This is a genomic window from Arthrobacter sp. G119Y2 (assembly GCF_038069765.1).
Lineage (GTDB): Bacteria > Actinomycetota > Actinomycetes > Actinomycetales > Micrococcaceae > Arthrobacter_B.
Window position 1 is genome coordinate 169,952 of record NZ_JBBPFS010000006.1, and the last position, 56,278, is coordinate 226,229.

The 56,278-nt window shown below is 66.7% G+C and carries 53 protein-coding genes and 1 riboswitch (2 of these 54 cut by a window edge); of the genes, 34 read left to right on the forward strand and 19 right to left on the reverse strand.

The genetic code is table 11. The features are described from left to right. The 3 genes from WKB88_RS14410 to WKB88_RS14420 all read right to left on the reverse strand — a co-directional run. Nucleotides 1-261 carry the start of a TetR/AcrR family transcriptional regulator gene (locus WKB88_RS14410; protein ID WP_341395235.1) on the reverse strand. It extends 354 nt beyond the left edge of the window, so the window shows 261 of its 615 coding nt (coding positions 1-261); its start codon is at nt 259-261; its stop codon lies off the left edge, out of view. Nucleotides 262-341: 80 nt separating this feature from the next. Then, nucleotides 342-2,495, reverse strand: a complete 2,154-nt coding sequence (locus WKB88_RS14415; protein WP_341395236.1) for an acetate--CoA ligase family protein — start codon at nt 2,493-2,495, stop codon at nt 342-344. A gap of 72 nt (nt 2,496-2,567) precedes the next feature. Further along, entirely contained in the window at nt 2,568-4,778 is a 2,211-nt protein-coding gene (locus WKB88_RS14420; protein WP_341395237.1) for an acyl-CoA dehydrogenase, read from the reverse strand. Between the two features lie 257 nt (nt 4,779-5,035). On the opposite strand from WKB88_RS14420, the gene WKB88_RS14425 reads away from it, so the two are divergent. The 6 genes from WKB88_RS14425 to proC all read left to right on the forward strand — a co-directional run bounded on the left by WKB88_RS14425 (nt 5,036) and on the right by proC (nt 14,322). Continuing rightward, on the forward strand, nt 5,036-6,787 hold the full coding sequence (locus WKB88_RS14425) for an FAD-binding protein (RefSeq protein ID WP_341395238.1): 1,752 nt from the start codon (nt 5,036-5,038) through the stop codon (nt 6,785-6,787). A 62-nt stretch (nt 6,788-6,849) separates the two neighbouring features. After that, complete coding sequence (locus WKB88_RS14430) at nt 6,850-8,565, forward strand: DUF7059 domain-containing protein (RefSeq protein WP_341395239.1); 1,716 nt, start codon at nt 6,850-6,852, stop codon at nt 8,563-8,565. 161 nt (nt 8,566-8,726) lie between these two features. Then, nucleotides 8,727-11,459, forward strand: coding sequence for a type I DNA topoisomerase (topA, locus tag WKB88_RS14435; protein ID WP_341395240.1), 2,733 nt, complete (start codon nt 8,727-8,729; stop codon nt 11,457-11,459). An 88-nt stretch (nt 11,460-11,547) separates the two neighbouring features. Beyond that, entirely contained in the window at nt 11,548-12,576 is a 1,029-nt protein-coding gene (locus WKB88_RS14440; protein ID WP_341395241.1) for a Ppx/GppA phosphatase family protein, read from the forward strand. After that, nucleotides 12,573-13,403 (forward strand): sugar phosphate isomerase/epimerase family protein, encoded by an 831-nt coding sequence (locus WKB88_RS14445; RefSeq protein WP_341395242.1) that lies wholly within the window; start codon nt 12,573-12,575, stop codon nt 13,401-13,403. The genes WKB88_RS14440 and WKB88_RS14445 overlap by 4 nt, the downstream gene beginning before the upstream one ends. A gap of 70 nt (nt 13,404-13,473) precedes the next feature. After that, the gene (gene proC, locus WKB88_RS14450) at nt 13,474-14,322 is read left to right on the forward strand and encodes a pyrroline-5-carboxylate reductase (protein ID WP_341395243.1); all 849 of its coding nucleotides are present in this window, start codon (nt 13,474-13,476) and stop codon (nt 14,320-14,322) included. Nucleotides 14,323-14,425: 103 nt separating this feature from the next. On the opposite strand, the gene WKB88_RS14455 is transcribed toward proC, so the two are convergent. Further along, nucleotides 14,426-15,094, reverse strand: a complete 669-nt coding sequence (locus tag WKB88_RS14455; protein ID WP_341395244.1) for a potassium channel family protein — start codon at nt 15,092-15,094, stop codon at nt 14,426-14,428. After that, nucleotides 15,087-16,496 (reverse strand): TrkH family potassium uptake protein, encoded by a 1,410-nt coding sequence (locus WKB88_RS14460; RefSeq protein ID WP_341395245.1) that lies wholly within the window; start codon nt 16,494-16,496, stop codon nt 15,087-15,089. Before WKB88_RS14460 ends, WKB88_RS14455 begins: the two co-directional genes overlap by 8 nt. 141 nt (nt 16,497-16,637) lie before the next feature. Here WKB88_RS14460 and WKB88_RS14465 point away from each other — a divergent pair, with 141 nt between their 5' ends. From WKB88_RS14465 to WKB88_RS14490, 6 genes are all read left to right on the forward strand, one after another. Beyond that, entirely contained in the window at nt 16,638-17,846 is a 1,209-nt protein-coding gene (locus WKB88_RS14465) for an acetoin utilization protein AcuC (protein ID WP_445818931.1), read from the forward strand. A 36-nt stretch (nt 17,847-17,882) separates the two neighbouring features. After that, the gene (locus tag WKB88_RS14470; RefSeq protein ID WP_341395246.1) at nt 17,883-18,554 is read left to right on the forward strand and encodes an ArsR/SmtB family transcription factor; all 672 of its coding nucleotides are present in this window, start codon (nt 17,883-17,885) and stop codon (nt 18,552-18,554) included. Nucleotides 18,555-18,639: 85 nt separating this feature from the next. Beyond that, a complete protein-coding gene (gene gdhA / locus WKB88_RS14475) occupies nt 18,640-19,980 on the forward strand; it encodes an NADP-specific glutamate dehydrogenase (protein ID WP_341395247.1) in 1,341 nt (446 codons plus the stop codon). 271 nt (nt 19,981-20,251) lie between these two features. Further along, nucleotides 20,252-21,397 (forward strand): 3-deoxy-7-phosphoheptulonate synthase, encoded by a 1,146-nt coding sequence (locus tag WKB88_RS14480; protein WP_341395248.1) that lies wholly within the window; start codon nt 20,252-20,254, stop codon nt 21,395-21,397. 150 nt (nt 21,398-21,547) lie between these two features. Then, nucleotides 21,548-21,760: a helix-turn-helix domain-containing protein gene (locus WKB88_RS14485; RefSeq protein ID WP_210227694.1), complete on the forward strand. Its 213-nt coding sequence runs from the start codon at nt 21,548-21,550 to the stop codon at nt 21,758-21,760. A gap of 147 nt (nt 21,761-21,907) precedes the next feature. Continuing rightward, the gene (locus WKB88_RS14490; RefSeq protein WP_003792170.1) at nt 21,908-22,006 is read left to right on the forward strand and encodes a 30S ribosomal protein bS22; all 99 of its coding nucleotides are present in this window, start codon (nt 21,908-21,910) and stop codon (nt 22,004-22,006) included. Between the two features lie 93 nt (nt 22,007-22,099). Here the strand turns inward: WKB88_RS14490 and WKB88_RS14495 are convergent, their stop codons facing one another. Next, nucleotides 22,100-22,912, reverse strand: coding sequence for an HAD family hydrolase (locus WKB88_RS14495; RefSeq protein WP_341395249.1), 813 nt, complete (start codon nt 22,910-22,912; stop codon nt 22,100-22,102). An 88-nt stretch (nt 22,913-23,000) separates the two neighbouring features. Here WKB88_RS14495 and WKB88_RS14500 point away from each other — a divergent pair, with 88 nt between their 5' ends. Together WKB88_RS14500 and WKB88_RS14505 are read left to right on the forward strand one after the other, a co-directional pair. After that, the gene (locus tag WKB88_RS14500; RefSeq protein WP_341395250.1) at nt 23,001-23,255 is read left to right on the forward strand and encodes a glutaredoxin family protein; all 255 of its coding nucleotides are present in this window, start codon (nt 23,001-23,003) and stop codon (nt 23,253-23,255) included. 76 nt (nt 23,256-23,331) lie between these two features. Then, nucleotides 23,332-24,039 carry a redox-sensing transcriptional repressor Rex gene (locus WKB88_RS14505; RefSeq protein WP_341395251.1) on the forward strand — a complete coding sequence of 236 codons (708 nt, stop codon included), beginning with the start codon at nt 23,332-23,334 and terminating at the stop codon, nt 24,037-24,039. A 37-nt stretch (nt 24,040-24,076) separates the two neighbouring features. On the opposite strand, the gene WKB88_RS14510 is transcribed toward WKB88_RS14505, so the two are convergent. The 3 genes from WKB88_RS14510 to WKB88_RS14520 all read right to left on the reverse strand — a co-directional run bounded on the left by WKB88_RS14510 (nt 24,077) and on the right by WKB88_RS14520 (nt 26,760). Next, nucleotides 24,077-24,610, reverse strand: coding sequence for a hypothetical protein (locus WKB88_RS14510; protein WP_341395252.1), 534 nt, complete (start codon nt 24,608-24,610; stop codon nt 24,077-24,079). A gap of 403 nt (nt 24,611-25,013) precedes the next feature. Beyond that, nucleotides 25,014-25,832 carry a hypothetical protein gene (locus WKB88_RS14515; protein ID WP_341395253.1) on the reverse strand — a complete coding sequence of 273 codons (819 nt, stop codon included), beginning with the start codon at nt 25,830-25,832 and terminating at the stop codon, nt 25,014-25,016. A gap of 385 nt (nt 25,833-26,217) precedes the next feature. Next, on the reverse strand, nt 26,218-26,760 hold the full coding sequence (locus WKB88_RS14520) for a YceI family protein (RefSeq protein ID WP_341395312.1): 543 nt from the start codon (nt 26,758-26,760) through the stop codon (nt 26,218-26,220). A gap of 142 nt (nt 26,761-26,902) precedes the next feature. On the opposite strand from WKB88_RS14520, the gene WKB88_RS14525 reads away from it, so the two are divergent. The 5 genes from WKB88_RS14525 to ccsB all read left to right on the forward strand — a co-directional run bounded on the left by WKB88_RS14525 (nt 26,903) and on the right by ccsB (nt 32,050). Continuing rightward, the gene (locus tag WKB88_RS14525) at nt 26,903-27,565 is read left to right on the forward strand and encodes a histidine phosphatase family protein (RefSeq protein ID WP_341395254.1); all 663 of its coding nucleotides are present in this window, start codon (nt 26,903-26,905) and stop codon (nt 27,563-27,565) included. A gap of 94 nt (nt 27,566-27,659) precedes the next feature. Beyond that, nucleotides 27,660-28,259, forward strand: coding sequence for a TlpA family protein disulfide reductase (locus tag WKB88_RS14530; protein WP_341395313.1), 600 nt, complete (start codon nt 27,660-27,662; stop codon nt 28,257-28,259). Nucleotides 28,260-28,357: 98 nt separating this feature from the next. Continuing rightward, nucleotides 28,358-29,074, forward strand: coding sequence for a cytochrome c biogenesis CcdA family protein (locus WKB88_RS14535; RefSeq protein WP_341395314.1), 717 nt, complete (start codon nt 28,358-28,360; stop codon nt 29,072-29,074). Nucleotides 29,075-29,201: 127 nt separating this feature from the next. Beyond that, a complete protein-coding gene (gene resB / locus WKB88_RS14540) occupies nt 29,202-30,956 on the forward strand; it encodes a cytochrome c biogenesis protein ResB (protein ID WP_341395315.1) in 1,755 nt (584 codons plus the stop codon). Continuing rightward, on the forward strand, nt 30,956-32,050 hold the full coding sequence (gene ccsB, locus WKB88_RS14545) for a c-type cytochrome biogenesis protein CcsB (protein ID WP_341395255.1): 1,095 nt from the start codon (nt 30,956-30,958) through the stop codon (nt 32,048-32,050). Before resB ends, ccsB begins: the two co-directional genes overlap by 1 nt. Nucleotides 32,051-32,536: 486 nt before the next feature. On the opposite strand, the gene WKB88_RS14550 is transcribed toward ccsB, so the two are convergent. Beyond that, complete coding sequence (locus WKB88_RS14550; RefSeq protein WP_341395256.1) at nt 32,537-32,917, reverse strand: PLD nuclease N-terminal domain-containing protein; 381 nt, start codon at nt 32,915-32,917, stop codon at nt 32,537-32,539. Between the two features lie 121 nt (nt 32,918-33,038). Between WKB88_RS14550 and WKB88_RS14555 the strand changes: the two genes are divergently transcribed. Next, on the forward strand, nt 33,039-33,347 hold the full coding sequence (locus tag WKB88_RS14555; RefSeq protein ID WP_341395257.1) for a DUF4229 domain-containing protein: 309 nt from the start codon (nt 33,039-33,041) through the stop codon (nt 33,345-33,347). A gap of 67 nt (nt 33,348-33,414) precedes the next feature. Here WKB88_RS14555 and WKB88_RS14560 read toward each other — a convergent pair whose 3' ends face one another. The 3 genes from WKB88_RS14560 to WKB88_RS14570 all read right to left on the reverse strand — a co-directional run bounded on the left by WKB88_RS14560 (nt 33,415) and on the right by WKB88_RS14570 (nt 36,493). Next, a complete protein-coding gene (locus WKB88_RS14560) occupies nt 33,415-34,299 on the reverse strand; it encodes a 1,4-dihydroxy-2-naphthoate polyprenyltransferase (RefSeq protein WP_341395258.1) in 885 nt (294 codons plus the stop codon). A 90-nt stretch (nt 34,300-34,389) separates the two neighbouring features. Next, nucleotides 34,390-35,532, reverse strand: a complete 1,143-nt coding sequence (locus WKB88_RS14565; RefSeq protein ID WP_341395259.1) for an AMP-binding protein — start codon at nt 35,530-35,532, stop codon at nt 34,390-34,392. A 7-nt stretch (nt 35,533-35,539) separates the two neighbouring features. Continuing rightward, nucleotides 35,540-36,493 carry a 1,4-dihydroxy-2-naphthoyl-CoA synthase gene (locus tag WKB88_RS14570; RefSeq protein ID WP_341395260.1) on the reverse strand — a complete coding sequence of 318 codons (954 nt, stop codon included), beginning with the start codon at nt 36,491-36,493 and terminating at the stop codon, nt 35,540-35,542. A 98-nt stretch (nt 36,494-36,591) separates the two neighbouring features. On the opposite strand from WKB88_RS14570, the gene WKB88_RS14575 reads away from it, so the two are divergent. From WKB88_RS14575 to WKB88_RS14595, 5 genes are all read left to right on the forward strand, one after another. After that, the gene (locus tag WKB88_RS14575) at nt 36,592-40,326 is read left to right on the forward strand and encodes a nitrate reductase subunit alpha (protein ID WP_341395261.1); all 3,735 of its coding nucleotides are present in this window, start codon (nt 36,592-36,594) and stop codon (nt 40,324-40,326) included. Beyond that, nucleotides 40,326-42,125, forward strand: coding sequence for a nitrate reductase subunit beta (narH, locus tag WKB88_RS14580; RefSeq protein WP_341395262.1), 1,800 nt, complete (start codon nt 40,326-40,328; stop codon nt 42,123-42,125). The genes WKB88_RS14575 and narH overlap by 1 nt, the downstream gene beginning before the upstream one ends. After that, on the forward strand, nt 42,122-42,820 hold the full coding sequence (narJ, locus tag WKB88_RS14585) for a nitrate reductase molybdenum cofactor assembly chaperone (protein ID WP_341395263.1): 699 nt from the start codon (nt 42,122-42,124) through the stop codon (nt 42,818-42,820). Before narH ends, narJ begins: the two co-directional genes overlap by 4 nt. Before the next feature lie 89 nt (nt 42,821-42,909). After that, on the forward strand, nt 42,910-43,662 hold the full coding sequence (gene narI, locus WKB88_RS14590) for a respiratory nitrate reductase subunit gamma (protein ID WP_341395316.1): 753 nt from the start codon (nt 42,910-42,912) through the stop codon (nt 43,660-43,662). Nucleotides 43,663-43,731: 69 nt separating this feature from the next. Then, the gene (locus WKB88_RS14595; RefSeq protein ID WP_341395264.1) at nt 43,732-44,964 is read left to right on the forward strand and encodes an MFS transporter; all 1,233 of its coding nucleotides are present in this window, start codon (nt 43,732-43,734) and stop codon (nt 44,962-44,964) included. Nucleotides 44,965-45,008: 44 nt separating this feature from the next. Here WKB88_RS14595 and WKB88_RS14600 read toward each other — a convergent pair whose 3' ends face one another. Then, complete coding sequence (locus WKB88_RS14600; protein ID WP_341395265.1) at nt 45,009-45,161, reverse strand: hypothetical protein; 153 nt, start codon at nt 45,159-45,161, stop codon at nt 45,009-45,011. A 625-nt stretch (nt 45,162-45,786) separates the two neighbouring features. Here WKB88_RS14600 and WKB88_RS14605 point away from each other — a divergent pair. The 3 genes from WKB88_RS14605 to WKB88_RS14615 are packed head-to-tail and all read left to right on the forward strand — an operon-like array spanning nt 45,787 to nt 48,128. Then, the gene (locus WKB88_RS14605; RefSeq protein WP_341395266.1) at nt 45,787-46,533 is read left to right on the forward strand and encodes a histidine phosphatase family protein; all 747 of its coding nucleotides are present in this window, start codon (nt 45,787-45,789) and stop codon (nt 46,531-46,533) included. Further along, the gene (locus tag WKB88_RS14610; RefSeq protein ID WP_341395267.1) at nt 46,508-47,392 is read left to right on the forward strand and encodes an NAD(P)H-hydrate dehydratase; all 885 of its coding nucleotides are present in this window, start codon (nt 46,508-46,510) and stop codon (nt 47,390-47,392) included. Before WKB88_RS14605 ends, WKB88_RS14610 begins: the two co-directional genes overlap by 26 nt. A gap of 1 nt (nt 47,393) precedes the next feature. Beyond that, nucleotides 47,394-48,128 (forward strand): CPBP family intramembrane glutamic endopeptidase, encoded by a 735-nt coding sequence (locus WKB88_RS14615; RefSeq protein WP_341395268.1) that lies wholly within the window; start codon nt 47,394-47,396, stop codon nt 48,126-48,128. 118 nt (nt 48,129-48,246) lie between these two features. Here WKB88_RS14615 and WKB88_RS14620 read toward each other — a convergent pair whose 3' ends face one another. Beyond that, nucleotides 48,247-48,684 carry a VOC family protein gene (locus WKB88_RS14620; RefSeq protein ID WP_341395269.1) on the reverse strand — a complete coding sequence of 146 codons (438 nt, stop codon included), beginning with the start codon at nt 48,682-48,684 and terminating at the stop codon, nt 48,247-48,249. 210 nt (nt 48,685-48,894) lie between these two features. On the opposite strand from WKB88_RS14620, the gene WKB88_RS14625 reads away from it, so the two are divergent. Genes WKB88_RS14625 through WKB88_RS14635 form a run of 3 tightly spaced genes read left to right on the forward strand, consistent with a single transcriptional unit; the run spans nt 48,895 to nt 51,710 of the window. Beyond that, a complete protein-coding gene (locus WKB88_RS14625) occupies nt 48,895-50,106 on the forward strand; it encodes a thiolase family protein (protein ID WP_341395270.1) in 1,212 nt (403 codons plus the stop codon). Next, entirely contained in the window at nt 50,107-50,862 is a 756-nt protein-coding gene (locus WKB88_RS14630) for an enoyl-CoA hydratase/isomerase family protein (protein WP_341395271.1), read from the forward strand. After that, a complete protein-coding gene (locus WKB88_RS14635) occupies nt 50,862-51,710 on the forward strand; it encodes a 3-hydroxyacyl-CoA dehydrogenase family protein (RefSeq protein ID WP_341395272.1) in 849 nt (282 codons plus the stop codon). The genes WKB88_RS14630 and WKB88_RS14635 overlap by 1 nt, the downstream gene beginning before the upstream one ends. 1 nt (nt 51,711) lies before the next feature. Here the strand turns inward: WKB88_RS14635 and WKB88_RS14640 are convergent, their stop codons facing one another. After that, a complete protein-coding gene (locus WKB88_RS14640; RefSeq protein WP_341395273.1) occupies nt 51,712-51,870 on the reverse strand; it encodes a GyrI-like domain-containing protein in 159 nt (52 codons plus the stop codon). 257 nt (nt 51,871-52,127) lie between these two features. Here WKB88_RS14640 and WKB88_RS14645 point away from each other — a divergent pair, with 257 nt between their 5' ends. Then, entirely contained in the window at nt 52,128-52,862 is a 735-nt protein-coding gene (locus tag WKB88_RS14645) for a tyrosine-protein phosphatase (RefSeq protein ID WP_341395274.1), read from the forward strand. On the opposite strand, the gene WKB88_RS14650 is transcribed toward WKB88_RS14645, so the two are convergent. Both WKB88_RS14650 and WKB88_RS14655 read right to left on the reverse strand, forming a co-directional pair. Further along, the gene (locus tag WKB88_RS14650) at nt 52,819-53,202 is read right to left on the reverse strand and encodes a hypothetical protein (protein WP_341395275.1); all 384 of its coding nucleotides are present in this window, start codon (nt 53,200-53,202) and stop codon (nt 52,819-52,821) included. The genes WKB88_RS14645 and WKB88_RS14650 overlap by 44 nt on opposite strands. Nucleotides 53,203-53,217: 15 nt before the next feature. Beyond that, nucleotides 53,218-53,354, reverse strand: a riboswitch (SAM riboswitch). A gap of 75 nt (nt 53,355-53,429) precedes the next feature. Beyond that, on the reverse strand, nt 53,430-54,449 hold the full coding sequence (locus WKB88_RS14655; protein WP_341395276.1) for an LLM class flavin-dependent oxidoreductase: 1,020 nt from the start codon (nt 54,447-54,449) through the stop codon (nt 53,430-53,432). 67 nt (nt 54,450-54,516) lie between these two features. On the opposite strand from WKB88_RS14655, the gene WKB88_RS14660 reads away from it, so the two are divergent. Next, nucleotides 54,517-55,068, forward strand: coding sequence for an RBBP9/YdeN family alpha/beta hydrolase (locus tag WKB88_RS14660; RefSeq protein ID WP_341395277.1), 552 nt, complete (start codon nt 54,517-54,519; stop codon nt 55,066-55,068). A gap of 10 nt (nt 55,069-55,078) precedes the next feature. Beyond that, nucleotides 55,079-56,158 (forward strand): ATP-dependent DNA ligase, encoded by a 1,080-nt coding sequence (locus tag WKB88_RS14665; protein ID WP_341395278.1) that lies wholly within the window; start codon nt 55,079-55,081, stop codon nt 56,156-56,158. 31 nt (nt 56,159-56,189) lie between these two features. Here WKB88_RS14665 and WKB88_RS14670 read toward each other — a convergent pair whose 3' ends face one another. Further along, nucleotides 56,190-56,278, reverse strand: partial view of an alpha/beta fold hydrolase gene (locus tag WKB88_RS14670; RefSeq protein WP_341395279.1) — the 3' end only. Its footprint extends 646 nt past the window's final position; only the last 89 of its 735 coding nucleotides appear in the window; the start codon falls outside the window, past its right edge; its stop codon occupies nt 56,190-56,192.

Below are 56,278 nucleotides of genomic sequence, written 5' to 3' on the forward strand. Positions count from 1 at the left end.
GCCGTTCGCCCAGGACTGGTCCGCCGAGTAGAACGGCACGCTCCAGTCGTAGAGGACGTTCGCGTACAGATGTTCCTTGGAGGAAAAATACCGGTACAGGGTGCCCAGCGCGACGTTCGCCGTCGAGGCGACGTCGCGGATCTGGATCGATTCGAAGTCGGTTGAGCGCAGCAGCGTTTTTGCGGCATCCAGAATCCTCTGCCGGCGTTCCACCTGATAGGCAGGCAGCTCCGTGGTGTCGCGCGTCAGTTGCCCAACCATGAAGTGCCTCCTGCGTGGATATCCGGTGAAAACCCAAAGCTACCACCGCCTCCGGGCACCCCTGAGCCCTCTCCACCGCGCTACCGGTCCTTCCAGCGGATCAATGCGTCCAGCGCTTCGATCTGGTTCCCGGCAACCCTCAGCGGGTTGATTTCAAGCTCCTCGAGTTCGTCGCCGAGACCCTCGGCCACCTGGGCGATGGAAAAAATGACCGCCGCCAGTTCATCCAGGTCGGTGGGCTCGCCGCCGCGGAACCCGGTCAGCAGGTCAATCCCCTTCAGGGACTCGAGCATCCGCCGGATTTCCGCCGGCCCCACCGGAAGCAGGCGGACCGCAGAATCCTTGAGCAGCTCCACCATGACGCCGCCGAAACCGACTGCGAGCACCAGCCCCCACCGCGGATCCCGGACGACGCCGACCAGCAGTTCCGTGCCGGCGGGGCGCATCGGTGAAACGGCGACGCCCTGGATCCGGGCCTCCGGGGCGTGCCTGGCCACCGAGTCGCGGATGAAGCGGTAGGCCTCGGCCACCGCATCGGCGTCCTGCAGCATCAGCCGGACGCCGCCTACCTCGGTTTTGTGGGCAATGTCCTCGGACGCGACTTTCAGCACCACCGGGTAGCCCAGCGACTCGGCGGCGGACACGGCCTCTTCGGCGGAAACAGCAACGGCAGCGGGAATGTACGGGATTCCGTGGCTGCGCAGGAACTCCCCGCTCTGCACCTCGGTCCATCGTTCCGCACCGTCCGGCCTGGCGATGGCGGGTGCCGCGGGCAGCTTGCCGTCGCCAGCAAGTTCGGCGGCGCGCTGTCCCCACCAGGCGCTGCGGGCAGCGGCCGGAATGCCCCGGTCAAACGAATCCGACGCGTGCGGGAAGCCGTGCTCAGCGGCGAAGGCCCGGCCGAATTCAGTGACCTCGGTCGGCAGGAAACTCATCGCAATAACCGGTTTGGAGGAGGAGGTGAGCTGGCGCAGCATTTCATCCTGCGTTGCCCGGCTCATGTCCGCCATCGCCTGGTTGGCCGGCCAGGAGCCGTTGACCACGACGAAGTCATAGTGCGGGTCATCGATGAAGCACTGGGCGGCCTTGGTGAGGATGGTGGGATCGATCGACACGTAGCCGGTGGTGTCCATCGGGTTGTTGACCGTGGAGAAGACAGGCAGCCCGGCGTTATGCAGGCCCTGCACCGTGTCCGGGGACGGCGACGGCAGTTCCAGCCCGGCGGCGTCCGCCTTGTCAGCCACCAGGGCGCACATGGCGCCGGAGCCGGTGACAACGCCCATCCGGGGGCCGGGAAGGGCACCGTAGGCTTCAATCAGGCCCGCCGTGGCGACCAGGTCTTCGATGTTCTCGACCCGGATGACTCCGTACTGCCGGCAGGCGGCGTCGATGACTGTGTCGTCCCCTACCAGGGACCCGGTGTGCGCGGCCGCCACCCGGGCGGATGCTTCACTTCGTCCGGCCTTGAAAATGACGATCGGCTTGCCGGCGGCGCGGGCGCGGTCTGCGACGTCGAGGAACTGCGCCGGCTCCGAAATCTGTTCCAGATAGGCGGCAATGACCTTCGTGTTGGGATCATCCACCAGCACGCTCATGACATCAATCGCGGAGATCATGGCCTCGTTGCCGACAGTCACCGAAGTGGAGCAGCCCACGCCGCGGGAGGCCATGTACGGCAGCAGGTAGATGGCCAGGGCGCCGGACTGGCTCGCTATGCCCACACCGCCGCTGATCATGGGCATCTGCGTCATGTGGCTGAAGGCCGCAACTTTGGCATGGGAATTGATGAATCCGAGATTGTTCGGACCCAGGATCAGCTGGTCGGCTGCACGGGCGCGCTCGACGAGCCGGGCCTGCAGGGCAGCGCCTTCCGCTCCGGCCTCGCCCAGTCCGGCCGCCAGCAGGACCAGGTTGCGGATGCCCTTGACCCGGGCTTCCTCAAGAATCTCTTCGAGTGAGTTGGTGCCGGTCAGCACGATGGCCAGGTCCGGGGCTTCGGGCAGATCCGAGATCGACGGGAAGCTGGGCTGGCCGTGGCAGTCTTCGCCCCGGCGGTTCACCAGATAGAGCTTGCCGTCGAAGCCGCCGTCCACCAGGTTGCTGTAGGTGAAATGCGACCAGGTGGACCTGGTGTTGGCACCGACAATAACAATGGACTTCGGTTCGAGAAGTTCTTTCAGCCGGGCGGAATCGAGGATCCGGGTGCTGTCTGTTTCGCTCGTCAACGCTGTCATGCGAAACGCTCCTTTCGGTAAAGCATGGGTGTGGTTGCCCCGAAGCCGGGGCCGGCGCCGGAGAGGCGGTGCTTAGGTGCGGGGGAGGCCAAGAATGCGTTCGGCAATGACATTGAGCTGGATTTCGACCGTTCCGCCGCCGATCAGGACCTGAGGCACGGTGAGCTGCCCCGTGACGGCGTCGCCCGGGGCGGAGGCAAAGAGCGCGCCCGGTCCGGCCAGTGCGAGGACGCGGGAGGCGGCTTCGCGGGTGAGCCGGGCGTGGGCAACCTTGGCCAGCGAGGAACCGGCCCCCGGGTTCATGCCGTTGACCCGGCGCAGGGTCTCGCGCAGGTTCAGCGCCCCGATGGCGGAGCTGAGCGCGGCGACGTGCCCCAGCGAGGCAAAAGCTTCGCTTTCACTCCCGGTGTAGCTGCCCTGGCTGATCATGGTGCGCAGCGCTTCCTCGGTTCCCACCGACACTCCCGCGGAGATCTGGGTTCGCTCGTTCTGCAGCGTGGTGGCGGTGATGCGCCAGCCCTGGCCCGGTTCGCCCAGCAGATAGGCATCAGGCACAAAGACGGAGTCGAGGAAGACCTCGTTGAACTCGGCGTCGCCGGTTGACTGCTTCAGCGGACGGACCTCCACTCCGGTGCTGCGCATATCCACGAGGAAGTAGCTCAGTCCCTTGTGCTTGGGCACGTCCTTATCCGTCCGGGCCAGGCAGATGCCCCAGTCGGCCTCGTGCGCGCCGGAAGTCCACACTTTCTGCCCCTTCAGTTCCCAGCCGCCCTCAACCTTGACGGCCCGGGTAGCCAGGCCGGCCAGGTCGGAGCCGGCGCCGGGTTCGGAGAAGAGCTGGCACCAGATCAGTTCGCCGCGCAGCGTCGGCAGCGCGAACTGTTCCTTAACCTCGTCGCTGCCGTACGCCAGGATGGTGGGCATGGCCCACTCACCGATGACCGACGACGGCTGGGTCAGCCCGCGGCGGGCGTATTCCTGGGAGATGACCACCTGCTGGGCGGGAGTGGCGCCCAGCCCGTAGGGGGCGGGCCAGTGCGGGGCCGCAAGCCCTTCCCCGGCGAGGAAGGACCGCTGCGATCCGCGCGAATACCAGCGCCCGCCGTCGTGCTCGTTGGCCAGCGTTTGTGCGGTGTCCAGCAGCCGGCCGATGCGGGCCCGGAAAGCGGGATCTTCATCGGGCAACTCAATGTCAATGCGGCGGTCCAGCTCCAGAGCGGTTTGGCCCAGCCCGGCCAAGCGTGTGCTCACCGGCGCCACCTGGGCACCGAGGGTCATGGCGCGGCGCCAGAACAGGTGGGCGTCGTGCTCCCAGGTGAAGCCAATCCCGCCGAAAATGGTGACGGCTTCGGTGACGGCTTCCACGGAGGGAACAATGGCTGCGGCGACGGCGGCTCCGGCAGCCAGCTTCTGCTGATCCCGGTCCTGGTCCAGGGATACAAGGGCCGACCACGCTGCTGCGGTGGCGAGTTCGGCGCTGATGAGCAGGTTGGCGCATTTGTGCTTGATGGCCTGGAAGGATCCGATCGGTGCGCCGAACTGTTCGCGCATTTTGGCGTACTCGGTGGATGCTTCGACCGCCCAGCGCATGATGCCGGCGGCTTCAGCTGCGAGCAGTGCGGCCTGGAGGGTTTCGACGTGGACGGGGTCCAGACCTTCGAGGATCGCATCTGAACCCACCACAACGCCGGAAAGTTCGAGGATGCCGGCGTCGCGCGTGAGGTCGGTGCAGGCAGCTGCGGTGCGGGTGAGTCCGGCGCTCCCGGCGTCTACCAGCGCAAACAGCGTGGCGCCGTCGGCGGTGAATCCGATGACCAGGAGTTCGGCGGACAGCAGCGAGAGAACCTCGGCCCTGCCCTGCAGCACCCACCCGCCGCCGGCCGCCGGGGCGGCCTTAATGGTTCCGGCCGGAAGCACCAGTGCGCCGGGGGCTCCTTCCGCAAAGCCGGCCAGGCCGCGGGCACCGGCCTTGCAGTCTCCAGCTGCCGCAACGGCGGCGCCGGCAAGGACCGTTGACAGGTAAGGGCCCGGAACCAGGCGGCGGGCGAACTCTTCCACCACAATCGCGCTGTCGGCGACGGTGCCGCCCTGCCCGCCGTGCTCTTCGCCGATGTGCAGCGCGTGCAGGCCGTTCTTCACGAGCTCGTCCCAGTACGGCGCCCGTCCGCCGGCGCCGTAGGCCGGCAGCTGCTCGCGCGTGGTCAAAGTGCTGGCGAAGCGCGAGGCAAAGTCGGATGCCGCGGCACACAGATCCGTGTGCTCTTCGGTGAGGGCTAGCGCCATGTAATGACTCCAATGTCATGGACTTTCGCGTCCGGGCCGGGGCCCGGTCGACGTCCGTCGGAAGAACATAAACTGAAGCTGGACTCTAGTTCACAAATGTGACGTAGGCAACAAGCGTCTGCTTGGCTGAGATTTCACGGGCTGCCGGTGTACCGTTCCTCATCCGCGCTTCCCGTGTGCGCCGCCTCCGGGGCATGTAGCATTCGCGGCAGCACCGGACGCCGCCGTCCGGGCATACCGATCACAGGGGGCCAGCCATGACGCAGGAATATGCGGACATTACGGGAGAGACCAGCCGCAGCGGGAGTGCCGAAGCGGACGCCGCAGCCGACGTCATCGAGGACTGGGACCGCATCGTCGACGTCCTCGTGGTCGGCACCGGCGCCGCGGCCCTCACAGCGGCAATAGCGGCAGCCGAGGAGGAGCAGGACGTCCTCGTGGTGGAAAGCACCGACGTCTGGGGAGGCACCACGTCCGTCTCCGGCGGCGGGCTGTGGATGCCGAACAATCCGCTGATGGCCGCGGCCGGGGTGCCGGACAGCACCGAAAAGGCCCTCACCTACATGGAAACGGTGATCGCCGACGTCGGCCCGGTCTCCTCCCGCGAGCGCAAGCTGGCCTTCCTGAATGCCGTTCCCGACGTCGTCACCCTGCTCGCATCGCTGGGTGTCCGCTGGATGCGTTCCAAGGACTACCCGGATTACTACCCGGACAAGCCCGGCGGCATGATCGGCCGGTCGCTGGAGGTCAGGGCTTTCGACACGAAGGAACTGGGCACCTGGTTCAAATCCTCCCGGGCCGCCAAATCCGGCATTCCCGTACCCCTGGCGACCGACGACGTCTTCGAATTGTCCCGCGCCTGGTCCAGCCCGAGCGGATTCATCCGCGGCGCGCGCTTCGTTTTCCGCACCCTCGGCGGCCTTGTCCGCGGCAAGCGGCTGTACGGGCTGGGAGGCGCCCTTTCCTCCTCGCTGATGCACATTGTGCGCCAGCAGCAGACCCCGGTCTGGCTGTCTTCGCCGCTGACGGACCTGATCCAGGACGACGACGGCGCGGTGGTGGGCGCCGTCGTCGTCCACCGCGGGCGCAGGGTGCGGATCCGGACCCGGAAGGGCGTGGTGCTGGGCGCCGGCGGGTTCGCCCGGAACGCTCAGTGGCGCAAGAAGTACCACGGGCTGGACCAGGAATACTCCTCTGCCCCCGAAGGGGATCAGGGGGACGTGATTGACCTGGTGGCCCAGCGCGGCGGAGCGCTGGCCCTGATGGACGACGCCTGGTGGGGCCCGTCCACGGTGGCGCCCGGCGGCGGCGTCGCCTTCTCGCTGGCCGAACGCTCCATGCCGCATTCCCTGGTGGTTGATTCCTCCGGAGCCCGGTACCTGAACGAGTCCGAGTCCTACGTGGACTTCGGGCACCACATGCTCGAACGCAACCAAACGGTGCCGGCCACTCCGTCCTGGCTGGTGATGGAAGCCCGGCACCGCCGGCGCTACCTGTTCTCGGCGATCATGGTCGGACGTAAGAAGTGGGCGGCGGAAGGCCTGCTGGTGCAGGCGGACACCGTGGCCGAACTGGCCGAAAAGATGGGCGTCCCCGCGGCCGGCCTGGTGTCCACCGTGCAGAGGTTCAACGGCTTTGCCCGCACGGGCGTGGACGCGGACTTTGGCCGGGGCAACACCGCTTACGACAATTACTACGGAGATCCGGGGGTGAAGCCCAACCCCAACCTCGGCGCCCTGGAAAAGGGTCCGTTCACCGCGGTGCGGCTGTACCCCGGAGACCTGGGCACCAAGGGCGGACTGGTGACGGACCCGGACGCCCGGGTGCTGCGCGAGGACGGATCGGTCATCGAAGGCCTGTACGCTGCCGGCAACACCACGGCTTCGGTAATGGGCCGGACCTATCCCGGCGCCGGAGCCACCATCGCTCCGGCCGTGGTGTTCGGCTACCTGGGCGCACGGCATGCGGCGGGCCGGACTTCCGGATCCGGGGACCGGCAGGTGGTCTAGGACGGGTGCGCGCCGGGCAGCACCGGAACGGAGACCGCCGCCGCCAGCCATAAACTGGAACGGTGACTGATTTCGCCGGTGTTCCCGATGCACCCCAGAGTTCCGACCTTCCGCTGCTCGAGGCTCTTGCCGCGGACCTGGCGGACGCCCGCTACAGCGTGGACGGCGTGGCCGACTTCCTGGGGGAGTCCGCCGCCGCCGCGCTCGGCCGCGACCAGCTCGTTCCGGCGCTCCTGCGCTGCCGGGAAGAGGCGCAGCAGGGCAGTCCGGCGCCGGTCCGCGTGATGATCCTGCTCTGGCTGGCCGGTGAGGACATGGACCGTGAACTGTTGGACACGGCCTTTCCCCGGACCCGCACCGAGGGACTGCTCGCGCTGGGGCTGCTTGAGTCCGCGGCTCCGGAAGAAGCCGCCGGAGATGCCCGTACCTCCGGACGATTCCGGGCAGCCGTTGACCTGCGGCCGTACGGCGTTACCGACGCTGAACCTTCCGGGGGCGGGAACGGCACCGAAGGCGCCCACGCCGCCGGCCTAAACGGCAACCTCTGGGTGGCCAGCGACCTCGGTGCCCACCAGCGCCCGGGAGTGCTGCGGCACGACCATGTGCTGGGCATCGGGCAGGCCTCGCTGAGCCTGGCCCAGCTGACCGTCCGCCGGGACGTGGACCGCGCGCTGGATCTGGGCACCGGCTGCGGGATCCAGGCATTCCATCTGCTCCGGCATGCCCGGCACGTTACGGCCACGGACATCTCCGAGCGGGCGCTCGCTTTCACCCGCTTTAATCTGCTGCTCAATGCCAAGGCGCTGGACCTGGATCCGCTGCAGCTGGAGGACCGCGTGTCGCTGCGCCTGGGCAGCCTGCTGGAGCCGGTCTCCGGAGAGCAGTTTGACCTGGTGGTGTCCAACCCGCCGTTTGTGATTACTCCCCGCGGCGCCGGGGATGACCCGGAAGACCGCTTTACCTACCGTGACGGCGGAATGGCCGGTGACGAGATTGTCGCCACGCTCGTACGGACCCTGCACCGGGTGCTGGTTCCCGGCGGCACGGCTCAGATGCTGGGCAACTGGGAGATTCAGGACAGTGATGTTGCCGACACTGCGGAGCCGGAAACCGGGAGCGGAGGGTCACCCCGGTGGTCCGCGCGCATCGAGTCGTGGCTGCCGCCGGAAACCGACGCCTGGGTTATCCAGCGGGAAGTTTTGGAACCGGCCGAGTACGCGGAAATGTGGCTGCGGGACGCGGCCGAAAACCGGGACCGCACCGAGTATCTGGCCTCCTACGCTGCGTACCTGGCGGATTTCGCGTCCCGGGACGTGGCCGCCGTCGGCTTCGGGTCCCTGTTCCTGCGCCGGCGCGCCGACCCCGCATCCGCGCCGCTGCGCCGGTTCGAGGAGATTACCCACGCCCTGGAACAGCCCGTGGGACCGCACCTCGGCGCCGCCGTCGAGCGCTTTGACTGGCTCGCGGCGCGTCCCTCGCTGCTCGAAGAACACCTGGAAGCGGCCGACGACGTCACGGAGGAGCGCCACGCCCGCCCCGGCGCGGAGCACCCGGGGGTGATTCTGCTCCGCCAGGGCGCGGGCCTGCGGCGGACCAACCTGATGAGCACCGAGCTGACCGGCTTTGTGTCCGCCAGCGACGGTGAACTGTCAGTGGGGCAGATCATCGGCGCCCTCGCGGCCCTGCTCGGGCGCCCGGACCCCGACTTTTCCCGCGGCCTGGAAGCCGAGGTCCGCAACCTGGTGCTGGACGGATTCCTGGTCCCCGCATCCCGCTAGGGCCGTCCGCTGTTTTGGGAGGGGAGTCAGCAACTCCCATTCAATGCAGTTACCCTAGTGCTGGGGCATCCCGCATACTGTCTGAGGATGAACCGGGCCAGGCACCAGAGCCCGGCCGCGGCCCCTAACCCTTTGAACCACCTTCGTTACGTAGGAGAACAGTGCCAGTTAAGGCGACGGACAAGAAGACCGGCAAGAAGTTAGTCATTGTCGAGTCTCCCGCCAAGGGCAAGACCATTGCCGCGTATTTGGGCGAGGGCTTCGAGGTGACGGCCTCCATGGGTCACATCCGCGACCTTCCGCAGCCGTCGGACCTGCCGGCCGAGCTGAAGAAGACTGCCGTCGGCAAGTTCGCCGTGGACCTCGACAACGACTTCGAGCCGTACTACGTCGTGTCCTCGGACAAAAAGAAGAAGGTAGCCGAGCTCAAGGCTGCCCTCAAGGACGCCGACGAACTCTACCTCGCAACTGACGGTGACCGCGAAGGTGAAGCCATCGCCTGGCACCTGCTCCAGGTGCTCAAGCCCAAGGTTCCGGTGCACCGCCTGACCTTCCCCGAAATCACCAAGGAAGCAATCCAGCGCGCCCTGCTGGAAATGCGCGACGTCGATGTCGCCATGGTGGATGCGCAGGAAACCCGCCGCATCCTGGACCGCCTGTACGGCTACGAGATCTCCCCGGTGCTGTGGCGCAAGGTTGCCCGCGGCCTGTCCGCCGGCCGCGTGCAGTCCGTCGCCACCCGGCTGGTGGTTGAGCGCGAACGCGAGCGCATGGCCTTCCGCCCCGCCTCCTACTGGGACCTGCTGGGAACCTTCGCCACCGGTGCTGCCGAGTCCTTCAAGGCCAAGCTGGTCTCCGTGGACGGTGCCCGCGTTGCCACCGGCAAGGACTTCAGCGACCTGGGCCAGCGCAAGTCCAAGTCCGTGGCCCATCTGGATGAAGCGGCAGCCACCTCGCTCGCCGCGAACCTGGAATCGGCGTCGTTCTCCGTCCGCTCGGTGGACACCAAGCCGTACACCCGCCGCCCGGCCGCGCCGTTCACCACCTCCACCCTTCAGCAGGAAGCCGGCCGCAAGCTGCGCTACTCCTCGAAGGTGACCATGCAGGTGGCGCAGCGGCTGTATGAAAACGGCTACATCACCTATATGCGTACCGACTCCCCGGCGCTGTCGGACCAGGCGATCAATGCCGCCCGCCGGCAGGCCTCGGAACTGTACGGGCCGGAATACGTGCCCGAAGCGCGCCGCGTGTACAAGGGCAAGTCCAAGAATGCGCAGGAAGCCCACGAGGCCATCCGCCCCGCCGGTGACTCCTTCCGCACCCCGGCACAGGTTGCCTCCTCGCTGCGCGGAGACGAATTCAAGCTCTACGAACTGATCTGGAAGCGAACCGTCGCCTCGCAGATGGCAGACGCGAAGGGCTCGACGGCGTCCGTCCGCCTGGGTGCGGTGGCCTCCGACGGCCGCGACGCCGAGTTCTCGGCCTCCGGCACCGTCATCACGTTCCGCGGCTTCATGGCCGCCTACGAAGAAGGCCGCGACGCCGCCCGCGACGACGACGCCGAAGGCACCGAGGGTGCACGGCTGCCCGTTTTGAAGGCCGACGACACGCTCACGGCCGCTGAACTGAACGCCGTCGGGCACGAGACCTCCCCGCCGCCGCGCTACACCGAAGCCTCGCTGGTGAAGGTGCTCGAAGAGCTCGGCATCGGCCGGCCGTCCACGTACGCCGCGACCATCTCCACCATCATGGACCGCGGGTATGTCACCAACCGCGGCCAGGCCCTGGTGCCGAGCTGGATTGCGTTCTCCGTGGTGCGGCTGCTGGAAGAGCACTTCACGAACTACGTGGACTACGACTTCACCGCCGAGCTTGAAGAGGACCTGGACCGTATTGCCCGCGGCGAAGCCGGCCGCGTGGAATGGCTGAACCAGTTCTACTACGGCGACCGCGTGGACACCGGGCTGCACACGATCGTGAACGACCTCGGCGAAATCGACGCCAAGGCGATCAACTCGATCGAGATTGCCCCGGGCATCACGCTGCGCGTGGGCAAGTTCGGCCCGTACCTGGAGCGCCCGCTGCCGGCGGATGCTCCGGAGGGGACCGAACCCGAGCGCGCCAACGTTCCGGAGGACCTGGCACCCGATGAGCTGACCGCCGAAAAGGCGATCGAGCTGATGGAAACTGCCGGGCCGGAAGAGCGCGTGCTGGGCGAGGATCCGGAAACCGGGCGCACCATCGTGGCCCGCAACGGCCGCTACGGTCCGTACGTGATCGAACTGATCCCTGAGCCCACCGAAGAGGAACTGGCCAACCAGCCGGTGGAGTACTACAAGAACGGCAAGCCCAAGCCCCCGAAGAAGCCGGTCAAGCAGAAGCCGCGCACCGGTTCGCTCTTCAAGTCCATGAGCGTGGAGACCGTCACGCTCGAGGAAGCGCTGAAGCTGATGAAGCTGCCGCGCGTCCTGGGCACCGACGCCGAGGGCAACGAGATCACCGTGCAGAACGGGCGCTTCGGACCGTACCTGAAGAAGGGGACGGACTCGCGGTCCATCGGCTCGGAAGAGGAAATCTTCACGATCACGCTGGAACAGGCACTGGAGATCTACTCCCAGCCCAAGCAGCGCGGCGGCCGGCAGGCTGCGGCTCCGCTGGCCGAGTTCGGCACCGACCCGGTTTCCGAAAAGCCCATTGTCGTCAAGGACGGCCGGTTCGGTCCGTACATCACCGACGGCATCACCAACATCACGGTGCCCCGGTCCACGGCCATTGAAGAGCTGACCCGCGAACAGGCCATTGACCTGCTGGCGGAGAAGCGCGAAAAGGGCCCGGCCAAGAAGCCTGCCGCCCGCAAGCCCGCTGCGCGCAAGCGCGCACCGGCGAAGAAGTAGGGCGCCGCCTGGCCCCGGCCATGCCCGTGTCCGCCGGGAGCGGCCTTCCGTGTACGGAAGCCCGGTCCCGGCGCGGGATAATGGTGTCATGCGTTTAGGCGTCCTCGACATCGGGTCCAACACCGTCCACCTCCTGCTGGTGGACGCCCATCCGGGTGCCCGGCCGGTGCCGTTTGCCTCGCACAAGCGGCCGTTGTCGCTGATCGCGTATTTGGACGACGACGGCGCCATCACCGAAGCGGGGCAGCGCGAGCTGACCGGGTTCGTCGCCGAGGCTGGCGAATTCGCCCGGCGCCACCGTGCCCAGGACCTCCTGGCCTTCTGCACGTCCGCCATTCGCGAGGCGGCCAACGGTGAGGCCGTCCTCGCCCGGGTGGAGGCCGAGACGACGGTCCGGCTGAAGGAACTCAGCGGCACCGATGAGGCGTCGCTGACGTTCCTCGCCGTCCGCCGCTGGTACGGCTGGGGAGCAGGCACCCTGCTGGACCTGGACATTGGCGGCGGATCGTTCGAGATGGCGCAGGGCGCCGACGAGCTTCCGGAAACCGCCCTGTCCCTGCCGCTGGGCGCCGGCCGGCTGACGCGGGACTGGCTTGCCGGTGATCCGCCCACGGCCAAGAGCATCAAGAAACTGCGCAAGCACATCCGGGCCTCGGTCGAGGAAGCTGCAGCGGAATTCGCAGCCTGCGGCAAACCGAACCTCGCCGTGGGGACGTCCAAGACCTTCCGGTCGCTGGCCCGCATAGCCGGCGCCGCGCCGTCGGCCGCCGGACCCTACGTCCGCCGCCAGCTGCTGCGCACCGATCTGGGATTGTGGACCAAGCGCCTGGAAACCATGAGCATCGACGACCGCAGCAACCTCGGCGGGGTGTCGCCGATCCGGGCTTCGCAGGTGTTGGCCGGAGCCATGACGGCGTACGCCGCTATGGAGGCCTTCGACCTGCCCGTGCTCGAAATCTGTCCCTGGGCGCTGCGCGAGGGCCTGCTCCTCCAGCGTTTTGACACCCTGCGCTTTGAATCCGAGGGCCCGCTCCCGGACAGCCCGCCGGCGGAAGCTCCGCTTGAGCCGGCGATGGCAACCGTTCCCGGCACCTTCTACGAAAGTCCAGCTGAATGACCATTCCATCCAAGATCTCCCGGGCGGAGGACAACAGCACACCGTTCATACCGGTGGCCCTGTCCAGCGCCTCCGTTTATCCGCTGAGCGTGCACGACACCTTCGCCGTCGCCCACGACCTGGGGTACGACGGCGTCGAGGTCATGGTCACGGGCAGCAACGACAGCCAGAACCCGCAGACCCTGAACGCGCTCAGCGAGCGGTACTCGCAGCCGATCATGGCCATCCACGCACCAACCCTGCTGCTGACCCAGCAGGTGTGGGGCAAGGCCTGGACCAAGATTGAGCTCTCCGCCGCCATGGCCGCGGAGGTGGGCGCCAAAACCGTGGTGGCGCATCCGCCGTTCCGCTGGCAGTCAGGGTACGCCGAGAACTTCGCCGACGGCGTCCGGCACATTTCCGAACAGTACGGGGTGACTATCGCCGTGGAGAACATGTACCCGTGGCGGGTCCGCGGACGGGAAGCGAAGGCCTACCTGCCGCACTGGAATCCGGTGACGGAACCCTACGAGCACGTCACCTGGGACTTCTCGCACGCGGCCATCGCCGGCATGGACTCCTACGAGGAACTGCGCAAGCTCGGCAGCCGCCTGCACCATGTGCACCTGACGGACGGCACGCCCAACGGGCGTGACGAGCACATGCTGCCCGGTGAAGGGACCCAGCGCTGCGCCGAAGCGATGCAGTACCTGGCCGAGTCGGGATATACGGGCGTGGTGGCGATCGAAGTGAGCACCCGCAAGGTCAAGGGCGCCGGAGAACGGGAGGACCAGCTGAAGCAGACGCTGGACTTCGCCCGCATGAATCTGGGCCAGATCTCCGAGTAGAGGCGCACCCCGGTCCGCTGCCCTGGGCCCGATGGAGGGCGCGAGTGCAGGCCGTGACAGAATCGGGGGCATGGATACCGGAACTCTGCATCTGACCTTTCTGGGCTGCGGCTCAATGAATGAAGCCATTCTCGGCGGAATCCTTGCCGGCGGAATGCCCGCGGACCAGGTGAGCGCCACGGTGCGGCGCCCGGAGCGCGCCGAGGAACTGCGCAGCCGCTATGCCGGCCTCACCGTGCTGGCCGGGAACGAAGATCCGGAAGCCAACCGCACTGCGGCGGCTGCTGCCGACGTCGTCGTCCTCGGGGTCAAGCCGGTGGGTGTTGCGGCGCTGCTCGCGGAGATTGCGCCCGTCCTGCATCCGGGGACCGTGGTCATCAGTGTCGCCGCCGCCGTCTCGATCGAGATGCTGGAAGCCGGGCTTCCGGAGGGCCAGCCCGTTATCCGCTCCATGCCCAATACGCCCTCCCGCCTGGGCCGCGGAGTGATTTCCATTTCCGCCGGAACCAGCGCCACCGAAGCAACCATGGCCCTGGCCGCCGAGCTGTTCTCCGCCACCGGACGGGTGGTCCAGGTTCCGGAAGATCAGGTCGACGCCGTGTCGGCCGTGAGCGGCTCCGGACCGGCCTACGCCTTCTATCTGGCCGAGGCCATGGCCCGCGCCGGTGAGGAGCTGGGCCTGGATCCCGAGCTTTCCGCTGTGCTCGCCCGCGACACCGTTGCCGGTGCCGGCTACATGCTGGCCGAACCCGGCGCTGACGCTGCCGGGCTGCGCCGTGCCGTCACCAGCCCCAACGGCACCACCGAAGCCGCCATCCGCAGCTTCGACGAGCAGGGGCTTCCCGGCATCATCGCCCGGGGAGCGCGTGCCGCAGCCGAACGTGCTGCCAGGATCACGGCGGAGCTTTCGGCCAAGTAGCCGGCCGGGCCCGGATCTATCGTGCAGATGACGGGCCTTGGGATGCCCGGCTGCATCCGGGCCCCCGCATGATCCTCCGCCGCGGCGCTTCCCCGGCTACGGGCTACGGCCTGGCGGCGAACCGCTCGAGCAGATCCACGTGCCCGGAAACGATGAGCATGTCGCGGGACGAGACCTTGGTGTCCGCCCGGGCATAGGTGAAGTCCTCGCCGGGTGACTTCACTCCCACCACCGTCACCCCGTACTTGGACCGCACGTTGGATTCGCCCAGCGTGAATCCCTGGGTTTCGCGCGGCGGATACATCTTCACGATCGCGAAGTCGTCGTCGAACTCAATAAAGTCCAGCATCCGGCCGCCCACCAGGTGCGCTGCCCGGCGGCCGGCGTCGGCTTCCGGATAGATCACGTGGTTGGCGCCGATCCGGGTCAGGATCTTGCCGTGGGCGGAGGTGATCGCCTTGACCCAGAGGTGTTCGATCCCCAGGTCCACCAGGTTCACGGTGATCAGGACGCTCGACTCAATCGAGGTTCCCACGCCGACGACGGCGGAGGAGAAGTCCTGTGCGCCCAGCTGTTTGAGGGCGTCAATGTTCGTGGCATCCGCCTGCACCACATGGGTGAGGAGGGTGGATGCCTTCTGGACCAGGTTCGGATCCCGCTCGATCGCCAGCACCTCGCGGCCCTGCTTGACCAGCTGTTCGGCGGTGGCGGAGCCAAAGCGTCCCAGCCCGATTACCAGGACGGGGGCGTTATGAGCTGGTCTGTCAGCCAATGATGGGCCTCTCTTCAGGGAAGTGGTACAGCGTGTTGCGCTGGCGTGTGGCCAGAGCCGCAGCCAGGGTGATGGTACCCACCCGGCCGGCGAACATGAGGGCGGAGAGCACGTATTTTCCGGCCGGCGGCAGTTCTTCACTCAGTCCTATACTCAGCCCAACCGTGGCAAAGGCGGAAATCACCTCGAAGAGCACCGGTTCCAGGGTTTCCTGGGTGATGGCGAGCAGGGCCACCGTGGACACGGCCACGAGGGTGGCGCCCAGGACAACAACCGAAATGGCCACCCGCATCGCGCCGAAGGCGATGGTCCGGCCAAACGCCCGGACATCCGAGTCACCTCGGGCCTCCGCCACGATTGCCAGGAAGATGACGGCGAGGGTGGTGACCTTGATGCCGCCGGCCGTGGACGCCGAGCCGCCGCCGGCGAACATGAGCATGTCGGTGATCACCAGGGTGCTGGAATCCAGGTCCGACATGTCCACGAGGTTGAAGCCGCCGGACCGCGTCATGACGGACGCAAACACCGAGTGCAGGATCCGGTCCGCCACACTCATCTCACCGATGGTTTTGGTGTTGAACCACTCGAAGGCACCCCAGAGGATGCTGCCGCCCACCAGCAGGATGGTGGTCACCAAAAGGGTGAGCTTGGTGTGCAGGTTCCATCTGCGGATGTTAAGCCTGCTCTGCAGCAGGACCATGATCACCGGGAAGCCGAGGCTGCCGATGAAGACCCCGGCCATCAGCGGCCCCAGGATCCACAGGTCCTCGTCATAGGGGACCAGCCCGTCGGAGTGCGGGGTGAAGCCGGCGTTGTTGAACGCCGACACGGCATAGAACACTGCATGCCAGAGCGCCTGGCCGGGGGACTCACCCAGAATAATGAACCGCGGGGCCATCACCAGCGCCAGGATGAGTTCGATGACCACCGTGGTGGTCACCACGATGCGCAGCAGGGAGCCGACTTCACCCAGCCGGCCCGTGTTCATGCCTTCCTGGGCGATCAGCTTTCCCCGGACACCGAGCCGGCGGTTCACCGCCAGGGCGAGCAGCGAGGCCATGGTCAAAATGCCCAGGCCGCCCACCTGGATGGCGATCAAGATCAGGACCTGGCCGAATCCGGACCAGTGGGTGGCGGTGGAAACGACCGTCAGCCCGGTGACGCACACGGCCGAAACGGCGGTGAAGAAAGCGTCGTACAGGGGGGTGACCTCGCCGCTGCTTGACGAGGCCGGCAGCGACAGCAGCGCGGTGAACAGCAGGATGACCAGCCCGAAGACAATCAGCGCCAGCCGCGCCGGGGAGCTGGCGGCCAAGGAATCCACAAAGTCACGCAGCGCGGAGAATGCGTGGAGGGGGCGAAGCTGCCGCAGCTGCAGCCGGGGCTGCGGGTTGGTTGCCATAATCGTGCTTGTTCCTTGGTTCCAAGTGGGGCGCGGAGGCTCTGCACAGTAGTAAATCACCGATGCAGCTCTCCGCAGCGGTCCGGCGGTATGCCGCGGCTCAGTCTCCCAGTATTGCGCACATCGCGTAGCCTGTTCAGCATGATCAACCGCGGACTCAGTCTTCCGGTCATGCCGACCCGCATCATCTGGCACGAGTCCATGCTGGACTACAACTTTGGCGTCGGCCACCCCATGAGTCCCCTGCGGCTGGACCTCACCGCCAGGCTGGCCCGGGACCTCGGGATTTTCGACCTGCCCGGCGTGTCCCTGGGCAAGCCGTACGTCGCCACCGACGAGGAACTCGGAACCGTGCATGGCAGCGAGTACATCGCCGGGGTCCGCAGCGTCAGTGAGAACCCGCGGTCAAGCCAGGAGAAATTCGGCCTGGGCACCGAGGACAACCCGGCCTTCGCCGGGATGCATGACGCCAGCGCCCGGCTGGTCGGCGGTTCGCTGGCCGCTGCCGACGCCGTCCTCTCCGGGGAAGTGCTCCACGCGGTGAACTTCGGCGGCGGAATGCACCATGCGGCAGCCGAACGCGCCTCGGGTTTCTGCATCTACAACGACGCCGCGGCCGCCGTCGCCCGGCTGCTGGCCGGCGGCGTCGGCAAGGTGCTCTATATCGACGTCGACGCCCATCACGGCGACGGGACCCAGAGCATCTTCTGGGATGACCCGCGCGTCATGACCATTTCCCTGCATGAAACCGGGCTGACGCTCTTTCCGGGCACCGGCTTTGCCAACGAGACCGGCGGCCCCGGGGCCGAAGGAACCGCCGTCAACGTGGCGCTGCCGCCCAGGACGTCCGACGCCGGCTGGCTGCGGGCCTTCCACGCCGTGGTCCCGCAGCTCGCGGAGGCGTTCGCTCCGGACGTTATTGTGAGCCAGCACGGCTGCGACAGCCACCTGGATGACCCCCTGACCAACCTCCGGCTCAGCGTGGAAACGCAGCGGCAGGCAGCCCTGTCGATCGCGGACCTCGCCGCCAACCTCTGCGGCGGCAGATGGATCGCCACCGGCGGCGGCGGCTACAACGTTGTGTCCGTGGTGCCGCGCTCCTGGAGCCTGCTGATGTCCGTGGCGGCTAACGGCCGGATCAGGTGCAATACACCGGTGCCCCTGTCCTGGCGCGAGTACGTCAAGGACAAGTACGGGGAGGATACCCAGCCGCTGATGGGCGACGGCGTGGAACTGTGGTGGAGGTCCTGGGAGGTCGGATACGACCCCAACGACGAGATTGACCGTACGGTCATGGCCACCCGCAAGGAAGTCTTTCCGCTGCACGGGCTGGATCCCTGGTTCGACTAGCGTTCCTGGTTCGACTAGCCGTTCCGGATACCACGCATGTCCCGCACCGACGGGCCGACAGCGGAACCGGCCTTTGTCCCGGAAACGGATAAAGTGGGTGTCATGGTCATCGATGATGTTTTTGCCGTCATTGCGGAGGGCACCCGCCGTGAACTTCTGGGTGCGCTGCGCAGCGGGGATAAATCCGTAGGCGCGCTCGTGGAGGAACTGGAAGTCAGCCAGCCCACCGTCTCGAAGCACCTGAAGGTCCTGCGCGAGGCCGGGCTGGTCAGCATGCGCGCCGAGGGCCAGAAACGCTACTACTCCCTGCAGTCGGCTCCGCTGGAGGAGATCGTGCTGTGGCTCAAGGCATTCAACCTTCCTTCCCTGCAGGAGGCAAAAGGGCCCGACGCGCGGCTCGCCGCCCTCAGCACGGCGGGCAGTGCGGCGGGCAGTGCGGCAGGCACCCCGGCAGGTGCCGGCGCTGCAGCGGCCGCCCCGGCCGCAGCCCGAACGGGACGGCTGTTTGCCGGCCGTCCGGCGTCGTCGGACCCCCGCTCAGCAGCGGCAGCTGCGTCAGCCGAGCTGGAACCGGGAAGCGTTGAAGCGCAGCCGGCAGGAGCGGATCCCGCCGCCGCGCAGCACCTGGGGCGTACCGTCGGCAGGGCCGCTGAACGCGCCGCCGATCTGCTGGGACAGTTCCCGAAGTTCCGGCGTCGCCGCTCCTAGGGCGTCTTCCCCCGTCACACATCGCAGCCGCGGCAGGTGAACGCTAGCGTAGTAGGTGGGGAATACCGAAGGAGCAATCACAACTATGGACCCAACACTCATCAGCGTGCGCGACGACGTTTTCCGCCGCAACCCGGGTGAAACCGAATTCCATCAGGCGGTAGTCGAAGTCTTCGACACGCTGGAACCGGTGCTCCGCAAGCATCCCGAGTTCGGCGAGGCTGCCATTCTGCAGCGGATCTGCGAACCGGAACGGCAGATCATTTTCCGGGTGCCGTGGGTGGATGACCACGGGCAGGTGCAGATCAACCGGGGCTTCCGGGTGGAGTTCAACTCGGCCCTGGGACCTTACAAGGGCGGGCTGCGGTTCCACCCCTCGGTGTATCTGGGCATCGTGAAGTTCCTCGGGTTTGAACAGATTTTCAAGAATGCGCTGACGGGCATGCCCATCGGCGGCGGCAAGGGCGGCTCCGACTTCGATCCGCGCGGCAAGTCCGACGCCGAAGTTATGCGCTTCTGCCAGTCCTTCATGACCGAGCTCTACCGCCACATCGGTGAATACACCGATGTCCCCGCCGGCGACATCGGCGTTGGCGGACGGGAGATCGGCTACCTGTTCGGCCAGTACAAGCGGATCACCAACCGCTACGAATCCGGCGTGCTGACCGGCAAGGGTGTCAGCTGGGGCGGCTCCCTGGTCCGGCCCGAGGCCACGGGGTACGGCGTGGTGCTCTTCGTGGAAGAAATGCTCAAGACCCGCAACCTGAGCCTGGACGGACAGCGCGTCATTGTTTCCGGATCCGGCAACGTGGCCATCAACGCCATCGCCAAGGCCCAGTCACTCGGGGCAAACGTGGTGGCTTGCTCCGACTCCCAGGGGTACGTGGTGGACGAGACGGGCATTGACGTATCGCTGCTGCGCGAGGTCAAGGAAGTCGAGCGCGGACGCATGACCGACTACGCCAAGCGCCGCGGCAGCTCCGCCACCTATGTGCCGGGCCGTTCCATCTGGGACGCCGGAGCCACCGTGGCGCTTCCCTGCGCCACGCAAAACGAGCTCGACGAAGCCGACGCCGCCGCCCTGATCAGGTCCGGTGTGGTTGCGGTGGCGGAAGGGGCGAACATGCCCTGCACGCCGAAAGCCATCGAAGCCTTCCAGGAAGCCGGAGTGCTCTTCGGACCGGGCAAGGCCGCGAACGCGGGCGGGGTGGCCACCTCTGCACTGGAAATGCAGCAGAACGCCAGCCGCGATTCGTGGTCCTTTGAACACACCGAGCGCCGGCTCACGGAAATCATGGTCAATATCCATGACAGCTGCGCCCGCACGGCCGAGGAATACGGCTCGCCCGGCAACTATGTGGTGGGCGCCAACATCAACGGGTTCGTCCGGGTGGCCGACGCCATGCTCGCCCAGGGCGTCATCTAAACAGGGCGTCATCCAAACAGGTAAAACGGCGACACATAACGTTAGCCACGGCACAGAATTTGCGGGTTCGCACGGGCCGGGTTTACGGTCGGAGGCATGACAAAGCGTTGGTATGCGTATTTTCCGTTGGCTCTGGAGGAGCCTGCGCGGTAATACGCTGACGCCAACCTTCAGAGCCACCGGGGCAGGGATGATTCCCTGCCCTTCGCCATATCCGGCGGGCTTTGAGGAGTCTCCCCGCCGGTCCGCAACCTGCCGAACGGGAAAGACCATGACTGTTACCTCCGGACCCCTGACCGGACCCCTGACCGGACCGGCTGCGCCCGGCGCCGCCGGCCGTGAACCGGCCCACTCCAATCCCCGGACCACCGGGTTCAGCCCGCTGCCGGCTCCCCGGCAACTGCGGCAGGAACTGGCTCCCGCCTCCGGTCTGATCCGCAGCATTGACCGGTCCCGGGCAGAAATCCGCGCCGTCCTGAACGGCGTGGATGACCGGCTGCTGGTCATTGCCGGCCCGTGTTCCATCCATGATCCGGCGGCAGGACTCGACTACGCCCGGCGGCTGGCGGCGGCAGCCCGCGAGCACCGGGAGGACCTCCTGATCGTGATGCGGGCCTACTTCGAAAAGCCCCGTACCACCGTCGGCTGGAAGGGCCTGATCAACGATCCGCGCCTGGACGGATCCCACGACATCGCCGAAGGCCTGCGTGCCGCCCGGCGGTTCCTCCTTGAAGCCGGGAACCTGGGCCTGCCGGTCGCCACGGAGTTCCTGGAACCGGTCAGCGCGCGGTACCTGGCGGACCTGGTGAGCTGGGGCGCCGTGGGAGCGCGGACCACCGAGAGCCAGGTCCACCGCCAGCTGGCGTCGGGCCTGCCGATGCCGGTGGGGTTCAAGAACGGAACCGACGGCTCACTGGACGTTGCCTTGGATGCCTGCCGGGCAGCCTCGGCGCCGCAAAGCTTCCTGGGCATCGACGACGACGGCCGGGCCTCCGTGGTCAGCACCGCAGGGAACCCGGACACGCATCTGATTCTGCGCGGAGGGGCAGCCGGGCCAAACTTCTCCCCGGCGGACGTGGCTGCGGCAACCGATGCCCTGGCGGCCAGGGGCCTCAACCCCAGGCTCATCATCGACGCCAGCCACGCCAACAGCGGCAAAAGCCATGTTCGCCAGGCGGAGGTTGCACTGGAACTGGCGGCCAGGCTGGGGAGCGGCGGAACGACGTCGTCCGCCGTGGCCGGCGTGATGCTGGAGAGCTTCCTGGTTGCCGGAGCCCAGAAACTGGACGAATCCGCCCCCGGACGGCTGGCGTACGGGCAGAGCATCACCGACGCCTGCATGGGATGGGACGCCACTGTGCCCGTCCTGCGGTCCCTTGCCGATGCGGCCCGCAGACGGCGCGAAGATGCCCGGTGAACTTCCACTATCGTGACCTCAGACACTAGAGTGGAAGACCGGACGGTTAATCACTAACGGTCCGCAAAGCAGTCCCAGTGGCAGTCACCGCGTTCACGCCGATGCTGCAGTGCAGCCGGTTGTTGAGCATCATTAAAGGACTCAAGGCAAATGGCAGACGAGGGAAATTTCTCGGACGTGAGGTTTCTGACCGTGTCAGAGGTTGCGGATGTCATGCGGGTGTCCAAAATGACCGTGTACCGGCTGGTGCACTCGGGCGAGCTTCCCGCCGTCCGTTTCGGGCGCTCGTACCGCGTGCCGGAATCAGCCGTCCAGCAGGTGCTGAAAAACGCCGTCATTGACCGCCGTTCAGACACTGCCTAGTACTGTCACTGGATACCGCGGCGAGGCGGTACCCTGTTAAAGAACGTTTTACATCGTGGCAACTATCTGCCGGTGTCAATGCGCGGGTGCCAACGGTGCCGAAGCGTTGGAGCCGGCGTCTGACTATTTCAAGTTTGTGAGGACTCTGTGGGTTCAGTTATCAAGAAGCGCCGCAAGCGTATGGCAAAGAAGAAGCATCGTAAGCTGCTTCGCAAGACCCGCCACCAGCGTCGCAACAAGAAGTAACCAGGAATTTTCTGGCCAAACCCGCCGTGCCCTTCGGGGCCCGGCGGGTTTGTTGTTTAAGGCTGGTTGGCTGCCGCAAGGCCGGCGACGGTCCTAGCGGGACCGGACCCAGGAGAAGCCCCGCCACAGGCCGTAGGCGCCCCCGGCCACCGTGGCACCCTTCAGGCCCAGGGTGGCCGCGCGGCGTCCGGACCGGAAATCGTAGATGGGCCAGTTGCGGTCCCTGGCGTGCCGGCGCAGGCGGGCGTCCGGATTGATCGCCACGGGATGTCCCACCAGGCTGAGCAGCGGAACATCGTTGTAGGAATCGCTGTAGGCCCAGCAGCGGTCGAGGTCGAGGCCTTCCTTCTTCGCCAGGACCTTGACGCCTTCGGCCTTCGCCGGACCGTGCAGGAACTCGCCCACCAGGCGGCCGGTGTAGAGCCCTTCGTCAATTTCGCTGACCGTTCCCAGCGCACCGGTGAGGTGCAGGCGGTCCGCGATCACCGAGGCGACTTCCACGGGCGTGCCGGTGACCAGCCAGACGGGCCGTCCGGATTTCATGTGCTGTTCCGTGAGGGCCCGGGTGCCCGGCCAGATCTTGGACTCGATCATCTCGTCATACACTTCTTCGCCCAGGACCCGGATATCTGCGGCTGCCAGGCCGGTGGCCAGCGTCAGGGCGGCGTCGCGCACGGAGTGCACGTCCTTGAGGTTCTCGCCCTGCAGCATAAACCTGGCCTGCTTACGGGCGAAGCCGAAGGCCTCCCGGAGCGTGAAAACCTTGCGCTGGTACATTTTGCGGCCCACGTGGAACAGGCTGGCTCCGCGCATCAGGGTGTTGTCGACGTCGAAAAACGCAGCCTCGCCGGGTTTGACCGCCGGAGCCAGAGGCTCGGCGGCTCGTACTGCGGTGGTTCTGGGCATACCACTGAGTCTACGCAAAAAGTCCTCCGGGGCACCGTCGCCCCTTGCGGGTTCCGGGGAAACCGGACGGGGCGGTTATTTTAGAGGTATGACCTCAACAGATGCGCATCCTGATCTCCTCCTGCTCACCCGGCCGGGCTGCCACCTGTGCGAAGGAGCCCGCGAGGTTCTCGAGAGGATCCGCTCTGACCTGGGCATCGGCTGGCGCGAACAGTCCATCGAAGGGGACGCGGACCTGACCTCCCGTTTCGGTGAAGAGATACCCGTGCTCCTGATCGACGGCATCCAGCGCGATTTCTGGCAGCTGGACGAAACCCGTCTCCGACGTCTTCTGGGTGCCTAGCGGCGGAAGCTTTGTCCCCTCCGGCCGCGGGCTTAGAGTGGGAAATCCGGACAGCACCGACAACCGATAGGCACATGTGAGCACCTCCGAGGAATCCGACCGGTCTGCCGGTGCAGCCGCCCGGCACATTCCGCCTGCCTCGCTCGCCCGCCTGACCATTTACCTCAGGGCGCTGAGCGGCATGCTGGCCGAGGGGAACGAGCGTGTGTCCTCAGATGAACTGGCGGAAGCGGCGGGTGTTAATTCCCCGAAGCTCCGCAAGGACCTGTCCTACCTGGGCTCATACGGCACCCGCGGCGTCGGCTACGACGTGTCCTACCTCAGCGAACAGATCGCCTCCGCGCTGGGCCTGACCCGCAGCTGGCGGGTAGCCATTGTCGGGGCCGGAAACCTCGGCAGGGCGCTGGCCGGCTACCCGGGATTCGGCTCCCGCGGGTTCGAAGTGGTGGCCCTGCTCGACGCGGACCAGCTGCTGATCGGCCAGGAAGTCGGCTGGCTGCGCGTCAGCTCGGTCGAGTCCATGGAGAGCGTGCTGGAGCGGACGCGGACCAATATGGCCGTCCTGTCCGTTCCCGCGGAGGTGGCCCAGGACCTGTGCGACCGCCTCGTTGCCTGCGGCGTCACCAGCATCCTGAGCTTTGCGCCCGTGCTGCTGCAGGTCCCGGACCACGTCCAGGTGCGGAAGGTTGACCTGGCCACCGAACTGCAGATCCTGGCCTACCATGCGCAGCGGGCCCAGGTCTCGGACATCGCCTCCAAGGCCCGGGCCCGGTTGGCAACATAGCTCTCAGCCGGAGGTCCGGGAGCCGCCGGCTGAACCGTCAGGACATGCTCAGGTACTGGCTGCGCCTGGGGCGGAAGTACCTGCTGCAGTCACCCCGGTAGAGCAGCCCGAGGCCGCCGGCTGCTGCCAGCACGGCAAGGACCTGGAAAACGGAGCCGGCAGCTGCCGCGCCCGCCAGACCCGCGGCGGCTAGGACCGAGCCGCCAATGCGTGCCCAGTTCCTGCCTTCCCTGACCAGCACGGCGACCAGCAGATAGATTCCGAAAACCACGATCGAGGACGCGAGAGTGACCACCTGCAGGGCAGCGGCATACTCGCCGGCATCCACGCCGAGTTTCTCAAGCTGGGCCGCGTTGGACGGCAGCTCGGTCACGGGGCTGCGGCTGGCCCGGACCCCTCCCCAGAGACTGATGACGCCGGCAGCCACAATCAGGACGAACGCGAAACCCACGATCCGTGGCCGCGGGCCCTTCCACTCGCTGTAGGGAATCCGGGCCGGGACAGCCGGCGCAGGGGCAGCGGCCGGCGGGTCCGGGATTGACAGAGCGCCGGTGCCGGCGGGCTGTTCCACCGCGGCGGTCTCTTCCGGGACGGGTGGTGCCGGCGGCGCCGGCGGGGCTGCTGCTGATAACGGCACTGCTGCCGATGGTGCAGCCGCGCGCCGGTGTGCAGCAGGAAGCCGGACGCCCGGCGAGCCCGGGGCCTTTCGGCCGAGGCCAAATACACGGCGCTTTTGAGGGTTGGGGGAAGCAGGAAGTGAACTCATCTTCGGGTGCCGCCTTTGCAAAAAAAGGGATACGCTCCGCGCCGGGCAATCGCTGCGGTCCCGGCGGGTCATCAAACGCTACAGCGCTTCTTCCGCGGTGTGACCAGCGTCAGCGGTTTGAGGCATGCGGGGCACCAAAAAGGGCCGGCCCCATTCCGGGCCGGCCCTTTGTGCGGAACCTTTTGTGCAGGTTGAGCAGCGCTCGGGTTTAGTAGTAGGGACCGAAGCGGGGCCGCTTCTGGAAGTACGGCTGCGCCTGCGGGCGGTACAGCATGACGATTCCGGCGATCCCGGCAAGCGAAGCGAGCAGCGAGACCAGTTCCATGGGGGAGGAGAACGCGAGACCGGTCACCAGGGAGAGCAGCACCCCGACGGCGGACAGCGAGGCGAAAACCGTTCCGATGATCCGTGCCCAGTTCTTGCCGCTGCGGATCAGGAAAGCAATCAGCACATAGACGGCCAGCACAATCAGGGACATGACGACCCCGGTGGTGGCGGCAAAGCTCTGCACCGTTTCTTCCGTCATGCCGGCTTCGTCAAACACCTGCCGGTCCTCGGCGGACAGCGATCCGAAAATGTCCTCCGCTGAGATGGAAAGGGATGAAGCGATCATGTAGATCAGGGTCAGGATCCCGCCGGCCAGAATCAGCCAGAATCCGGTCATGACCTCACGCGGCGGCGCACCCTTGCCGCCGGGCATTTGCCCGGACTCAGGGTAGGCGTAACCGGAAGGCTGGGCGGACTGATAGCCGTACGGGCTCTGCGGCTGCTGGCCGTAGGGCTGCTGTCCGTACGGGGACTGGTTGTAGGGCTGGCCGTAGGGGGAGGACTGCTGACCGGAAGACTGCGCCGGTCCCGGCTGCCCGTACGGAGTGTAGGGCTGGTCGGCCTGCCCCGGCTGGTTCTGGCCGTGCTGGGGCGGCTGGGGGAGGCGCTGGCCGTACCTGGGTCCGTCGTCGGCGGCGGGGCCGGGATCTCGTGGCTGGTTCGGGTCGCGGGGGTCCGGAGTATTCGGAGGTGTGCTCATTGCCGCCTACTTGCTGGTTGGTGCAGGGAGCTGCTCGGGCAGACGCCGGGTCTTTTCGATGCAGCAGTCGTTCTGCGGGTGCTGTCGGATGCTGTGCAGTGCCCTCGGGCACACCGTGCGAACCGGGGCCGGTCATGGCGCCGGGGCGCCGGGGAACGCAATCGGATTCCCCTAGCCTATCGCGGCCTCAGCCGTCCGTCGCGGGTTCCCGAACATCGGGCCGCCTCTCCCGGCTCCGGGGAGGGCCCGGAAACACACGGCCCGGAAACACGCGGCCCGGAAATACAGGAACACCCCGGCCGCTGGCCGGGGTGTTCCTGGATGAAGCCTCGTCAGGCGCGGTGCCTCGGGTGCGGTACCCCGGGTCCGGCCAGGACAGGCAGGATCAGGATGCCGCCACGAAGGCTGCATCCACTGAGATGGTCACTTTGTCGCCCACCAGGACGCCGCCGGTTTCCAGGGCGGCGTTCCAGGTCAGGCCGAAGTCCTTGCGGCTGATGACGGTGGAGCCGGAGAATCCGGCGCGCGTGGCACCGAAGGGGTCCACAGCTACCCCGTTAAATTCGGTGTCCAGGACCACCGGAAGGGTGGTGCCCTTGATCGTCAGGTCACCGGAAACCTTGTAGGTTTCGCCGGAGCCCTCTACGCCGGTGACGGCGAACGTCAGTTCGGGGAACTGCTCGACGTCGAAGAAATCGGCTCCCTTGACGTGCCCGTCGCGGTTGGCGTCGTTCGAGTTGAACGAGGCGGACTTGATCACTGCGTTGATGGTCGACTCTTCGAGGGACGGTCCAACTTCCATGACCGCGCTGACATCGTCGAAGTTGCCGCGCACCTTGCTGATTCCGGCGTGGCGGACTGTGAAGCCCACCTCGCTGTGCGAGCCGTCAAGGGTCCAGGTGCCGGTGGAAAGTCCGCTGGGGATCATGGTGTTCTCCTGTTGCTGGTGGGTGTCGGGGCGCCGCCCCGATGCATGTCGATGCATTTGCATCTACTCTCGCACAGATTCATTCAAGCTTCAAGTATTTTCCAGATTTAGTTCACGGCGCTTCCTCTGCGAAACTTGTTGCATGTCCCGTGCCTCGATCCACCTCGTCCGCCATGGAGAAGTCTTCAACCCGAACGGAGTCCTCTACGGGCGCCTGCCGGAATTCCATTTGTCCGACCTGGGGCAGGAGATGGCCCGCCGCGTCGCCGGTCACTTTGAAGCCCGCAGGAACGACGGCGCGAAGCTGGTGCACCTGGTGGCCTCGCCGCTGACCCGGGCGCAGGAGACCGCTGCGCCGGTCGCCGCCGCCCTGGGCCTGGAGATCACCACCGACGAACGCATCCTTGAGGCAACCAACCGCTTCGAAGGCCTTTCCGGCGTCACCAGCCGGCTGCGCAACCCCCGGTACTGGCCGCTGATGTACAACCCGCTCAAGCCCTCCTGGGGTGAGCCCTATGCAGCCCAGGTGGAACGCGTGATGGCCGCCGTCCAGGACGCCCGGGTTCAGGCGTTGGAGCTGGGCGGAGACAAGGCCGAAGCCGTGCTGGTCAGCCACCAGCTGCCCATCTGGGTCACCCGGCTCGCCGCCGAGGGCCGCAAGCTCTGGCATGATCCGCGCAACCGCCAGTGCACGCTGACCTCCGTTACTACGCTGGATTTTGACGGTGACACGCTGATCGGCGTCCGCTACGCGGAGCCGTCCGCAGACCTGCTGCCCGGGGCTGCGAATATTCCGGGAGCATAATAGAATTACTACGCGTTGTAGAAGTGGCAGCCCCCGCCGCGATGAAAGCTGGAAATAGTTGAAAAATCCTCAGAGCATTCCCCAGCCGGATGCCATGCGCCGCCGCTCCTTCCTGAAGTTCGGAGCCGGTCTGGCCCTTGGCGTACCCCTGGTGACGGCAGCGGCCGGTTGCGCCGTCGAGGATCCCCTGGCAGCACAGGCCAAAGCGGGGGACAACAAGAACTACATCGCCGGCGACGGGTCCGTCACCGAATACGCCTCCGACCAGCGCGGGGAGCCGGTGGAATTCTCCGGCACTCTCTTTGACGGCACAACCGTTCCCTCCTCGGACTTCGCCGGCGACGTGGTTGTGCTGAACTTTTGGTACGCGGCCTGTGCCCCGTGCCGCAAGGAAGCCCCGGACCTGGTGGAACTGCACGAGATGTTTGAGCCCGAGGGAGCGCGCTTTTACGGCGTGAACATCCGGGACGAACGCAGCACCGCTGAAGCCTTTGAGCGTTCCTTCGCCATTCCCTATCCCAGCTACCAGGACAAGGACGGCGGGATCCTGCTGGCCATGACGCAGTTCGTGCCGCCGTCGGCCGTTCCCACCACCCTGGTTCTGGACCGTGAGGGCCGCGTTGCCGCCCGGATTCTCGGGCTGGCGGACAAGAGCACCCTGAAGGCCCTGATATCTGACGCGCTGGCAGCTTAGCCGGCATGTTTCCTTCCGCCGTCACAGCCGTAACCGCCGTCCCTGCAGCAGCGCTGCCGGCCGCGAACGTCTTCGCCGAGACCATCCTCAACGGATCCATGCTCCTGGCCATCCCGGTGGCGGCCCTGGCCGGCCTCGTGTCCTTCCTCTCGCCGTGCGTTCTGCCGCTGGTCCCGGGCTACCTGGGCTACGTCACCGGGCTTACCGGCGTCGATCTGCAGAAGCAGCGCCGCGGACGGATGCTGGCCGGAATCGGGCTGTTCGTCCTCGGATTCTCCGCCGTTTTTGTCATCATCGGCGCAGGCGTCGGACAGCTCGGCGGCTGGCTGCGCGGTGCCGACCAGGCCTGGATTCCGCAGGTACTGGGTGCGGCCATCATTGTCCTCGGCATCGTCTTCATGGGCGGACTGAGCTGGTTCCAGCGGGACCGGAAGATCGCCGCCAGGCCGCCGGCCGGGCTCTGGGGTGCGCCGCTGCTCGGCATCACCTTCGGGCTGGGCTGGGCGCCGTGCCTCGGACCGACCCTGTCCGCCGTGCAGCTGCTCTCCTTCTCCGGTGACGACGCCACCGCCGCGAAGGGCGCCTTCCTGACCTTCATTTACTGCCTTGGCCTGGGACTTCCCTTCCTGCTGATCGCGCTGGGCTTCCGGCGGGGGATGGGTGCGCTGAGCGTTTTCCGCCGGCACCGGCTCGCGATGCAGCGGTTCGGCGGCGGCATGCTGATTGTCCTGGGCATCCTGATGCTCACAGGTGTGTGGAACATCTGGATCAACGATCTCCAAGGTTGGTTGGATAGTGTGACCCTGCCGATCTGATGAGCGCGGCACCCACCTGCCGCAGCTCCTGCCCAGCACGAACCCTCCACAGAACTATGAGAACCAGTTGAACCGTGAACCGGATGTTTTGACCGAAGCCGAGAAAAACGGCGGCAGCCCCGCAGCCGTGCCCGGAAAGGGCGGCAAGGGCGGCAAAAACGGCGGCCGCGGCGGCGATGTCCAGCTGCCCTCGCTCGGCCCGCTGGGTCTGCTCCGCTGGGCCTGGACCCAGCTGACCAGCATGAGGACGGCGCTGTTCCTGCTCCTGCTGCTGGCCGTGGCGGCAGTGCCGGGCTCGCTGTTTCCGCAGCGTCCGGCCAACCCCGCCGTGGTCACCCAGTATCTGGAGGACAACCCGGACACCGGGCCCTGGCTGGACCGGTTCCAGCTGTTCGACGTGTACTCCTCCGTCTGGTTCTCGGCCATTTACCTGCTGCTGTTCGTGTCCCTGATCGGCTGCGTCATCCCGCGGGCCAAGGCCCACTACCGGGCCATGCGCTCAAAGCCCCCGCGCACCCCCAAGCGCCTGTCCCGGCTGCCGGAATACGGGACCCTGGCCATCCCGGCGTCATCGGGCCTCACCGCAGCGTCCGCCGTCGAGCAGGCAGCGCAGATGCTGCGCAAGCGCGGCTACCGGGTGGACGTCCGCGACCTCGACGGCGACCGTCCGTCAGTGGGCGCCGAACGGGGCTTCGCCAAGGAAGTGGGGAACCTCGTGTTCCACACCGCCCTGATCGGGGTCCTGGTCTCCATCGCCGTCGGCGGGCTGTTTGGCTACAGCGGCCAGAAGATTGTGGTGGAGGGGGAGTCCTTCGTTAACACCCTGGTTGGCTACGACTCCTTCACCCCCGGCACCAGCTTCACCGAGGAGCAGCTGGCTCCCTACTCGCTCACGCTGGACAAATTCGATGTCGAATTCGACCGTGAGTCGCAGACCCACTACGGCCAGCCGCTGGACTTCGCCGCAACCATGACGGTGAGGGACAGCCCGGACGCCCAAGAGCACACGGAAACCCTGAAGGTCAACGCACCGCTCACCATCGGCGGCAGCCGCATCTACCTCGTCGGCAACGGTTACGCCCCCGTGGTCACGGTGCGCGACGGCGAGGGCAACATTGCGCTGCAGGGCCCGGTTGTCTCCGTCCCCAGCGACGGCATGTACACCTCCCTGATGGTGATCAAGGCTCCCGACGCCAAGCCGGACCAGCTCGGCTTTGTAGGCTTCTTCCTGCCCACGGCCATGCTTGACGACCAGGGCGTGTCCTACTCCGGTGATCCGGATCCGTTCAATCCCCAGCTGAACCTGAACGCCTACTACGGCGATCTGGGCCTGGACGAGGGAGTGCCGAGCAACGTCTACGTGCTCGACACCGAAAACCTGACCGAAATCAACAGTCGGAATCTGGACGACGGCGGCATCGTCCTGGGCGCCAACCAGACGTACGAGCTGCCCGAAGGGAAGGGTTCCATTACCTTCGACGGCATCAAGCGGTACGCCGCACTGGACATCCACTACGACCCGGCCAAGGTCTGGGTCCTCGGTTTCGCCACCCTGTCGCTGGCCGGCCTGGCCGCTTCGCTGTTCCTGGCGCGCCGCCGCGTCTGGATCCGCTCCGGCACCCATGCCGACGGGCGCATCATGGTTGAATACGGGCTGCTGGCCCGCGGCGAAGACCAGCGGTTGTCCAGCGAGGCGGCCGCAGTCCGGACGCTGCTGGAGAAGCAGTGGTTGGCGGGCAGCGGCGCCGTGGAGGACAATGGCGCGGGGGACACATCCGCTTCGGGCTCCGGAGCGCACAGCACACACCGGGACGCAAAGCCCGAAGCATCAGCGGCGGACAGCAAAGCCGCTCAGGAGAAGGAAACAGGTAAGGACTCGTAATGCCCTCCATTGACTACACCCTCGCTGAGTACAGCGAGCTGTTCATGCTGTTGGCGGCGTTCGCCTATACGGTGGCGTTCCTGGCCTTCACATGGGACCTCGCACAGAGCAGCAGGACCATCAAGGCGGTGGAGAGCAGGGTGGCGCAGCAGGGCGCTGCGGTTCCGGCGAAGGCTGAAGCACTCTCCGGCGCATCCGCCCGCGCCTCCGGTTCCGCCCGCGCGGGATCTTCCGGGTCGGACAGCTACCTCGCGGACGGCAATGTCCGCGGCTGGGACGCCGACGGCGAGCCCGTTGCGCAGACCGCCGACGCCTCCATGGGGTACGTCGGAGCGCGCCGGAACAGTGCGCGCGTCGCCGTCGCACTGACCGTCCTGGGTGCCCTGATCCACACCGCCGCCGTAGTCGCCCGCGGGCTCGCGGCGCACCGGGTGCCCTGGGGCAACATGTATGAGTTCTGCACCACCGGCGCCCTGGTGGTGGCCGTTGTGTTCCTGCTGGTCCTGCTCAAGCGCGACCTTCGGTTCCTGGGCACACTGGTGCTGGGTCTGATCCTGGTCATGATGATGGTTGCCACCATCGGCTTCCCCACGCCGGTGGCACACCTGATTCCGGCCCTGCAGAGCTACTGGCTCATCATCCACGTTTCCGTGGCCGTCATTGCCTCTGCACTGTTTACCCTCACCTTCGCCATGTCCGTGCTGCAGCTGCTCCAGGCCGACCGCGAGACGAAAATCCGTACCGGCGGAACGTCCAAGCTGGGCTTCCTGCGGATCGTCCCGTCCGCGCAGAGCCTCGAGAACTTCTCCTACCGGATCAACGCCGTCGCCTTCGTGCTGTGGACCTTCACCCTGATGGCCGGTTCGGTCTGGGCCGAGCAGGCCTGGGGTCGGTACTGGGGCTGGGACACCAAGGAAGTGTGGACCTTCGTGATCTGGGTGGTCTACGCAGGCTACCTGCACGCCCGCGCCACCCGCGGCTGGACCGGTACCCGTGCCGCCTGGCTGTCGATCGTCGGCTACCTGTGCGTGATCTTCAACTTCACCATTGTGAACGTCTACTTCGCCGGCCTGCACAGCTACTCCGGCGTCTAGCCAAGCGCCGGCGGACGGATTGTCCGCAGCCCCAAGCCCGCCTCCCGGTTCGCCGGGAGGCGGGCTTTTTTGCTGCCCGCGCCCGCGCCGCCGGGACGGAGGGGCCGCCAGTCGTCACGGAGGGGAGCCACGGAGCGGGAGCCACTGAGCCGTGAAGGGGCGGGGAGGGGCTGGGAGGGGCTGGGAGGGGCTGCGCCGCACGGGTTCCCACTCTTCGTGGCTGAGGGGGCTGGTGGGGCAACTCCTGGCACGCGAGAACTCAGAGAGTGGGAACCTGTGCGGATGGACGCCCGGCCCTTGATACACCCGCCGCCGTGCCGGCCGGCCCTTGATACACCCGCCGCCGTGCCGGCCGGCCCCCTGACAACCCGCCGCCGTGACGGCCGGCCCCCTGACAACCCGCCGCCGTGCCCGCCGCATTACAAAGAAACCCGCCCCCCGGAGTGCGGGAGCGGGTTTCCTGGAGGTCAGGTAGTGGGCCGGCTGCTAGCTGCTCGGCTTCTCATCGTCGTTCTTCTTCTGTCCGGCCTGTTTCTCCCGCTCGCGCAGCTCGGCCTCGCGGCGCTTGAGCTCGGCTTCCTTCGCCTGCTGGCGGCGCCGGAGCTCGAGGTTGCGCAGGAAGTCCGGATCGTCATCGGGCGCGGTGGGGCGGCGGGGCTTGCGGTTCTTCGGCTCGGGTCCGCTTTTGGGGCGGCCGAACAGGAACCACAAAAGCGCGCCGAGCACGGGCAGCAGCACGATCGTGAAGAGCCAGGCAGTCTTGGAAATGCTGCGCACCTCCTGTGCCCGCGACATGACGCAGTCGATGATGGCATAAATAATGACGGCGGCGACAATGATGACACCGAAAAGCACGAGGCGAGGCATGTATCAATTGTAGTGGAGCAGGCCACAGCTGTGTCCTCCCGACCGGAGCCGGGCGGGTCGGTAACCGGTCCAAGAGCCCGGCGAAGACGCGCAAAGGCACAGGAGCGCCTAGAATGGGCCTGTGGCTTTCTGGAAATTTACCGCTCTCCGCCTTGGTTTGGTGGCCCTCTTCTTTGCTGCATGCGTCTGGCTGGGCCTTGGCCTGGTGTTGTCTGCGATTGTCGGCGCCGTGCTCGCCTGGTGCGTCACCTACCTCTTCTTCCGCGAGATGCGCGACGCCGCGGCCCGCAGCGTGCAGCATCGCTTCCGCGGCGATGCGCCGCCCTCGCGCAACAAGGCGGAACTGGACGACGCCGGCGCGGAAGACAGCCTGCTTGACGCCCATCCGGACGTGCAGATCGACAACGACCGCAAGCCCCGCGGCAAGTAGGCCCCCGGCGAGAGCCCCGGAGGCAGGCCCCGCAGGCAAGCCCGGAGGCAAGCCCGGCAAGTAAGCCCTAGGCCAGCAGCCGGGTCAGGACGAGTCCGAGGCTGAACAACAGGGAGAAGCCCAGGTTGATCAGTCCGGTCTGCTGCAGGACCGGGATCAGGCTCCGGCGCTTCTTGCCCTTGAGCATGAGCCAGCTCGGCATCAGGCAGGCCGGGATGAGCAGCAGTACCAGCAGCACCCAGGGGTAGTCCGCGGCGATGAACAGCGGCAGCAGGATGGCCAGCGCCAGCATCATGACATAGCTGATCCGGGCGGCCTCATCGCCCAGGCGCACGGCCAGGGTCCGTTTGCCGGCTTCGCGGTCCGTCGGGATATCCCGCACGTTGTTGGCCATCAGCAGGGCCATGGCGATCAGCCCGGTTCCCACGGCGCCGAGCACCGACGGAAGGCTGATCTGGCCGGCCTGGGTGTAGGTGGTTCCCAGGGTGGCCACGAGGCCGAAGAACACAAACACGAAGAGATCGCCCAGGCCCATGTAGCCGTAGGGGTTCCGGCCGCCCGTGTAGCCCCAGGCCGCGGCGACGCAGCCCAGGCCCACCAAGATCAGGAACCAGGTGGAGGAGAGGACGATCAGGGCCAGCCCGGCAAGCATCGCGGCGCCGAAGCACGCAAAGGCGGCGTACTTGACCTGCTTGGCGGGTGCTGCGCCGGAACCGGTCAGCCGCAGCGGGCCCACCCGGTTGTCGTCGGTGCCGCGGATGCCGTCCGAGTAGTCGTTGGCGTAGTTCACGCCCACCTGCAGCAGCACGGCCACCAGTGCGGCCAGCACGGCGTGCAGGGGTTTGAAGGAACCCAGGTCGTATGCTGCCGCCGTTCCGATAATGACCGGCGCCACCGCCATCGGCAGGGTGCGGGGGCGGGCTCCTTCTAACCACTGCGCGGCTGTAGCCACAATCAACGTCCTTTTACTTGAGTGATGTTCAACGTTCTATTCTTCCGCAGCCGTGGAGCGCGGAAGTTCCCCGGGCAGGGGCACTGCAGCTCAGGGGTGGGTGTGCCCCGCGGCATCCAGCAGCAGGCGAAGGCCCATCCGGTCCGTTTTGCCGTTGGGCAGCAGGGGAAGGGCCTCCAGCAGCAGGACCACTTTGGGCACCGCGGGCTTGCCGAGCGAGGAGCGGACAGCGTCCTTCACCTTTTCGGGATCCACGGAGCCGACGACGGCGGCGCCCACCAAGCTGCCCCATTCCGGGCTGTCCAGGCCCAGGACCACGGCTTCGGAAACTTCGGGCAGCTGCTCGATGGAGGCTGCGACGGCGGCGGCTGAAACTTTGATGCCTCCGGTGACAATCACGTCATCGAGCCGCCCGGAGACGGTGACCAGACCGTTCTGCACGCTGCCGGCGTCGTCGGTGCGGTACCAGCGTTTTCCGGAATTGAAGCGGAACCGTTCAGCGGTCAGCTCCGGCCGGCCCATGTAGCCTTCGGCCAGGACGTCCCCGGCAATCCACAGGGATCCGGACTCCACAACGACATCGACGCCCGGCAGCGGAACGCCGTCGTACACGCAGCCGCCGCAGGTTTCACTCATTCCGTAGGTGGTGACGACGTTCAGGCCCTGGGCCGCGGCGTCGGCCAGCAGCCCGGCACCGGCAGGTGCTCCGCCGAGGAGGATGGCGTTGAAACGGCGCAGCACGCGCAGGGTCTCGGGTTCCGGGTTGGTCAGCAGCCGGTGCAGCTGGGTGGGAACCAGCGACGTGAAACGGTTGCGGTCGGTCATTTCGGCGGCGGCCTGCGTGAACCGCGCCGCGCTGAAGGATCCCGACGTGTCCATAAAGACGGGGTGCGTTCCGGCATACAGGGAGCGGATGAGCACCTGGACCCCGGCAATGTAATGCGCCGGCAGTGCCATCAGCCATTGCCCGTCGGCATGCAGCGCCATGGCCGTGGCCATGGACGAGGCTGCGAGGGCATCAGTGGTGAGCATGGTCTGTTTGGGTGCGCCCGTGGACCCGGAGGTGCTGATCACCAGGGCTATGTCATCGTTGGGCAGCTCACCGGAGAAGGTCTGGTCCGGGTTCGCGTGCGGGGCGACGGCGGGGCCCTCGCCGGCGAGGGCGGCGGCCAGCGGAGCCAGAAGCGTTTCGGCGTTGAAGCCTGCGGGAGTATGGACGGTCAGCAGTTCCATGGCGGGCCTAGAAGTAGTAGGGGAAGGAGGACCAGTCGGGATCCCGTTTTTCGAGGAAGGCTTCCTTGCCCTCCACAGCTTCATCGGTCATGTAGGCCAGCCGGGTGGCTTCCCCGGCAAACACCTGCTGCCCGGCCAGGCCGTCGTCCGCGAGGTTGAAGCCGAACTTCAGCATGCGGATGGCCTGCGGGGACTGCCGGGCAATGTCGGCAGCATACTCCAGGGCAACCTTTTCCAGGTTCTCGTGGTCCACCGCCTCGTTCACGGCGCCCATGGCCACCATGTCCTCGGCGGAATATTCACGGGCGAGGAAGAAAATCTCGCGGGCCTTCTTCTGTCCGATCTGCCGGGCCAGCAGGGCCGAACCGTAGCCGGCGTCAAAACTGCCCACGGTGGCGTCGGTCTGCTTGAACTTTCCGTGCTGCCGCGAGGCGATGGTCAGGTCCGAGACCACGTGCAGGCTGTGGCCGCCGCCGGCAGCCCACCCGTTAACGACCGCAATGACCACCTTGGGCATGGTCCGCATCAGGCGCTGGACTTCCAGGATGTGCAGGCGTCCGGCGCGGGCCGGATCAATGGTTTCCTTCGTCTCGCCCTCGGCATACCGGTATCCGTCGCGGCCGCGGATCCGCTGGTCGCCGCCGGAGCAGAAGGAATGGCCGCCGTCCCTGGGCGAGGGGCCGTTGCCGGTGAGCAGGACAGTGGCGACGTCGGGGGTCATGCGTGCGTGGTCCATGGCCCGGTACAGCTCATCCACGGTGCCCGGGCGGAAAGCGTTGCGGACTTCCGGACGGTTGAACGCGATGCGCACCGTCGGCAGGTCGCGCACGATGCCGCCGTCGGCCGTGCGCTCCACTTGGCGGTGGTAGGTCATGTCCTGCAGGTCCTCAAATCCTGAGACAAGACGCCACTGCTGCGGGTCGAAAATATCGGACACCTGTTTTGGAAGTTCTGTGCTCACAGTTCCGAGTTTATCGCTCCGCCCCAAACCGGCCGTGAGGGAGGCATTTTGGCCTCAGGTACTGTCACCGCACCGCGGCTCTGGAATACGTTGGCACCATGGCTGGCTCCGCACCGGGGATCGATGGCCCCGCATCCGATGCAATGCTCAAGCTCGGCAGGTTCTTCACCCGCTGGGATGAAACCGCTGACGGCAGGGCGGTTTTCCGTGAAGGCGGGCGGAAGGGGGATTCCTTCTACCGCAACCGGTGGAGCCACGACAAAGTGGTGCGCTCCACGCACGGAGTGAACTGCACGGGTTCGTGCTCCTGGAAGGTCTACGTCAAGGACGGGATCATCACCTGGGAAGCGCAGGAAACCGACTATCCGACGGTCGGTCCGGACCGGCCCGAATACGAGCCCCGCGGTTGCCCGCGCGGGGCCGCCTTCTCCTGGTACACCTATTCGCCCACCCGTGTCCGCTACCCGTATATCCGCGGCGTGCTGCTGGAAATGTACCGGGCGGCCAAACGCGAGACCGGCGACCCCGTGCTGGCCTGGGAATCCATCATTAACAACCCCGAGCGGCGCCGGACCTACCAGCAGGCCCGCGGCAAGGGCGGGCTGGTGCGCTCCAGCTGGGCCGAAGCGCTGGAAATGACGGCAGCCGCCCATGTCTCCACGATCAGGAATTACGGGCCGGACCGCTGCACCGGGTTCTCACCGATCCCGGCGATGTCCATGGTTTCGCACGCGGCCGGAGCGCGGTTCATCAACCTGATCGGCGGGGTGATGAACAGCTTCTACGACTGGTACGCGGACCTGCCCGTGGCCAGCCCGCAGGTTTTCGGTGATCAGACCGATGTGCCGGAATCCGGTGACTGGTGGGACGCCACGTACCTGATGATGTGGGGGTCCAATATTCCGGTGACCCGCACCCCCGATGCGCACTGGATGGTGGAGGGGCGGTACCGCGGCACCAAGGTGGTTTCGGTCAGCCCGGACTACGCCGACAACACCAAGTTTGCCGACGAATGGCTGCCGGCGCAGGCCGGTTCGGACGGCGCGCTCGCCATGGCCATGGGGCACGTGATCCTGAAGGAGAACTTCGTGGAGCGGCGGGTGCCGTTCTTCGAGGACTATGTCCGGCAGTTCACCGACCTGCCGTTCCTGGTCACCCTGGAGAAGCGCACCGACGGCAGCGTGGTGCCGGGCAAATTCCTCACCGCCGCCGATCTGGGCCACAGCGAGGCCAAGGCCTCCGACGCGGCCTTCAAGACGGTGCTCCTGGACCGCGACGCCGGCACCCCGGTGGTGCCCAACGGCTCGGTGGGTTTCCGGTACAACGACGACGACGCCGGCAAATGGAACCTTGACCTGCAGGGCGTGGTGCCGGCCCTGTCCATTGCCGACGCACCGTCGTGGGGACGCGAAACGTCCAGGGTGGAGCTGCCGGCGTTCACCGATCCGACCGGCGTCGGCTCCGTCCTGCACCGCGGCGTGCCGGTGACGACGGTGGCGGGCCGCACGGTGACCACCGTCTTTGACCTGATGCTCGCGCAGTACGGAGTGCCGCGGCCGGGCCTGGGCGGAGGCGGACTGCCGGGGGAGTGGGCGGCGGGCTACGACGACGCCGGAACCCCCTACACCCCGGCCTGGCAGGAAGAGATCACCAACGTCCGCCCGGACGCAGTGCTTCGCACGGCCCGGGAGTTCGCCGCCAACGCGGAGAAGTCCAAGGGCCGGTCAATGATCATCCTCGGCGCCGGCATCTGCCAGTGGTACCACGGCGACGTGACCTACCGGGCAATCCTGGCCATGCTGATGCTGACCGGCTGCGAGGGCCGCAACGGCGGCGGCTGGGCGCACTACGTGGGGCAGGAAAAGTGCCGTCCAATCACCGGCTGGGCAGCCATGGCCTCGGCCGGTGACTGGAACCGCCCGCCCCGGTTCATGATCGGGACCGCGTTCTGGTACATGCACACCGACCAGTTCCGCTCTGACGGCTATTCCTCGGATTCCATGCAGTCTCCGCTGGCGCAGGGGCATTTACGCGGTTTGCACACGGCGGACGTCATCGCGAAGTCCACCCGGATGGGCTGGATGCCGTTTTATCCGCAGTTCGATAAGAAGAACTCCCTGGACATCGCGGACGAGGCGGCCGCGGGCGTGGCCAGGGGGGAGGCTGCTGATGAAGCGAGCTGGGTGGCGCGGCGGCTCAAGGACGGGAGGCTGCGGTTCGCCGTGGAGGACGTGGACGCCCCGGAGAACTGGCCCCGGACCCTTATCCTGTGGCGCTCCAACCTCCTGGGATCCTCGGCCAAGGGCGAGGAGTATTTCCAGAAGCATTTGCTGGGCACCCTGAACAACGTGATGGGCAAGGACCACAGTGAAGCCCGGCCCGCCGACGTCGTCTGGCACGAAAACGCGCCGCAGGGAAAGCTGGATCTGCTCGTTTCGGCGGACTTCCGGATGACCAGTTCCACCCTGCTGTCCGACGTCGTGTTCCCGGCCGCCACCTGGTACGAGAAGAACGACCTCAACACCACGGACATGCATCCCTACATCCATGCGTTCACTCCGGCCATCTCACCGCCGTGGGAGGCCAAGACCGACTACGACCTGTTCCGGCTGCTCGCCGAGGAGTTCTCCCGCCAGTCCGCAACCCATCTGGGGGTGCGCAGGGACCTGGTGGCCACCGCCCTGACGCACGACACACCGGGTGAAATTGCGCAGCCCGGCGGGCATGCCCCGGACTGGAAGGGAACGGACATTCCCGCAGTCCCGGGAAGGAACCTGCCCGAGCTCAAAGTGGTGGAACGGGATTACACGGCCATCGGGGAGAAATTCGTTGCCGTGGGTCCGCTGGCGGAGAAACTCGGATTCACCACCAAGTACGTGAAGTACGACGTGTCCAAGCCGCTGGCCCAGCTGGCGCGCAAGAACGGAGTGTTTGACCGCGGCGCGGCAGCCGGCCGCCCGGCGGTGGACACCGACGCCAAGATGGCCGAAGCGATTCTGCTGTTCTCCGGCACCACCAACGGCGCGCTGGCCGTGCAGGGTTTCAAGACGCTGGAGAAGCGCACCGGCGTGCCCCTGGCGGACCTGGCCGAGGGGGCGGAGGACAAGCAGATCACCTTCCGCGACACGCAGGACCGGCCGACGCCGGTGAACACGTCCCCGGAATGGTCCGGCTCCGAGACCGGCGGCCGGCGGTACGCGCCCTTCACCATCAACATTGAGCGGCTCAAGCCCTTCCACACCCTGACCGGGCGGATGCATTTCTTCCTGGACCACGACTGGCTGCAGGACATGGGAGAGGCACTGCCGATCTACCGGCCGCCGCTGGACATGCACCGTCTGTTCGGAGAGCCGGCGCTGGGCACCCGCGGGGAACTCTCCGTGGCGGTGCGCTACCTGACCCCGCACAACAAGTGGTCCATCCACTCCGAGTACCAGGACAACCTGCTGATGCTCTCGCTTGCCCGCGGCGGGACGGCGGTGTGGATGAGCACGGAGGATGCGGCGCTGATCGAAGTGAAGGACAACGACTGGGTGGAATGCGTCTCCACCAACGGCGTGCTGGTGGGCCGGGCCATCGTGAGCAGCAGGATGCCGGCCGGGGTGCTGTACGTGCACCACGCGCAGGAGCGCATTATCGACGTTCCCAAGTCGGAGGCCACCGGCCGGCGCGGCGGCATCCACAATTCGGTGACCAGGATCCTGGTCAAGCCGACCCACATGATCGGCGGCTATGCGCAGCTGTCCTGGGCCTTCAACTACCTCGGGCCCACCGGCAACCAGCGCGACATTGTCACCGTAGTGCGCAAACGCTCCCAGGAGGTGCGGTACTGATGCGAATCATGGCACAAACGGCAATGGTGATGGCACTGGACAAGTGCATCGGCTGCCACACCTGTTCGGTGACCTGCAAACAGGCCTGGACCAACCGCGCCGGAACCGAGTACGTGTGGTTCAACAACGTGGAAACCCGGCCCGGGCAGGGCTATCCCCGGCGCTATGAGGACCAGGAAAAGTGGAAGGGCGGCTGGGAGCTGAACAGCCGCGGCAAGCTGAAGCTGAAGGCCGGCGGACGCCTCGCCAAACTGTTCGGCATCTTCGCCAGCCCCGTCCAGCCCGAACTGAACGACTACTACGAACCCTGGACCTACGACTACGAAAACCTGATCAATGCCCCCGCCGGCAACGATTTCCCGGTCGCAAAGCCCAAGTCCCTGATTACCGGCGAGGACATGAAAATCACGTGGTCCGCCAACTGGGATGACAATCTGGGCGGATCGGAGCGGACAGAACTCCAGGATCCGGTGCTGGAGAAGATGCGCCGGGAATCGGAAGAGAAGGTAAAGCTGGAGTTCGACTCCACCTTCATGTTCTATCTGCCCCGGATCTGCGAGCACTGCCTGAATCCCTCCTGCATGGCGTCCTGCCCCTCGGGCGCCATCTACAAGCGGGAGGAGGACGGCATTGTGCTGGTGGACCAGGACCGCTGCCGCGGATGGCGGCAATGCGTCACCGGCTGCCCCTACAAGAAGATGTATTTCAACCACCGGTCCGGCAAGGCGGAGAAGTGCACCTTCTGCTACCCGCGCATCGAGGTGGGCATCCCCACGGTCTGCGCCGAAACGTGCGTGGGCCGGCTGCGCTACATCGGCATCTTCCTGTACGACGCCGACCGGGTCACCGCCGCCGCGTCCGTTCCAAACGAGCAGGACCTGTACGAGGCCCAGCTGGATCTGATGATGGACCCGAACGATCCGGACGTCATCGCCGCTGCCCGGGCCGAGGGAATTCCGGAGGACTGGCTGGACGCGGCCCGGCGCTCGCCGGTGTACGCCCTGGCCAAGGAGTTCCGGGTGGCCCTGCCACTGCACCCCGAATACCGGACCATGCCCATGGTCTGGTACGTCCCGCCACTGTCACCCATTGTGGACGTACTCAAGGAGCAGGGGCACGACGGCGAGAGCGCCGACAACCTCTTCGGTGCCATCGAGGCACTGCGGATTCCGGTCGAGTACCTGGCGGAGCTCTTTACCGCCGGTGACACGGACCTGGTCACGGGGGTGCTGCGCAAGCTCGCCGCGATGCGGGCCTACATGCGCAGCATCACCCTCGGCGACCTGCCGGATGAGAAGATCGCGTCCGACGTCGGGATGACCGGCGAACAGATCGTCGCCATGTACCGGCTCATGGCCGTGGCGAAGTACGAGGAACGCTATGTTATCCCCAGCGCCCATCTGGAGGACGCCCACAACCTGGAGGAGATCGGCTGCTCCCTTGATGTGGAGGGCGGGCCCGGAATGGGGCAAACCGGAGTCTTCGGTGAGGCGTCCGGGCGGCCGATGCCGGTGGCCGCGGAGAACTTCGCCGCTCTGCAGGCTCGCCAGCGCGGTGAGGACCCCACCGGCAACGGTGACCTGGGCGGGCGGGTGAATCTGCTCAACTGGGACGGCCGAGGCTCGCCCAAGGGCCTTTTCCCGGCGGATAACAACCGCGGTGCCCCCGGCACTGTTGGCGGGAGCCCGGGATCGACCGGGGACGGCAAGGGGGCTGTGTATGACCAGGCCGAGGGGGACGGGCCGCAGTCCGACCGCGGCCGCGAAGACGGGCCCGCCGGGGGAGGGGGAGCAGCGTGAGCCTGTTGGAGAAGCTGCTGGGCAAGGCAGGCAAGGGTACTTTCGATCCGGAGCCGTACCGCGACGCCCACCCCCGGCGCAGCGCTGTAGTCAGGCAGGCTGCGGGGCTGCTGCTCGAGTATCCCGACGAGACGCTGGTTGACCTTGTCCCGGCCCTGAAGGAGGCGCTCGCGGAAGCGGGAGCAGACACGGGGCCCGTGGAGGAGCTCTTCGCTTCACTGACGGACCGCCCCCTGCATGAGGTGCAGTCGGAGTACGTCCAGGAATTCGACCTGTCCAAGCGGCACAGCCTGCATTTGACCTATTGGACCGACGGCGACACCCGGCGCCGCGGTGAGGCCCTGGCGGCTTTCAAGGAGATCTACCGGGCGCACGGGGCGCTGCCCGAGGGAACGGAACTTCCCGACTACCTGCCTTTGGTGCTGGAGTTCGCGGCAAAGGTGTCCGCTGCGGACGGCTACGAACTGCTGCAGCGCTACCGCCCTTCGCTGGAACTGCTGCGGCTGGCCCTGCGCGACGACGGACTGCCCCACGCAGGGGCGCTTGCCCTGGTCTGTTCCACGCTGCCCGGCGTTTCCCCCGAAGACCGGCAGACCGTCATGCAGACCGCAGGCTACGGCCCGCCCACGGAGACGGTGGGCCTGGAGCCGTACAGTTCGCGGCTGCTGCCGATTTCTGAAAGGAACTCCCCGTGAAGCGTGCCGACGTTCCCCTGGATGTTCCCCGCGACGTTCCCCTGGATGTCCCCCCACCGGCCAACGTGCAGGTGGGGGTGGATGACGTGATGCTGTGGGGAGTCCTGCCCTATGTGGTGCTCGCCGTGCTGATCCTCGGCTCCATCTGGCGGTACCGCTATGACCAGTTCGGCTGGACCACGCGTTCCTCCCAGCTGTATGAGTCCCGGCTGCTGCGCATCGCCTCCCCGCTGTTCCACTTTGGGATCCTGGCAGTGATCGCGGGGCACTTCATGGGGCTGGTGCTTCCCAAAACCTGGATGGATGACATTGGCATCAACGAGGACAGATACCACTTCTTTGCCCTCTCGGTGGGTTCAATAGCCGGGCTCGCCACACTGGTGGGAATCGTGCTGCTCATTTACCGCAGGCGCACCACCGGACCGGTGTTCATGGCCACCACGCGCAATGACAAGGCCATGTACCTTTTTCTGCTCGCCGCCATCCTGACGGGCCTGGCCACGACGGTCTTCTCCGTTTTCGACCACGGGATCGTGAACTACCGGGACACCGTGGGGCCCTGGTTCCGGTCGATCTTCATTTTCCAGCCGGACATCACCGCGATGACCGCAGCTTCCCTCTCGTTCAAGATCCACACCCTGTGGGGCCTGGCGCTCTTCGCGCTGTGGCCCTTCACCCGGCTGGTGCACGCCTTCACCGCTCCGCTGCAGTACCTGTTCCGCCCCTACATCGTCTACCGCTCACGGGGAAAGCGCCCCGTGAGCGGGGGTGCGACGCCGCGCGGCAGCTGGGCACCGGTCGGAACTCCGGACCGCGACCGCAAAGGCACTCCCCGCCCCTGACCCCGCCCCTGACCCCGCCCCTGACCCTGACACCCTGCCCGAGCAGGACCGCGAGTAAGGACCGACGCCATGCCAGCATCAGCGCAGACCCCGGCATCCGCCGTGAACCTGAAATCCGGTCAGCTCCGAAATCTCATTGTCGCCACCGTCGCCTCGACGGTGGGGTTCTGGGCCTGGACCATCATTGGCCCGCTTTCCAGCCGGTACGCGGCGGGCATGGAGCTCGGGGCCGGACAAACCTCGATCCTGGTGGCCATGCCGATCCTGGTGGGCTCGGTGGCCCGCATCCCCGTGGGTGCGCTGACCGACCGGTACGGCGGGCGGATCATGTTCACCGTCATCCTGGGCATCACCGCCCCGCTGGTGCTGCTGACGGGCATTGTGGGACAGCTGGAGAACTTCCCCTTCCTGGTGGTGATCGCGTTCTTCCTGGGCATCGCCGGGACGGTCTTTGCGATCGGCATCCCGTTCTGCTCGGCCTGGTATGACCGCACCCGCAAGGGCTTTGCCACCGGTGTTTTCGGCGCCGGCATGGTGGGCACTGCGGTGTCGGCCTTCTTCACGCCGCGGCTGGTCAACGCGGCCGGCTACATGGGCGCCCACATCATCATCGCCGTCGTCGTGGCCGTGATGGCGCTGCTCAGCTGGCTGATCCTGCGCGAGTCTCCGGCATGGAACGCCCCCACGCAGCCGGTGCTCCCGAAAATTACCCACGCCTTCACGCTGCGGGTCACCTGGCAGCTGTGTTTCCTCTACGGGGTCGTCTTCGGTGCCTTTGTGGCCTTCTCCAACTACCTGCCCACCTATCTGGGCAACGTCTATGACTATGACGCGACCGCCGCCGGCACCCGGACCGCGGGCTTCGCCGTCGCCGCCGTTATAGCGCGTCCCATCGGCGGAACCATTGCGGACCAGGTCGGACCAAAGCTGGTCACCCTGGCCTCCCTGGCCGGCACCGTGGTGCTGGCCGTGATCGTTGCCCTCCGTCCCGAGGAGGAACGGGTCTACGGCACTGCCTTCATCCTGATGGCGCTCTTCCTGGGGCTGGGCACCGGCGGCGTGTTCGCGTGGGTGGGGCGCGCGGCCCCGGCACAGGACGTGGGAACGATCGGCGGGATCATTGCCGCCGCCGGCGGGCTCGGCGGCTACTTTCCGCCGCTGGTCATGGGGGCCACCTATGATCCCGCGAACCGCAGCTATTTTGTGGGGCTCATGTTGCTGGCGGCCTTCGCCGCCGTCGCCTTTCTGCTGACCTTTACGGTCCGCAACGGCGGCAAAGTGGATGAACGAACCCGTACCTGAGTCCACCGGGCAGGACGGCGGTCCCCGGCGGCCTTGACCAGCTTCTACTGCGCGTCGTGGACCCATCCCGCCAGCCAGTAGGGTGAGCCGCCGGCGGTTTCCACCATGACCTCAAGGTCTGAAACCGGCTCGCCGGCCGGAGCATCGAAGAACAATGACGAGCCGGGGCTGGTGCAGGCAACTTTGTAGCTTGCCATGCCTCGGTGGATGCGGGCCGAGTCCCCCGGGGTGCAGGAGGCAGAGAGACTGAGGACCTGTCCGGTTTCCAAGCCACCTTTCACCGTGTAGGTTCCGGTGCCCGTGCCCTGCTCTGACAGAACCTTAACGCCGGATGGAGAAACGCCGTCCACATCAATCTGCGGCGCAAGGGGCTCCTGCACATCCGATTCCCCGGCAGTAACGGAAGTGGACGGGGACGCAGCCGGCATGCTGGTTTTTGGAGATTCGGCGCTTTCCGTTTTGTTTTCCGCCTGACCTGTTGAACAGGAGGAGAGCGCCAGTGCGGCCGTGCAGGCCAGCACGGCTGCCCCGGTACGAAAACGGGAGCAGCCGCTGAAGCGCTGCGGGATACGAGGCGCAGGTGCTTTTTCCTTTGAATGTGCTTTGCGGGCGTTTTTCATCTTTGACCCTAAACACAGGCGGTGCGGTGAAATCAAGGCTTTTCCAAAGTCGGTGGAAATCCCTTCGAGCGTTTTCCATTCAGAAATAAAAAGCCGGCGGATTCAATTTTCGGGACTTTCTCAGGCGGCCGAACTGCCCTTCGGCGGAGCCCCTCCGCGCCGGATCCCTGCGCCGTGAATTACCCCGGGGTAGAGTCGGAGAATGGGTGCAATCGAACTGATCCTCATTCGGCACGGTGAAAGCGCGGGGAATGTTGCCGCCACGGCAGCGCAGCGCTCCGGTGCCGAAGTCATAGACATTGGCCTGCGGGACCCCGACGTCCCGCTCAGCGAGGCCGGCGTGGAGCAGGCCCGGGCGCTGGGCCGCTGGCTGGCCAATCTGCCGCCGGACCAGCATCCGGAATCCGTGTGGTGCTCGCCGTACCTGCGGGCCCGCCAGACCGCCGAGCTCACCACCATGCAGGATCCCGGTACGCCGCAGGATCTGCGCATCGACGAGCGCCTGCGCGACCGCGAGCTGGGCATCCTGGACCTGCTGACATCCGCGGGCGTCGCAGCCCGGTTCCCGGAGGAAGCGCAGCGCCGCAACTGGCTGGGCAAGTTCTCCTACCGCCCGCCGGGAGGGGAGTCCTGGGCCGACGTCGCGCTGCGGCTGCGCTCGGTGCTGCGGGACCTGGACGACGAGGAGGACGGCAAGCGCGTGGCGGTGGTCTGCCACGACGCGGTCATCATGCTGATCCGCTATGTCTGTGAACGCCTCAGCGAGCAGGAACTGCTGGACATCGCCGCAAGCACGAGCGTGCGCAACGCGTCCATCACGCGGCTGGTGCGGCCGTCCGGACAGGGACGCTGGGCCTTGGAGAGTTTCAACAGCGTTGATCATTTGGAGTCCGGCGGTGCCCCCGTCACCGAGCATGCAGGAGATGAAGACCATGTCCACCCCCGCTGAAATCGTCACGCCGGCCCTGCTGAAAAACTGGCAGGTCAACCGGGATGCATCGGATAAATCGGACCGCGGCACTGTCCTGGTGGTTGGCGGGGCGCGGCGTTCTCCGGGAGCCGCGCTGCTCGCCGGGCGGGCTGCTCTGCGGGTAGGTGCGGGGAAGCTGACCCTGGCCGTCACGGAGTCCGCCGCGGTTGCCGTATCAGTGGCGGTGCCGGAATCAGGCTCTGTCGCCCTGCCCGAAGACGACGGCGAGATCTCCGGCGGCCGGGCCGCGAAGGTGCTGGCCCCGGACCTGGAAACCACGGATGTGCTGCTGCTCGGACCAGGGCTGGACGACGCCGGACAAACCGAGGAGCTGCTGCGCGGGATAGGCCCGCTCCTGAACGATTCCGCCGCCGTCGTCCTGGATGCCTATGCACTGGGAGTGCTGGGCGGGCTGCCGGAGGTTTACGAACGCTGGGCCGGGCGACTGGTCCTGACCCCGAACCGGAAGGAAGCAGCCCGGCTGCTGGACGCGGACCCGGAGGCGGACCTCGAGACCGAGCAGGCAGCGGTCGACATCGCCGCCAAATACCAGGCCGTAGTGGCCCTGCACGGGGTGGTGGCCGCTCCGGACGGCCGCCGCTGGGAGATTCCGGCCGGCAACTCCGGATTGGGAACCTCCGGCTCCGGCGACGTGCTCGCCGGTGCCATCAGCGGTTTCCTGGCCCGCCGGGCCTCACCCGAGCAGGCCGGATGCTGGGGCACCTACCTGCACTCCACCGCCGGTGACCGGCTCTCCGCGGCTCAGGGGCCGTTGAGTTTCCTGGCCGGGGAACTGCTCGAAGCCATGCCCCGCGTCATGGCTGAACTGACGGTCTAGGGTGGCGAACCAGCACCGGCCGGCTATTGCGCCGCTGCCCTACAGGTTCACGCGCCGGGACGGTATTGCCGCCGGTTTCTACGTCCTGTTTGTCCTCATTTTCAGCTATGCGCCCGGGCTGGGCATCCCGGGCCTGACCCGGCTGATTCCCGATCCGGTGCTGGCCGGCTACGCGGTGAACCTGGCGTTCTACCTCAGTGCCGGGGCGCTGGCTGCCTGGGCGTCCTGGCGGTACGCGGTGCGGGAAACCCGGATCCTGGCCACCCGCCCGTGGCTGACCCTGGCGATCATTCCCGGCGGTGTCTTCGCGATGCTGCTGCTCAGCGTCATTGCCGGGCTCGTGACCGGGCCGCCGGAAACAGCAGTCAACCAGGAAGCCGTCCAGGGGCTGGTTGTCTCCCTGCCGCCGCTGCTGATCATTCCCCTGCTCGTGGTCATTGCGCCGTTTGTGGAGGAGTACATCTTCCGCCACCTGCTGATCGGCAAGCTCAGCAAATACCTCAACATCTGGATCTGCTGCCTGATCTCCATAGTGCTGTTTGCCGGGATCCACCTTGCGGGCAAAGAAGCCCTGGCGCTTCCCGTGCTGCTTCCGTACCTGGTGATGGGAGCGGTGCTGGTGGGGCTGTACGTCTGGGCGGGGAACAACTTCATGCTCTCCTACGGCGTCCATGCCGCGAAGAACCTCCTAGCCGTCCTGCTGACCTACGCCATTCCGGCCGAGCTGCTCCAGTAGCCGAACTCCCTGCCGGTCGCGGGAACCGCGCGTCCCAACCATCTGTGCCCCCATGTCCGGCCCCCATGCACGCACCCCAGGCCTGTGCCCCAGGCCCACCCCCAGGCACTGCGTCATGCTAGGCAATGCAGAATTCGTTGCCCTCGGGATCCGCCATGGTGTACCAGGAGGACGGGCCCTGCTCGGCCGCGTAAAGGAAGGTGGCGCCCCGTGCCTCCAGTTCCGCGCGCTTCGCGTCCTTGTCAGCCCCGTTGAGGTGGATGTCCAGATGGATGCGGTCCTTCGCCGTCTTCGGTTCGGGCACGGGCTGGAACAGGATGCGCAGGCGTTCGGGGGAGTGCGCTTCGCTCTCCCGGCAGATGGCGGCACCGTCGCGCCATCTGCGCTGCCCGTTGTGTTCGACCACATCGTCCGGACCGATCGCTCCCTGTTCCAGCAGCGAATCAATGAACGCCTGGTCCAGGGGTTCAAGGACCCAGCCCAGGGTTTCGGCCCACCAGTCAGCCTGGGAATGGGCATCCGCGCAGTCAACACAAATCTGAATATTGAAGGTCATGATCAGGAGCTAACCAGAGGGAACCCGTCGGCGGCCCGGTACTGCGGTCAGCTGCTGTCCGCAGGGGCGGCTTGTTACGGTGTCTCCCTGCGCAGACATTGACCGGAGTGCGCCAACATGGGATTGTTTACAGAACGAACGTTCAGTAATTGGCGCGCCTTGCACACACAGCAGGCAACACAGCAACACAGACGGTGGGAGCAGACGGACATGGCTGAAGCATTTCTCGTGGGCGGAGTACGGACTCCGGTAGGCCGCTACGGCGGCGGGCTCTCAGGCGTCCGTCCCGATGACCTCGCAGCACTGACGCTGCAGGAACTGGTGGCCCGCGAGGGACTGGACCCCGCCGTCGTCGACGAAGTGATCCTGGGTAACGCCAACGGTGCCGGCGAGGAGAACCGCAACGTTGCGCGCATGGCTGCCCTGCTGGCGGGCTTCCCCTCGGACGTTCCCGGCATCACCGTGAACCGGCTGTGCGCCTCGGGCCTCTCCGCAATCATCATGGCCTCGCACATGATCAAGTCCGGAGCCGCGGACATCGTCATTGCCGGCGGCACCGAGTCCATGAGCCGTGCCCCCTGGGTCACTGAAAAGCCCACCAAGGCCTTCGCCAAGCCGGGGGATACCTTCGACACCTCCATCGGCTGGCGCTTCGTCAATGAACGCTTCACCTCGGGAGAGCTCTCCCGGGACGGCAAGATGACCTACTCGATGCCGGAAACCGCGGAGGAACTCGCCGCGGTGGACGGCATTTCCCGCGAAGACGCCGACGCCTTCGCCGTCCGCTCGCACGAGAACGCCATCGCCGCCATCGTTGCCGGGCGCTTCAAGGATGAAATTGTTCCGGTCACGGTTCCCGGCCGCAAGGGCGACACCGTGGTGGACGCAGACGAGGGCCCGCGCGAGGGCACCACCGCCGAGGTCCTGGCCAAGCTGCGTCCGGTGGTCAAGCCGGGCGGCATCGTCACCGCCGGAAACGCCAGTTCGCTGAATGACGGAGCATCCGCTGTCATCGTCGCTTCGGAGCGGGCCATCCGCGAATACGGACTCACCGCCCGTGCCCGGATTGTCGACGGCGCTTCCGCCGGAGTTCCGCCGGAAATCATGGGCATCGGCCCCGTCCCGGCCACTCAGAAGGTGCTCGCCCGCAGCGGCGTAAAGCTCGCCGACGTCGGGGCTTTTGAGCTGAACGAAGCCTTCGCCACCCAGTCACTGGCTTGCATCCGCCGGCTCGGCGTGAACGAGGACATTGTGAACAACGACGGCGGCGCCATTGCCCTGGGCCATCCGCTCGGCTCGTCCGGCTCGCGGATTGCCATCACGCTGCTGAACCGGATGGAACGCGAGGGCGCTTCCCGCGGCATCGCCACCATGTGCGTAGGCGTGGGCCAGGGCACGGCCATGCTCATCGAGGCCGTCTAAGTGGGCGCTGACTACAGCTCGTTCACCACGCTGCAGGTCACCGAGGACGAAGGGCGGATCACCGCCGTCCTGAACCGGCCCGAGGTCCGCAACGCCATCGACCAGGCCATGGTCGATGAGCTGCACCAGCTGTGCGCGGAGCTGGAGGAAAACCCCCGGATCCTGATCCTGGCCGGCAGCAGCGGCGTGTTTGCCTCCGGAGCGGACATCGCCCAGCTCCGTGAACGCCGCCGCGACGACGCCCTGCGCGGCATCAACTCCAGCGTTTTTGCCCGGATCGCCAAGCTGCCGATGCCCGTCATCGCAGCCCTGGACGGCTATGCCCTGGGCGGGGGAGCGGAACTGGCCTTCGCCGCCGACTTCCGCATCGGCACCCCGCGGCTGAAGATCGGCAACCCGGAAACCTCGCTCGGCATTCTGGCCGCCGCCGGCGCCACCTGGCGGCTTAAGGAGCTCGTGGGGGAGCCGCTGGCCAAGGAAATCCTCCTCGCCGGGCGGATCCTCACCGGCGACGAGGCACTGGCAGTGCGCCTGGTCACCGAACTGGCGGACCCCGAGCAGCTGCTCGACGCCGCCCACGCCCTGGCCGACCGCATTGCCCGCCAGGACCCGCTGGCGGTACGGATTACAAAGGCCGTGTTTGCGGCTCCGGCAGAGGCGCACCCCGTTATTGACACCCTGGCCCAGGGGATTCTGTTCGAATCCGAGGCCAAATTCGACCGCATGGCAGCATTCCTCGAGAGGAAGAAAAAATAATGGCAGTTCCCTCCACGGTAGGAGTTCTCGGCGGCGGACGGATGGGCGCGGGCATCACCCACGCCTTCTGCACGGCGGGGGCCGGTGTGGTGGTGGTGGAGCGCGACGATGACGCCGCCTCCGCCGCCTACGACCGGGTTGCCGCCAACCTGGCCAAAAGCGTGGAGCGGGGAACGGTTGCCGAATCCCTCGAGGACCTTACCGCCCGCCTCTCCGTCTCCACCGACTACGCCGACTTCGCCCGCTGCGGACTCGTGGTCGAGGCCGTGCCCGAGGACTTCAGCCTCAAGGCCGCAGCTCTGGCCGCCGTGGAGGAACAGCTGGCCCCCGGCGCCTGGCTGGCCTCCAATACCTCCTCGCTGTCCATCGCCGAACTGGCCGGAAAACTCGAGCGCCCGGACCGCTTCTGCGGTCTGCACTTCTTCAACCCGGTGCCGGCCTCCGAACTGATCGAGGTGGTGCTCGGGCCGCAGACCTCCGCGGAGCTGGCCGACACCGCCCGGACCTGGGTGCAGGACCTGGGGAAAACACCCGTCGTCGTTCAGGATGCCCCCGGCTTTGCCAGCTCGCGGCTCGGAGTGGCCATAGCCCTGGAGGCCATGCGGATGGTGGAGGACGGCGTCGCGTCGGCCGAGGACATCGACGCCGCCATGGTGCTGGGCTACAAGCACCCCACCGGCCCGCTGCGGACCACCGACATAGTGGGCCTGGACGTCCGGCTGGGCATTGCCGAGTACCTGGCCTCCACGCTGGGGCCCCGGTTCGAGCCGCCGCAGATCCTGAGGGACAAAGTGGCCCGCGGCGAGCTCGGCCGAAAATCCGGCAGGGGCTTCTTCGACTGGCAGTGAGTCAGGCGCGGGTGACCGGCTGCTGCAGTTCGGTCACCCAATCCGACTGGTCCTCGGACACCGCACGCATGTACAGCTCCCGGCAGGGACCGGAAGGCGCAAATCCGCGGGCAATGATCTCGGCGTGGAGAGCCTGCCAGCTCTCGGCGATGCGGTCCATGGCCCCGAGGTGCACCCCGCAGAGCGGGCTGGTCGGACACCACCGCGGTGCGGGCGGCAAGACGAACGGCGGGAAGGGATTTCTGGACAACTTCGATCGGTGACATGGCACGTTCCTTTTCGATGAGGGGAGCCTGCATTCCACACCGATGAGCCTAGGGCAGCCGTGCGCTGTTCCTCCTCGACCTCGCGCCGGACACACCTCACGCCTCCGACCCAGTGGAAGTATCCCCGCCGGACTCGGCCTAGGGTGGAAGCATGGACAACCGCACTGACCGCGGCGTGGAGTGGGAGGGCGCCGCCAATGCCCGCGACCTCGGCGGCATTCCCCTTGCCGGCGGCGGGAAGGTGGCGCCGGGCCGGATTTTCCGGATGGGCCGCTCGGAATGGCTGACGGAGAACGGCTGGCGGCAGGCATACAACGACGGCGTGCGCACCGTCGTCGACCTGCGCAACGACTCCGAGATCGGCCGCCGGGATACCGATCCGGAGGTGCCGCCGTCGGCGGCCCGGGACATTGTGTTCCTGAACCGGCCCACCCAGGAGGCGAAGGATCCGGAGTTCACCGCCTTGACCGGCCCCTACATGGACTCGCCGCGCTTCTACCGGGAAAACCTGCGCCGCTGGCCGGAGAAGATCGCCGCCGTCATGCGTGCCGTAGCCGAGGCCCGTGACGGCGCCGTCGTCATCCATTGTTCCGCCGGCCGGGACCGCACCGGCCTGATCGCCATGCTGGCGCTGGCGCTGGCCGGTGCGGAACCCGAAGCCATTGCCGAGGACTACGAGCAGGCGGTCCGCGGCATCAATGCCTTCCACGCCACCCAGCTGCACCCGCGGGAAAAACCGCTCACCGAGGACCAGCTCCGGGAGCGGGTGGCCGACGGCCGAAAGGAACTGCTCCGCGCCCTGGACGGTTTTGACGCGGAACAGTACCTGCTCTCAGCGGGACTTAACCTTGACGAGATCGCGCGGCTTCGGCGTCGCCTGCGCTGACCCGGTTACAGGGAAGCACCCTTTCCGGCGTCGCCAAGTAGAAAAAAGAACGCTTGGCCGCAGTGACGAAGCCGCCGGGAACCAGCAGCGACGAATGCCGTGCGCACCACTGCGCCTGCCCGTCCGAACCGGCCAGGGCCTGCGCCAGGGCCGGCAGGTCGTGGAACCACATCAGCTGCTGCTGACCGTCCACCACCAGCTGGATCAGGTCCAGGTCGAGATCAACGTACGCCTGCGCGTCCACCCAGTCATCGAAGCCGGCCAGCAGTTTGGCATGGATGAGATGAACGTTGTGGCCGGGCTTGAAACTGGTGCAGCGGGCGTCACTGGAAATGCTCACAGTGTTTTCCTTTACGGTTTGTTCTTGCCTGCGCCGGGCGGCGGCAGACCGCTTCGTCATCCGAACCACCCGCCGAACAGTGGGGTTGGTGTGAGGCCAGTCGGAGCTTTTCCGGCCGGAACTTGTCCGGCCGTCGGCCACCTCTCGTGAAGCTGACACAACACTAGCGCACGCCGCCGACACTGGGAACCGTCCGCCGTCGTGCGCTCTGCATCCATGGCGGGGAGTCAGCGCCAGCCGGCTGCCGGAGCCACATGCTTCACGATGTTTTCCAGCAGCTGCGTGTTGTACTCCACGCCCAGTTGATTGGGCACAGTGACCAGGACCGTGTCCGCGTCCTGCACCGCGGCATCCGCGGCGAGCTGTTCAGCGATCACATCCGGTTCGCCGATGTAGCTCTTGCCGAAGCGGGCCAAACCGCCGTCCAGCGTTCCCACCTGGTCGCGGGTGTCGGCCAGGGCGCGCAGGCCGAAGTACCGCCGGTCCTCATCGGTGACCAGCGGAATGACGCTGCGGCTCACGGAGACCCGGGGTGTGCCCTCGTGTCCGGAATCGGCCCAGGCGGAGCGGAACAGCGCTATTTGCTCGGCCTGCAGCTGGTCGAAGGGCACGCCGGTGTCCTCGGTCAGCAGGGTGGAGCTCATCAGGTTCATGCCCTGCTGTCCGGTCCATTTGGCCGTGGCGCGGGTGCCGGAACCCCACCAGATCCGGTTGCTGAGTCCGGGGGCCTGCGGCTCCACCGCAAGGGTTCCGGAGGTGCCGGTCATGACCGGATCGGCTGCCGCCAGCCCGGCGCCGGCGATGGCGGCGCGGAACACGAGGGTGTGTTTGCGCGCTTCATCGGCGTCGGTGCTGCCGTCGGCCGGAACATATCCGAACGCCTCGTAGCCGCGCAGGGCCGGCTCGGGTGATCCCCGGCTCACGCCCAGCTGCAGCCGTCCGCCGCTGATCAGGTCCGCCGCAGCTGCTTCCTCGGCCATGTAGAGGGGGTTTTCATAGCGCATGTCGATCACTGCGGTGCCCAGTTCCAGCGTGCTGGTGCGTGCGGCCATGGCAGAGAGCAGCGGGAACGGCGCGGCGAACTGCGGGGCGAAATGGTGCACCCGCAGGTAGGCTCCGTTCACGCCCAGTTCCTCCGCTGCGACCGCCAGATCGATGGTCTGCAGCAGGGCGTCCCGGGCTGTGCGCACGGAAGATCCTTCTACATCCCGGTAATGTCCAAAGGACAGGAAACCGATGTTCTTCATGTTCAGGCACAGCGCCGGTTTTCGCAGAGATATTCCCCGGATAATTCCCCAGAAGCGAGGCAAACGCATGCACCTGACCATGGTTCCCGGGATCGGCGGATCCAACAACGCGCACTGGCAGAGCCTGTGGCAGGACGGCGGGCCGGAGAAGTCCCGGATTTCGCCGTTGTCGTGGGATGACCCGAACCTGGAAAACTGGCTGGACGCGCTCGACGACGCCGCCGGCAGCCGTGCAGGCGACACCATCCTGGTGGCTCATAGCCTGGGGTGCCTGGCGTCCGCCGAATGGCTGCTGCGGAACCCCGGCGGGGCCCGGGGCGTGCTCCTGGTGGCGCCGCCGGACCCGGCCGAACCGGCGTTTCCCGACACCGCAGGCTCGTTCCGGGACCCGAGGCTTCAACCGCTTCCGGTGCCGGGGCTCCTGGTGGCGAGTGAAAATGATCCGTACTGCACCCTGCCGGGAGCACGGCTTCTGGCCGGTGCGTGGGGTGTGCCTCTGGTGGATGCCGGGGCTTTGGCTCACATCAATGATGAGAGCGGGGTGGGGGACTGGCAGCAGGGACGGGCCCTGCTCACCGCGTTCGCTGCGGGTCTGGGCACGGCAGTCTTCTCCGGGTAAGAATGGGCCCATGAAACTTCCGGTCCTGCCGCCCGTGGCCCCCATGCTGGCCAAAGCCGTCACCGCCCTGCCCGAGGGGGAGTACTCCTACGAGCCGAAGTGGGACGGCTTCCGCTCCATCATCTTCCGGGACGGAGATGATCTGGAGATCGGCAGCCGCAATGAAAAACCGATGACCCGCTACTTTCCCGAACTCGTTCAGGCATTGAAGGACAACCTGCCGGAACGCTGCGTGGTGGACGGCGAAATTATCCTGATCAATGCCTCCGGTGAACGGCTGGATTTTGAAGTGCTGCAGCAGCGCATCCATCCGGCGGCCAGCCGGGTGAAGCTCCTCGCAGAGCAGACCCCGGCGGCCTTCGCCGCCTTTGACCTGCTGGCACTGGATGACACCAGTTACCTTGAGCGGCCGTACGCCGAACGCCGGGCAGCGCTGGAAGAGGCTCTGGCGGAAGCGAAGGCACCGGTGTACCTGACGGCCGCCACCACCAATCCGGAGACCGCGCAGCGCTGGTTCGGCGAGTTTGAGGGGGCCGGGCTGGACGGCATCGTGGCCAAGCCGCTGAACGATCCCTATCAGCCCGGCAAGCGGACCATGGCCAAGTTCAAGCACGAGCGGACTGCGGACTGCGTGCTGGCCGGCTACCGGGTGCATAAGAGCGGGCCGGATGCGGTGGGCTCGCTGCTGCTGGGAATCTATAACGACGACGGCGAACTCACCAACGTGGGCGTCGCGGGAGCCTTCACGATGGCCCGGCGGAAGGAGCTGTTCTCCGAACTCCAGCCGCTGATCAGCGACTCCGCGGACCACCCCTGGACGGCGGACAAGCAGGACGCCGGAACCCGGACGCCGCGGAACTCGGAGGGCAGCCGCTGGAGCGGGAACAAGGACCTGTCCTTCGTGCCGCTGCGGCCCGAACGCGTGGTGGAGGTCAAGTACGACCACATGGAAGGCGAACGCTTCCGCCATACCGCCCAGTTCCTGCGCTGGCGTCCGGACCGCACTCCCGAGTCCTGCACCTACGGCCAGCTCGAGGAACCGGTGAAATTCGACCTGGCCGAGGTGCTGACGGTTCCCGCCGACGCCTAGGCATACTGGCCCCGCACGGTCTGTGTGCTGTTCAGCTGAGCCGGGAAGCCGCTGATTGTATGGCCTCGGCGAGGTCGCCCGGGCGGCTCCACATGGGCCAGTGCCCCGTCGGGAGGTCAA

Excerpts from the sequence above, each read along its gene's own strand:
- WKB88_RS14425 (WP_341395238.1), top strand. The coding sequence starts at position 5,036 with ATGACGCAGGAATATGCGGACATTACGGGAGAGACCAGCCGCAGCGGG.
- WKB88_RS14535 (WP_341395314.1), top strand. The coding sequence starts at position 28,358 with ATGCTCCTGGCCATCCCGGTGGCGGCCCTGGCCGGCCTCGTGTCCTTC.
- gdhA (WP_341395247.1), top strand. The coding sequence starts at position 18,640 with ATGGACCCAACACTCATCAGCGTGCGCGACGACGTTTTCCGCCGCAAC.
- proC (WP_341395243.1), top strand. The coding sequence starts at position 13,474 with ATGGATACCGGAACTCTGCATCTGACCTTTCTGGGCTGCGGCTCAATG.
- ccsB (WP_341395255.1), top strand. The coding sequence starts at position 30,956 with ATGCCCTCCATTGACTACACCCTCGCTGAGTACAGCGAGCTGTTCATG.
- WKB88_RS14645 (WP_341395274.1), top strand. The coding sequence starts at position 52,128 with ATGGACAACCGCACTGACCGCGGCGTGGAGTGGGAGGGCGCCGCCAAT.
- WKB88_RS14440 (WP_341395241.1), top strand. The coding sequence starts at position 11,548 with ATGCGTTTAGGCGTCCTCGACATCGGGTCCAACACCGTCCACCTCCTG.
- WKB88_RS14550 (WP_341395256.1), bottom strand. The coding sequence starts at position 32,917 with ATGCCTCGCCTCGTGCTTTTCGGTGTCATCATTGTCGCCGCCGTCATT.
- WKB88_RS14520 (WP_341395312.1), bottom strand. The coding sequence starts at position 26,760 with ATGATCCCCAGCGGACTTTCCACCGGCACCTGGACCCTTGACGGCTCG.
- WKB88_RS14515 (WP_341395253.1), bottom strand. The coding sequence starts at position 25,832 with ATGAGCACACCTCCGAATACTCCGGACCCCCGCGACCCGAACCAGCCA.
- narH (WP_341395262.1), top strand. The coding sequence starts at position 40,326 with ATGCGAATCATGGCACAAACGGCAATGGTGATGGCACTGGACAAGTGC.
- WKB88_RS14620 (WP_341395269.1), bottom strand. The coding sequence starts at position 48,684 with ATGACCTTCAATATTCAGATTTGTGTTGACTGCGCGGATGCCCATTCC.
- WKB88_RS14465 (WP_445818931.1), top strand. The coding sequence starts at position 16,638 with ATGATCAACCGCGGACTCAGTCTTCCGGTCATGCCGACCCGCATCATC.
- WKB88_RS14415 (WP_341395236.1), bottom strand. The coding sequence starts at position 2,495 with ATGACAGCGTTGACGAGCGAAACAGACAGCACCCGGATCCTCGATTCC.
- WKB88_RS14565 (WP_341395259.1), bottom strand. The coding sequence starts at position 35,532 with ATGGAACTGCTGACCGTCCATACTCCCGCAGGCTTCAACGCCGAAACG.
- WKB88_RS14530 (WP_341395313.1), top strand. The coding sequence starts at position 27,660 with ATGCGCCGCCGCTCCTTCCTGAAGTTCGGAGCCGGTCTGGCCCTTGGC.
- WKB88_RS14470 (WP_341395246.1), top strand. The coding sequence starts at position 17,883 with ATGTCCCGCACCGACGGGCCGACAGCGGAACCGGCCTTTGTCCCGGAA.
- WKB88_RS14605 (WP_341395266.1), top strand. The coding sequence starts at position 45,787 with ATGGGTGCAATCGAACTGATCCTCATTCGGCACGGTGAAAGCGCGGGG.
- WKB88_RS14480 (WP_341395248.1), top strand. The coding sequence starts at position 20,252 with ATGACTGTTACCTCCGGACCCCTGACCGGACCCCTGACCGGACCGGCT.
- WKB88_RS14610 (WP_341395267.1), top strand. The coding sequence starts at position 46,508 with ATGAAGACCATGTCCACCCCCGCTGAAATCGTCACGCCGGCCCTGCTG.
- WKB88_RS14420 (WP_341395237.1), bottom strand. The coding sequence starts at position 4,778 with ATGGCGCTAGCCCTCACCGAAGAGCACACGGATCTGTGTGCCGCGGCA.
- WKB88_RS14500 (WP_341395250.1), top strand. The coding sequence starts at position 23,001 with ATGACCTCAACAGATGCGCATCCTGATCTCCTCCTGCTCACCCGGCCG.
- WKB88_RS14635 (WP_341395272.1), top strand. The coding sequence starts at position 50,862 with ATGGCAGTTCCCTCCACGGTAGGAGTTCTCGGCGGCGGACGGATGGGC.
- WKB88_RS14595 (WP_341395264.1), top strand. The coding sequence starts at position 43,732 with ATGCCAGCATCAGCGCAGACCCCGGCATCCGCCGTGAACCTGAAATCC.
- WKB88_RS14660 (WP_341395277.1), top strand. The coding sequence starts at position 54,517 with ATGCACCTGACCATGGTTCCCGGGATCGGCGGATCCAACAACGCGCAC.
- WKB88_RS14665 (WP_341395278.1), top strand. The coding sequence starts at position 55,079 with ATGAAACTTCCGGTCCTGCCGCCCGTGGCCCCCATGCTGGCCAAAGCC.
- WKB88_RS14525 (WP_341395254.1), top strand. The coding sequence starts at position 26,903 with ATGTCCCGTGCCTCGATCCACCTCGTCCGCCATGGAGAAGTCTTCAAC.
- WKB88_RS14625 (WP_341395270.1), top strand. The coding sequence starts at position 48,895 with ATGGCTGAAGCATTTCTCGTGGGCGGAGTACGGACTCCGGTAGGCCGC.
- WKB88_RS14460 (WP_341395245.1), bottom strand. The coding sequence starts at position 16,496 with ATGGCAACCAACCCGCAGCCCCGGCTGCAGCTGCGGCAGCTTCGCCCC.
- WKB88_RS14485 (WP_210227694.1), top strand. The coding sequence starts at position 21,548 with ATGGCAGACGAGGGAAATTTCTCGGACGTGAGGTTTCTGACCGTGTCA.
- WKB88_RS14600 (WP_341395265.1), bottom strand. The coding sequence starts at position 45,161 with ATGGCAAGCTACAAAGTTGCCTGCACCAGCCCCGGCTCGTCATTGTTC.
- WKB88_RS14575 (WP_341395261.1), top strand. The coding sequence starts at position 36,592 with ATGGCTGGCTCCGCACCGGGGATCGATGGCCCCGCATCCGATGCAATG.
- narI (WP_341395316.1), top strand. The coding sequence starts at position 42,910 with ATGCTGTGGGGAGTCCTGCCCTATGTGGTGCTCGCCGTGCTGATCCTC.
- WKB88_RS14445 (WP_341395242.1), top strand. The coding sequence starts at position 12,573 with ATGACCATTCCATCCAAGATCTCCCGGGCGGAGGACAACAGCACACCG.
- WKB88_RS14640 (WP_341395273.1), bottom strand. The coding sequence starts at position 51,870 with ATGGACCGCATCGCCGAGAGCTGGCAGGCTCTCCACGCCGAGATCATT.
- WKB88_RS14655 (WP_341395276.1), bottom strand. The coding sequence starts at position 54,449 with ATGAAGAACATCGGTTTCCTGTCCTTTGGACATTACCGGGATGTAGAA.
- WKB88_RS14495 (WP_341395249.1), bottom strand. The coding sequence starts at position 22,912 with ATGCCCAGAACCACCGCAGTACGAGCCGCCGAGCCTCTGGCTCCGGCG.